General features: G+C 53.0%; 35 protein-coding genes (1 of these 35 running past the window's edge). 5 read left to right on the top strand and 30 right to left on the bottom strand.

Features of this window, described 5'->3' with window-relative positions:
• The 20 genes from HFP08_RS05400 to HFP08_RS05305 form a co-directional block, all read right to left on the bottom strand.
• On the bottom strand, nucleotides 1-2,240 hold the 5' portion of the coding sequence (locus HFP08_RS05400) for a glycosyl hydrolase family 95 catalytic domain-containing protein (protein WP_168119523.1). Its footprint begins 163 nt before the window's first position; the window shows 2,240 of its 2,403 coding nt (coding positions 1-2,240); the start codon lies at nucleotides 2,238-2,240; its stop codon lies off the left edge, out of view.
• Nucleotides 2,241-2,272: 32 nt separating this feature from the next.
• Nucleotides 2,273-6,229: a X2-like carbohydrate binding domain-containing protein gene (locus HFP08_RS05395; protein WP_240941106.1), complete on the bottom strand. Its 3,957-nt coding sequence runs from the start codon at nucleotides 6,227-6,229 to the stop codon at nucleotides 2,273-2,275.
• Between the two features lie 124 nt (nucleotides 6,230-6,353).
• Nucleotides 6,354-8,051 carry an extracellular solute-binding protein gene (locus tag HFP08_RS05390; protein WP_481856537.1) on the bottom strand — a complete coding sequence of 566 codons (1,698 nt, stop codon included), beginning with the start codon at nucleotides 8,049-8,051 and terminating at the stop codon, nucleotides 6,354-6,356.
• A gap of 885 nt (nucleotides 8,052-8,936) precedes the next feature.
• Nucleotides 8,937-9,836: a carbohydrate ABC transporter permease gene (locus HFP08_RS05385; RefSeq protein WP_168119521.1), complete on the bottom strand. Its 900-nt coding sequence runs from the start codon at nucleotides 9,834-9,836 to the stop codon at nucleotides 8,937-8,939.
• 15 nt (nucleotides 9,837-9,851) lie between these two features.
• On the bottom strand, nucleotides 9,852-10,736 hold the full coding sequence (locus tag HFP08_RS05380) for an ABC transporter permease (protein WP_168119520.1): 885 nt from the start codon (nucleotides 10,734-10,736) through the stop codon (nucleotides 9,852-9,854).
• An 882-nt stretch (nucleotides 10,737-11,618) separates the two neighbouring features.
• Nucleotides 11,619-12,989 carry a sulfatase family protein gene (locus tag HFP08_RS05375; protein WP_168119519.1) on the bottom strand — a complete coding sequence of 457 codons (1,371 nt, stop codon included), beginning with the start codon at nucleotides 12,987-12,989 and terminating at the stop codon, nucleotides 11,619-11,621.
• Nucleotides 12,990-13,005: 16 nt separating this feature from the next.
• Nucleotides 13,006-14,577 (bottom strand): extracellular solute-binding protein, encoded by a 1,572-nt coding sequence (locus HFP08_RS05370; RefSeq protein ID WP_168119518.1) that lies wholly within the window; start codon nucleotides 14,575-14,577, stop codon nucleotides 13,006-13,008.
• A gap of 63 nt (nucleotides 14,578-14,640) precedes the next feature.
• Nucleotides 14,641-15,528, bottom strand: coding sequence for a carbohydrate ABC transporter permease (locus HFP08_RS05365; RefSeq protein WP_168119517.1), 888 nt, complete (start codon nucleotides 15,526-15,528; stop codon nucleotides 14,641-14,643).
• 20 nt (nucleotides 15,529-15,548) lie between these two features.
• Nucleotides 15,549-16,433: an ABC transporter permease subunit gene (locus tag HFP08_RS05360; protein WP_168119910.1), complete on the bottom strand. Its 885-nt coding sequence runs from the start codon at nucleotides 16,431-16,433 to the stop codon at nucleotides 15,549-15,551.
• Nucleotides 16,434-16,727: 294 nt separating this feature from the next.
• Nucleotides 16,728-19,043 (bottom strand): helix-turn-helix domain-containing protein, encoded by a 2,316-nt coding sequence (locus HFP08_RS05355; protein WP_168119516.1) that lies wholly within the window; start codon nucleotides 19,041-19,043, stop codon nucleotides 16,728-16,730.
• Between the two features lie 154 nt (nucleotides 19,044-19,197).
• The gene (locus HFP08_RS05350) at nucleotides 19,198-22,026 is read right to left on the bottom strand and encodes a sugar-binding protein (protein WP_168119515.1); all 2,829 of its coding nucleotides are present in this window, start codon (nucleotides 22,024-22,026) and stop codon (nucleotides 19,198-19,200) included.
• Between the two features lie 239 nt (nucleotides 22,027-22,265).
• Nucleotides 22,266-23,891 carry a type 2 periplasmic-binding domain-containing protein gene (locus HFP08_RS05345; protein WP_168119514.1) on the bottom strand — a complete coding sequence of 542 codons (1,626 nt, stop codon included), beginning with the start codon at nucleotides 23,889-23,891 and terminating at the stop codon, nucleotides 22,266-22,268.
• Nucleotides 23,892-23,904: 13 nt separating this feature from the next.
• Nucleotides 23,905-26,130: a helix-turn-helix domain-containing protein gene (locus tag HFP08_RS05340; protein ID WP_240941105.1), complete on the bottom strand. Its 2,226-nt coding sequence runs from the start codon at nucleotides 26,128-26,130 to the stop codon at nucleotides 23,905-23,907.
• 827 nt (nucleotides 26,131-26,957) lie between these two features.
• Nucleotides 26,958-29,270: a glycoside hydrolase family 95 protein gene (locus HFP08_RS05335; protein ID WP_168119512.1), complete on the bottom strand. Its 2,313-nt coding sequence runs from the start codon at nucleotides 29,268-29,270 to the stop codon at nucleotides 26,958-26,960.
• Nucleotides 29,271-29,381: 111 nt separating this feature from the next.
• On the bottom strand, nucleotides 29,382-30,479 hold the full coding sequence (locus tag HFP08_RS05330) for a mandelate racemase/muconate lactonizing enzyme family protein (protein WP_168119511.1): 1,098 nt from the start codon (nucleotides 30,477-30,479) through the stop codon (nucleotides 29,382-29,384).
• A 30-nt stretch (nucleotides 30,480-30,509) separates the two neighbouring features.
• Nucleotides 30,510-31,277, bottom strand: coding sequence for an SDR family NAD(P)-dependent oxidoreductase (locus tag HFP08_RS05325; protein ID WP_168119510.1), 768 nt, complete (start codon nucleotides 31,275-31,277; stop codon nucleotides 30,510-30,512).
• A gap of 19 nt (nucleotides 31,278-31,296) precedes the next feature.
• The gene (locus tag HFP08_RS05320) at nucleotides 31,297-32,037 is read right to left on the bottom strand and encodes an IclR family transcriptional regulator (RefSeq protein WP_168119509.1); all 741 of its coding nucleotides are present in this window, start codon (nucleotides 32,035-32,037) and stop codon (nucleotides 31,297-31,299) included.
• 74 nt (nucleotides 32,038-32,111) lie between these two features.
• Entirely contained in the window at nucleotides 32,112-33,017 is a 906-nt protein-coding gene (locus HFP08_RS05315) for a fumarylacetoacetate hydrolase family protein (RefSeq protein ID WP_168119508.1), read from the bottom strand.
• 152 nt (nucleotides 33,018-33,169) lie between these two features.
• The gene (locus HFP08_RS05310) at nucleotides 33,170-33,943 is read right to left on the bottom strand and encodes an SDR family NAD(P)-dependent oxidoreductase (RefSeq protein ID WP_168119507.1); all 774 of its coding nucleotides are present in this window, start codon (nucleotides 33,941-33,943) and stop codon (nucleotides 33,170-33,172) included.
• Nucleotides 33,944-34,219: 276 nt separating this feature from the next.
• Nucleotides 34,220-35,077 (bottom strand): helix-turn-helix transcriptional regulator, encoded by an 858-nt coding sequence (locus HFP08_RS05305; RefSeq protein ID WP_168119506.1) that lies wholly within the window; start codon nucleotides 35,075-35,077, stop codon nucleotides 34,220-34,222.
• Nucleotides 35,078-35,259: 182 nt separating this feature from the next.
• On the opposite strand from HFP08_RS05305, the gene HFP08_RS29675 reads away from it, so the two are divergent.
• Nucleotides 35,260-36,981, top strand: coding sequence for an acyltransferase (locus tag HFP08_RS29675; RefSeq protein WP_168119505.1), 1,722 nt, complete (start codon nucleotides 35,260-35,262; stop codon nucleotides 36,979-36,981).
• Between the two features lie 187 nt (nucleotides 36,982-37,168).
• Here HFP08_RS29675 and HFP08_RS05295 read toward each other — a convergent pair whose 3' ends face one another.
• The 5 genes from HFP08_RS05295 to HFP08_RS05275 form a co-directional block, all read right to left on the bottom strand.
• Nucleotides 37,169-37,540 carry a DoxX family protein gene (locus HFP08_RS05295; RefSeq protein ID WP_168119504.1) on the bottom strand — a complete coding sequence of 124 codons (372 nt, stop codon included), beginning with the start codon at nucleotides 37,538-37,540 and terminating at the stop codon, nucleotides 37,169-37,171.
• A 192-nt stretch (nucleotides 37,541-37,732) separates the two neighbouring features.
• Entirely contained in the window at nucleotides 37,733-38,491 is a 759-nt protein-coding gene (locus tag HFP08_RS05290) for a phytanoyl-CoA dioxygenase family protein (protein WP_168119503.1), read from the bottom strand.
• A gap of 16 nt (nucleotides 38,492-38,507) precedes the next feature.
• Entirely contained in the window at nucleotides 38,508-39,857 is a 1,350-nt protein-coding gene (locus HFP08_RS05285) for a long-chain fatty acid--CoA ligase (protein WP_168119502.1), read from the bottom strand.
• Entirely contained in the window at nucleotides 39,854-41,263 is a 1,410-nt protein-coding gene (locus tag HFP08_RS05280) for an acyl carrier protein (RefSeq protein ID WP_168119501.1), read from the bottom strand. The genes HFP08_RS05285 and HFP08_RS05280 overlap by 4 nt, the downstream gene beginning before the upstream one ends.
• Nucleotides 41,250-42,641 carry an alpha/beta hydrolase gene (locus HFP08_RS05275; protein WP_168119500.1) on the bottom strand — a complete coding sequence of 464 codons (1,392 nt, stop codon included), beginning with the start codon at nucleotides 42,639-42,641 and terminating at the stop codon, nucleotides 41,250-41,252. Before HFP08_RS05275 ends, HFP08_RS05280 begins: the two co-directional genes overlap by 14 nt.
• Before the next feature lie 492 nt (nucleotides 42,642-43,133).
• On the opposite strand from HFP08_RS05275, the gene HFP08_RS05270 reads away from it, so the two are divergent.
• On the top strand, nucleotides 43,134-45,293 hold the full coding sequence (locus HFP08_RS05270; RefSeq protein ID WP_206109186.1) for an alpha-amylase family glycosyl hydrolase: 2,160 nt from the start codon (nucleotides 43,134-43,136) through the stop codon (nucleotides 45,291-45,293).
• Between the two features lie 114 nt (nucleotides 45,294-45,407).
• Here HFP08_RS05270 and HFP08_RS05265 read toward each other — a convergent pair whose 3' ends face one another.
• The 5 genes from HFP08_RS05265 to HFP08_RS05245 all read right to left on the bottom strand — a co-directional run bounded on the left by HFP08_RS05265 (nucleotide 45,408) and on the right by HFP08_RS05245 (nucleotide 51,896).
• The gene (locus HFP08_RS05265; RefSeq protein ID WP_168119499.1) at nucleotides 45,408-46,667 is read right to left on the bottom strand and encodes an MFS transporter; all 1,260 of its coding nucleotides are present in this window, start codon (nucleotides 46,665-46,667) and stop codon (nucleotides 45,408-45,410) included.
• A 44-nt stretch (nucleotides 46,668-46,711) separates the two neighbouring features.
• Nucleotides 46,712-48,337: an alpha-amylase family glycosyl hydrolase gene (locus tag HFP08_RS05260; protein WP_168119498.1), complete on the bottom strand. Its 1,626-nt coding sequence runs from the start codon at nucleotides 48,335-48,337 to the stop codon at nucleotides 46,712-46,714.
• A 32-nt stretch (nucleotides 48,338-48,369) separates the two neighbouring features.
• Nucleotides 48,370-49,206, bottom strand: coding sequence for a sugar ABC transporter permease (locus HFP08_RS05255; RefSeq protein ID WP_168119497.1), 837 nt, complete (start codon nucleotides 49,204-49,206; stop codon nucleotides 48,370-48,372).
• Entirely contained in the window at nucleotides 49,203-50,516 is a 1,314-nt protein-coding gene (locus HFP08_RS05250; RefSeq protein ID WP_168119496.1) for a carbohydrate ABC transporter permease, read from the bottom strand. The genes HFP08_RS05255 and HFP08_RS05250 overlap by 4 nt, the downstream gene beginning before the upstream one ends.
• A gap of 75 nt (nucleotides 50,517-50,591) precedes the next feature.
• Nucleotides 50,592-51,896 carry a sugar ABC transporter substrate-binding protein gene (locus HFP08_RS05245; protein ID WP_168119495.1) on the bottom strand — a complete coding sequence of 435 codons (1,305 nt, stop codon included), beginning with the start codon at nucleotides 51,894-51,896 and terminating at the stop codon, nucleotides 50,592-50,594.
• 439 nt (nucleotides 51,897-52,335) lie between these two features.
• Here HFP08_RS05245 and HFP08_RS05240 point away from each other — a divergent pair, with 439 nt between their 5' ends.
• From HFP08_RS05240 to HFP08_RS05230, 3 genes are all read left to right on the top strand, one after another.
• The gene (locus tag HFP08_RS05240) at nucleotides 52,336-53,373 is read left to right on the top strand and encodes a LacI family DNA-binding transcriptional regulator (RefSeq protein ID WP_277345833.1); all 1,038 of its coding nucleotides are present in this window, start codon (nucleotides 52,336-52,338) and stop codon (nucleotides 53,371-53,373) included.
• 184 nt (nucleotides 53,374-53,557) lie between these two features.
• Entirely contained in the window at nucleotides 53,558-55,309 is a 1,752-nt protein-coding gene (locus tag HFP08_RS05235) for a glycoside hydrolase family 13 protein (RefSeq protein ID WP_168119493.1), read from the top strand.
• A gap of 307 nt (nucleotides 55,310-55,616) precedes the next feature.
• Nucleotides 55,617-57,671: alpha-amylase family glycosyl hydrolase (locus HFP08_RS05230; RefSeq protein ID WP_168119492.1), on the top strand; the 2,055-nt coding region annotated here is incomplete at its 3' end.

Genomic DNA, 57,671 nt, shown 5'->3' with positions numbered 1-57,671 from the left:
TCTATTCGGCCCGCTTCCGCCTTGGCGCTGACGAGAAAGCCGCCAACCGCCCGCAGAGTAGCGAACGCCGCTCTCTGCTCCAGCGGCCAATTCGGGAAAAACCGCAAAATGCCGTTATAGCTCTGAAGCAGACACTCATTAATGACGGCCGACAATGCGAAATTTTCGAACCAAATGCCCATCGGCGCCATATAATCAAATGGCGTTGTATCCTCGTACCTTCCGCCGGATTCCAGGAGCATATCGGTGCAGGTCCCGTTCGGCAGCATGCAATAAGAGATTTGCCGCTTGAAGCGTTCCAGATCCAGCTTGCCGAGACGCGCTCCCGCCATATTCAAGAAGACCAACTCATTGCCGCCTTCATTGCGGTGATTCATATAAGAATTAGCCGCAATCTCATAGCTGTCATCAGAAGAATGCAAGCCATGCTCCTCACCCGGGAACACGGTCGACACGCTATTCGGAACATTGTACACGACCTCCGGATCCTCACCGTCAACCGATACGAATACCTTCCCTCGCTTCGAGTCGGCCGTCGGATATTCAGGGAAATGAAGCAGCACATCCTCGATCTCCGCAAGAAGCTCTCCTTCCTCTTGCAGTCTGCCCAGTGCTTCGCTTGCCTCTCTGAAAGCCCGGAACAGAAACTTCGTCAAGGTCAAATCGACGATACAATCCTTGTTCTTCCGAAATCCCGGCGTTAGCTCGTACAGCTCGGGCACCACTGTAGGGAAGATATGATACCGGTCATCTCCCCATTCCTCTCCGCGAGCATCCGCTCTCTTCATATAATCCACCATGAAAAGAGCCGCTTCCTTCATTGGCGCATAAGCCCGTTCCTCCAGAAATACAAGATCCATCGTGTACAAATAATGCCACCATAAGCTCTGAACAGTCCATGGCGTCTCGCAAACCTCCCAGCCCCAATGGGGAACGGGATAGGGCATCATATTCATCTCAACCGGATAAGCGGAGTGGGGAAAATAGGCTCCGCGCAAGCCGTAATACTCCTTCGCCCACTTCCGGCTGACGGGCAGCACATGATCGACCATATTCGCATAAGCCAGATGCTTGTCGACATGATTGCTCGAGAAGGCCAGCCAGAAGGGCTGCTGCGTGTTATAGTTCATATGATAATCGCCATGCCATTCCGAGCCGATCCTGCCGTAGCTCCAGTTCGCGAAGATGCCGGGACAGGTTGCTTCCGACTTCACCGAGCATTGAAAAAAATACAAATTGCGATACCAAATGCTCTCCAGGAACGAATCGTCGAGCCAAACCCCGGATTGGTTCCAGAATTGCCGCCATCTCTCCAGGGATGATTGAAACGCGGTATGGAAAGCATGCCGATCAACTGCCTTAGCGCCTGCATCCTCCTTGGCAATTCCTGCGGATGCTTTGCTTACATCCGAATCCAGTCCTTCTTCGAGCCTTGCGCAAAGCGTAAACGCATCTGCCTCGCGTTGCCCGTGCGGCTCGAAACCAAGCTCAAGCTCCCTGCCGCTTTCCCGCAAGGAGACGCCATCGTCGGCGCGAACCGACAAGCGGAAGGCACGGTCTTTGAAGGCTTGACTCCTCCCTCCCTCTTCCAGGGAAAAGGGCAGCTTCTGCCGGAAGGAGAGCAACCGCTCCCCGATACTTGACTCTATCTCGTAACGCGGCAGCTCCTTCGGCGTATGCGGATCGGGCAATATTCGAATGCGATTGAAGAGATTGCCAATCTTCTGTCCGCTCTTCCCCTGGAGCTTCATCCACAAGCGATCCTTCCCTTGATCCACAAACACAAGCAAAGTTGCTTCGTCGTCTCCAACCAAAAAATCGATCTCGCAGAGGCCGCTCTCGATTCGCAAACGATGACCAAGCACCTCGACCTCTCTGCGATCGAAGCCAAGCAGCAAGGAGCCGCAAGGCATCGGCCGCGGATAAGGGAAGTCATAATTTTCGCTCGTCATTTCCACATATTGCTTGTACCACGGATCCTCGTTCAGCGAGCCGAAATGCTCCGGAATCCTCTTCAGCTTGGCGAAAATCTCCTCGAAGGTGCCGATCTTCTCTTGATGCTGCTCCGCAATACGAATATCCCATACATTATTATGGCCGAAATGAATGACTACCGCGTCCGGCCTTGTCGTCACCACCGCGCCAAGACCGCCGTTGCCAAGCAGCGCCCCTTCAAAAAAATCAGACGCGGGTCCTTCAAATTTAATCGCATGCTTGCCAGCTTGCTCCATACTGTTCATCGTTATCTCTCCCATGATGTTTTGCTTATCTGTCAGGAAACGAAATAATTAATTTGATCGGTCAGCATCACAGCTCCAGATTTCTTCACTACCTTCAAGGTATGCGCCCCACCCGTCAGACTCGAAATAGAATAAAGCGGTTGTCCCGAGCTCCGGATGACTTGATAAGCGTTCACCGTCTCCTGGAATACGCCGTCCACATACACGTCCATATTCCCCTGCAGCGGGCCTTTCGGGCCGACAAGCTCCGCTCCTGTGCCAATAAATGAATATTCAAAATAATCGTCGTTCGTTTCCGTATAATGCACATCCTGCTTGAAGTCGCTCTCGAAGGTAAAGCTGAGCACTGAAGTGCCGACGGACTGCCCCGCCAGGTATTGCTTCTTCACGGTAAGCTGGTTTCCGGAAATCGTATAATCAACTCCCTGAGTCAAATCGCTAGTCCCGTTCGAAACCCGAATCAGGTTATCGGCGTCAACCGCCAAAGTTACCGTAATGTCTTGTTGTTCGGAACTATTTTTGTCAAAGTCTGCTGTATCCGGAGCGAATAAATCGTCCTTCTTCACCAGCAATTGATCAAGCAGCATATAGGAGCCCGATTTTTTCACAGCCTTCAAGGTATGGGAGCCGAAAGTCAATCCCGTTGCATGATAGAGAGGCTGCTGCACAAGTCTGCTGCTGTTATAAGCGTTGACGCTTTGTTGGAACACATTGTCCAGATAAATGTCAATCTCTCCTAGCGCAGTATCCATCTCGCTGGTCATTGCAATGCCGGTTCCCGTAAAGGTAAACTCAACTGCATCATCATTATTCTCTGTAAAGTGAACATCGTCTTTGTAATCGCCGAAGCCCCTGACTCGGCTGTGCTGCCAATTTCCCGCGTACGAAATGCCCGGGTCCGCATCGTTCACCGTCACATATCGTCCTCTTGCGAAATTGCTCACGACGACCGTTAACGTCTGAGGGGATCCTCCCGTGAAGGCAATCGTCAAATTCGTCATCCCTTCAGGCAAAGTCGCCAAATAGTGCTGTTTTAAGAGGAGCTCGCTGCCAGACAGCATGTAATCTTCCCCTTCCGTCAGGGCGGTCATGCCGTTGCTGATTCCGCTCCACTCATTGCCGTTCCACGTTATGCTCGCGGCGAGATCCGATGATTCTGTCGTATTTTGATCAAAGCTGACTGTAGAAGGACTTATCCCGCTGTTAAGCACTGCCGATGGTGAAGTGACCTTCAACTGATCGAGCAGCATGTAGGCGCCCGACTTCTTGACCGCCTTCAAGGTATGCGAGCCATTCGTCAACCCCCCAGCCGCATAAACGCTTTGCTGAGCGAGGCGGCTCCCATGATACGTGTCCACCGTTTCCTGGAATACATCGTCGAGATAGATGTCAATTTCGCCCTGCGAGGAATCCTTCTCTGTGATCAGCTCAATCCCCGTGCCGTCGAAGGTGTAGGTGAAGAAGTCATTATTATTCTCCGTATAATGGACATCATCGTTATAATCTCCCAATCCCCTGCTCCAGCTATAGCCCCATGTTCCCGAATAAGCAATTGATTCGTTAGTATCGTTAACGGGAATCATCTGCACCGAGGTATCGCGGATTTCAATGCTCAGCGTCTGCGTCAAGCCCCCGGCGAAGGATAAGGTTAGGCGGGTTGTTCCTGTATCCTGAACGGCAATATACTCCTTCTTGATCGTGACAAGGTTGCCGGATACTGCATAATCGGTTCCCAAGGTCAAGGCAGCGCCGCCGTTTGCAATTCCGGTCACGCCGGGACCTCCTTGTGTCATTGCGACAGTGATGTCCGCCTGCGCCGTAACCTTCTTATTAAAGCTGCCTTCATCCGGTATAATCAAGTCAGGCTTTGTGACTTTGAGTTGATCGAGCAGCATGAACGTGCCCGTTTTCTTCACGGCTTTCAGCGTATGCACGCCTTCGCTGAAGCCCGTTGCCGAATAAACGGTTTGTTGAACCAGCCGGCTCGCATTGTAAGTATTCACCGTTTGTTGAAATATCCCGTCGAGATAGATATCTACATTGCCCTGCGACGAATCCTTCTCGGAAATGAGCTCGATGCCCGTGCCCGTGAACGTATATTCGAAGAAATCATCATTCGTTTCGGTATAATGAACATCGTCGTTCACATCCCCAAGTCCGCGATCCCAGCTTCGCTGCCAAGAGCCCGTATAGGCGATATCGCCATCATCGTCATTCACTGTCTTGATTACTCCGTTAGTCGTATCGCTAATCGCGATAGAGAGGAGCTCGGAATCTCCCGCGCTGAAGTTGAATTGCAGCTCCGTCGTTCCGGTCGGCAATCCCGAAAGATATTCTTTCTTGATCGCCACCGTATTGCCGGATACACTATAATCCGTTGGGCTCGCAAGCGCTGAGCCTCCGTTCGATATGCCGCTCAGCGTATTGCCATTAAGCGTCAAATCGGTCTCGATATCCGACTGCGCGGCTGTCTTCTTATTGAAGCTTGCTTCAACTACGGAAAGCTCGCTGTTGCTCACGCTTGAATCGGAAACCGATACCAGCAAATTTTGCGTACCGCCTATCTCTTCATTGTCGCCGTTGCGAAGCCAATCGCCGCTGTACACGAATCCATGATCATCATCATTCGCGGATACGGTGCCGCTTACCGGCTCCACTTTGAACAAACGGGAAGCATGCGAGGCCAATGCGACAGAGCTGTATCCGGTCGCGAACGTGCCGAGATCCGTATGGCTCCACAAATCCCGCACATCTGCCGAACCGTTGATTCCTATCTCGCTCCAGTCAACGGATACAGTCGCCGCCGAGCTTCCCAGGTTGAACAGAGCGACCGTGAAGCTCCCGTCTCCATTATTGGCATACCAGACTTGCTGGTCGGTATCGGTCGAGATCGGTCTTGCCGGTTTTCCGGCTTGATCCACCGCGATGACCTCGTCATTGGTAAGCAGACTGATGCCGAAGGAATCCAGATTCGTCATATCATTCCCGATATAGAGCGGGGCGGCGGATATCGCCCACAGCGTCATCGCCGAGCGGCGCTCATCCTGCGTGATGCCGTCCATCGAGCCGTTGCCGACGTTCAACGAATCGAAGTCGTTCCAGCCTCCCGGCCCCGCATGCCGCCACCACTGCTCAGCTCTTGGGAACAGCCTCGCAATGCTGCTCCAGCTTGTTAGACCGGACGTGCCGCAATAGCATTCAATATCCCAGTCAACCCGCCATCCGTTCGCGTATTCCTTCCATGTATCAATGTAATTGATGTCCAGCGCCCATGACAGCTCCAGCCAAATATCGTAGGGCTCGAGCGCTTCCGACCAAGCCGCCACATCATCCCTGGCGTCAAGAGAAAGATCCGATATGCCCGATCCGGGCGTCACGCTGTCAAATTTCAGGAAGTCGATTCCCCAATCTCCGTACAAATCCGCGATCGAATCAATGTAGCTTTGCGCGCAAGGCTGGGAGAAATCAATCTTGTAGCCCAATCCCCAATAATCCGATTGCGCGAGCGGCTGAGCGGCAATATCCTGCATGCTGCACCCGGGCGCTCCGTAGATCGGAAGATCCTCGTCATACGCTTGCGGCGACAAACCCGGAATGCCGTAAATGCCGATCTTCTGCCCGTTGGCATGCACATAATCGATGACATCCTGAAAGCCGTCCGGATAGAGCGTTGTGCTGGGAATCGGACGGCCGTAGCCGTCCATCCCTCCATTCCAACCTGCATCGATATTAATGTATTCGTAGCCATGCGATTGCAAGGTGCTGTGCATCGCGTCCGATTGCGCTTTGATCTGCGCCGCCGAAATCCACTGATTATTGCTGCTGTACACCTGCATGCTATAGCTGCTCCAGCCCATATAGGGCTGCGAGCCCAGTCCATTATTCGCTGCATGGGCAACCTTTGCCGTTGATGTCAGAAATCCCAGTTGAGCAGCGATCAATAAGAAAACCAGCACGCTTGTCCGGCATCCTCTGAACACTCTCGCCACATCATTCATCTCCTTTTGGGTTAACAAAATGCAATTCATGTGCATACAACAAAATAACTTCCTTTGAATTTCAATAAAAATCTGGCGCTCTATTATGCAATAAAGCGCCAGATGTTGTTCATGCTTATGATTGAGTCGAAGCGTCGTAAGCCTTCTGTAAAATTTCCAGGTAACGATCCAGCTTCAAATCCTTCAGCCCCTTGACGTAAGCATCCCAATCCTTGTTGAGATCCTTGTTGCCCGTTACGAATTGAAGCGCGTTCTGCTCTACGTATTTCTTAATGTTGGTTTGCAGGATGCTCGCTTCATCCGCTTCAGCCGGATCAACCCAGATGGACCAGATCGGGAAGAGCTCCTCGGGCTCGTGGCCTTGATAAAGCAGCGTCGCTTCATACAATCTGCGCTCATAGGCGTTGGAATCATAAATATCGGTGCCTTGAACGAAGCTGTCTCTGTACTCGGAAGGCATATAGAAGTGGCCCATGCCGCTCCAGCCCGCGTTGCGCGGCGCTTCGCCTTCTTTTGCCGGAATCGGCTTGATCTTCGCTTCTACGCCTTCTCCAAGCGCAACATCGTCTGGACCCGGATCTTCCCAGTCAATACCCTTCATGCCGGAAGCCGCATTCGTCTGACCTTCCCATGTGTACATATAATCAACAAGCTTGATGAGAGCGATCTGAGCTTCCTTGCTTGCTTTGTTCGTGATGACGAATTTCGCGCCTGGCGCGACACCGCCGCTGTCATGCGTAGCATAAGATTTGCCGTCCGGGCCTGTCAGAGGCTCCAGAGGATTATAATCGGCCGAATATTTGTTGCCTTGATCGATATTGACGAAGATGGCCGGATGCATGCCCGCGCCGGCGCCAAGAATTTGCACATCGGCGTTTTCGCCGATTTTCTTGAAGGCTTCCGCATTTTGCGTGAACGCGCCCGGATCAATCAGGCCTTCATCGTAGAGGGACTTCACATAAGTCAAGCCTTCCTTCCACTCCGGCTTAATCGCGGCCGACTCCACCTTGCCGTCGGTCAGATTCAGATAGTTGCGGTCGTCGTCATAGACGAATGGATTCATCAGGAACGGCAGCACGCGCACGCCGAAGTCTTCCGTCGAGCCGCTCAGCGGCACTTCGTCAGCCTTGCCGTTGCCGTTCGGATCTTCATTCTTGAACGCCTCGAGCACCTTCTTGAATTCCTCCGGCGTCGTCGGCGTTTCGAGATTGAGCTTCTTCATCCATGAGGTGTTCAGCCACAGCTTGTTCGGATAAGAGCAATGGAAGCATTGCGAATAGGATACGAGGCCGTAAATATTGCCGTCCGGCGCTGTATTAAACGCTTTCAAATCGGCGTTGGATTCCATAGCCGCTTTAATGTTCGGCGCATATTGATCGATAAGGTCGTTCAGCGGAACGAATACGCCTTGCTTGCCGTATTTCAACACATCCGTTTGCGAGAACTGATCGACATAGGCTGTCAGGATGTACGCATCGGGATAGTCGCCGCTCGCGAGCGAGATTTGACGCTTCTCCTTGGCTCCGTCGGAAGGATTCAGCTCGAATTTGAAGTTGATGTTGAATTTGTCTTCGACGAATTGCGTGAATTTGTTCGTGTCAAGATCGATGCCCTGCTCCTGAACGGCAAAGACGCTGATATCTACTGGTTTGTCGGACTGTCCGCCATTGCCGGAATCCGTGTTTGTCGAGGAAGAGGTTGGCGACGAGCCGCTGTTTCCTCCCGAATTATTGTTATTGCCGCCCGAGCATGCCGCAAGCACAAGTGATACGGACATTATAAGCGCGAATAGGCTTACCATTCTCTTTTTCAATGTTTTTCGCTCCCTTTTTTATTAATGTAAGTCTTCCAGTCAAACATCCATTGATTGCGTTCCAACCTTCACCACAGATATAAGCCTCACCCCTTTCAATGTGGTCCATCGCTGTCTTCGCTTCTCGCCTCTCCAAGTCGGATTTTTCGACTTGCAGCGCTCGTTTTGCTCAGATGCGCTCCTCTAAGTCGGATTTTTCGACTTGCAGCGCTCGTTGCGCTTGGATGCGCCTCTCCAAGTCGGATTTTTCGACTTACAGCGCTCGTTTTGCTCAGGTGCGCTCCTCCAAGTCGGTTTTTCCGACTTACAGCGCTCGTTTTGCTCAGATGCGCCTCTCCAAGTCGGATTTTTCGACTTACGAGTCAGCCCATTGTTAGCTCCAGGTACAAAAAGTACACCTACAACCTGCCAAACTCGCTCATTCCATGCTCCAAGTGCAAAAAGTACACCTGCGGCCCTACAAACTCGCTCATTCCACACTCCAGGTGCAAAAAGTACACCTACAACCTGCCAAACTCGCTCATTCCATGCTCCAAGTGCAAAAAGTACACCTGCAGCCCTGCAAACTCGCTCATTCCACACTCCAGGTGCAAAAAGTACACCTGCAGCCCTACAAACTCGCTCATTCCACACTCCAGGTGCAAAAAGTACACCTGCGGCTCGAGCTTCCACTCATCACGCGGACAATCAGCCTGCATTTCCTAGCTTTCCTAGCTGCACCGCCAAAGTCGCTGCCGATCGACAGCCCGCCTGCCTGCCTGCGCTTCCTGCCTAACTCCAGCCGGATGCTCTCACTCGCGAAGCAAGACTTGCCGACAACCGCACCGCAAGCGGTTGCAGCCGAGCAGCCGCCGATTTCGACTCAACCTATACCGAAGCGCCCCATCAGCCCTTCACCGAACCGACGAGCATCCCCTGGACGAAATAGCGTTGAACGAAAGGATAAATAACGAGCACGGGAAGCGTCGCAACGACAATCAAGGAATATTTCAACAGCTCGGCAAGCTGCTGCCTCTCCACTTGCTTCATCGCGTCGTTCAGACCTCCGGCACTGTTGTTCTGGATGATGATGCTCCTTAGAATGAGCTGCAACGGGAACAAATCCGCGGTCTTCAAATAAATCAATGCGTCGAAATACGCGTTCCATTGCCCCACTGCATACATCAGCACGAGCACGGCGATAATCGGCATCGACAACGGAATGACGATGCTCCGCAAAAACTTCAAATCGCTGCAGCCGTCCATCTCGCTGGCCTCGAACAGCTCATCCGGAATCGAGGATTGGAAGAAGGACCGCGCAATGATAACCTGCCATACCCAAATTGCATTCGGGATGAGCAGCGCCCATCTCGAGTCGATCAAGCCGACCTCCTTCACGACCATATACATAGGGATGAGCCCCCCGCTGAACAGCAGTGTGAAGGTAATCATCATCATCAGCGCTTTTCTGCCGAAGAAGGTTTTTCGCGATAGCGGATAAGCAATCATGATGGTCAGCGATACGCTAATCAACGTTCCGGCGCAGGTATAGAAGATGGAATTGCCGTAGCCTGTCATAATCTGCGGCGTCTTGAACAGCACCTCGAAACCTCTGAAGGATATATCCACCGGCCACAGCCATACTCTGCCCGAGGTGACGGCCGCCGGAGAACTGATCGAGCTGCTCAAAATATAAATAAGCGGGTAAATTACGGCGACCAGCACCAGGCTGAGAACGACGTAGATGAAAAACAGAAATACTTTATCGCTTGCTGAATCGCGTATGGTTTGTTTCGTTGCTGCCATGCTAGCACTCCTTTTTTACCAAATACTCGTATTCGAGAATCGTTTTGCCAAGTAGTTGACCGATGCCAACAAGAACAGATTGATTACTGAATTAAACAAGCCTACCGCGGTTGCGAAGCTGTAATTCGCGTTCAGCAATCCGACGCTGTACACATAGGTGGCAATAATCTCCGAATTGACGAGATTGAGCGGATTTTGCAGCAGGTAGATCTTCTCGAAGCCGATTGCCATGACGCTGCCCACGTTCAGAATCAAAACGATCATGATGGTCGGCAGAATGCCGGGCAAATCCACATGTATAATCTTCTGAATGCGTGATGCGCCGTCCACTTTGACGGCTTCATACAAGGTTGGATCAATGCCGGCCAGCGCCGCCAAATAAATGACGGAGGTATATCCAGCCGTTTGCCAAATATCGGACCAGACGTAAATCGATCGGAACATGCCCGGCTCGCCGAGGAAATTAATCGAATCCAGTCCGAAATGATTCATCGCCACATTTACAAATCCAAGCCTTGGCGCCAGAAACAGCATTATGATCGATACCATGACGACTGTCGAAATAAAATAGGGCGCAAAGGACACGAGCTGCACCAACCGTTTGAAGCGTCCGTTGCGAATTTCATTCAGCATTAACGCCAGAATAATCGGAATCGGAAATCCGGCGATCAGCAAATATCCGCTGACGTATATCGTATTCTTGACCAGCGGCCAGAACATCGGATTGTCGAAGAACAAGTTGAAGTTCTTCATGCCCACCCATGGGCTTCCCCAAATGCCTTTGATGACGTTGAAATCCTTGAAAGCAAGCACCGCATTCGCCATCGGATAATACTTGAATATCAAGAAAAATAGAAGCGGCGGAATCGTGATCAAATAGAGCTGCCAATGCTTCTTCATACTTCTGACTGCTTCTTCCCATAAGCCGCGTTTTTTAGAATAAGTCGGTATGGCGGCGGCTTGCGTTGATGCCGTTTTCTTTAAAACCAGTTCTTTCTTCAGATCGTCCCCTCCTCAGCAACCTGCCTTGATGTCGTGACAGCGCTTTCTACACGACCGATTTTATAGGATTCGGACGGGAGCTGGATAGGTACATCTAAGTGTTTTGGCGTACAATTAAGCCGTTTCGAAGCGGTCAAATGCCCGTAAAACGTACATTTCGCCGCGATTGCCGTTGGGGGAAGTCTTTTCAGATTGCAGGAGCAATAACAGAAATTCCATAAGTCCAGAAATGAGAAAACCTCTATCGAGGCCTTTCGAAGATGAGCGACCTAAAGCTTTGCGGAGCAAAGCAACTTCGTAAGCATGAGGTAGGTTTTATCGCCAATCAGAATTTGTAAGTTTGGAGCTCCGAAAACTTATAAATTCTTATGTGGTAAGCAAACGGACACAGAAGGCGCTGATATGATTACAAAATACGAATTTTTTTCGTTTTAGCGGACGAGCCTATATTTACTCAAAAAATCAAAATAATCGCTGTTTTTTCGAAAATAGCGGCATCTCTGTCCGTGAAATTACAAAAACGGCTCATTTTGCTGAAATAGCGTATCTACGGTCCGCTGCGATCATGCGCAAACATGAACAAAAAGATTGCAAATCATATCCGTACAAAAAAAGCCTCCCGCCGTGACGGTTTGTTTCACCTGTCAACAGCAGGAAGCGCTCAAGAGAAAACCTCTATCGCGGCCATTCGAAGATGAGCGACCGCGTTTAATGCGTGTTTAATTAGAATGTCATAATAGGCTGTCATAGATTGACATTACTCAAGAAGCAATTGAGAGGCTAGACAGGCAATTGAAACTCGTCATCCGTATCCCGCACCCATTGCCGAAGCCGCTCGTTCAGAGCTTGCCGCTTCTTGGCAAATTGGGGATCATGGGCCAAATTCGCTTGCTCGTAAGGATCCTCGTTCAAATTGAACATAAGATACGGCATGCTCTCGAAGCAGATGTACTTCCAGCCGTCCTTAGTAATCAGGCCCCGCCATGGCTTATCCACATTGGCGCGTGGATCCAGATTCTGCAAATAAACGGAATCCTGCTCATTCTTCTTGCGCCAGCCCAGTCGATGACCGGAATAATCCGTCCCGTCCATCCACTCCGGAGCATCAATGCCGCATAATCCAAGCGTGGTCGGGGCGATATCGACATGATTGACCAAGGCGGCGCTCTTCCCGTTCCATCGCTGCTCGTAGTGCGGCTGCTCGCCGCTGATGATGAAGGGAACGCGAATCGATTCCTCATAGGGACTCGTTTTGCGGAATTGTCCGTGGGAGCCATGCATATCGCCGTGATCGCTGAAGAAGACGATATGCGTATCGAACGCGAGCCCAGAATCAAACAGCGCCTTGCGAATCCGCCCGATATTCCAGTCCAGATTCTCGATCATCGCATAATAGCCCGGCAGTTCGGCCTTCGCTTGCTCCCGTACGCGGGCGACATCCGGCACGTTCGGCCTCAGAGTCAGGTTTGCAGGTGAATGGCCGCGCATCGTTCGCTCCGGCGCATAATACGGATTATGCGGCGGCTGCACCGACAGCACCGCGAAGAACGGTCCGCGCTTAGCTTTCGATCCTCCCGACTCTGCGGAAACATGCTCCTCGGCTTGCCGTTCTCGGCCTTGCTCTTCGATATATGCGATGAACAAGCTCGTCAGTTCATCCGTCTCGTAGCCGGGCAGTCTGTAGTGGAAGGCTTCCTCGCCTTCCCCTCCGTGAACCCAGCAATCCCAAGGGCTGTTATTGTTCTCGTAGCCGACCCAGTAGCGGAACCCGCCCCTGCGATGGGGCGGAACAATATGGCGGGATGCCCTTCCCTCCTTCTCGTCGAAGCCGTCGAGATGCCATTTCCCGATATAGGCGGTGTCGTAGCCCGCATCGCTGAAGACATTCGCGATCGTTCGCTGCCCCTCCGGCAGCCGAGCCTGATGCGCGGGCACGCATTTATGCGGATACTTGGAGGTGAGCAGAGAGCCTCGGAACGGGCAGCACAGCGGAGAACCCGACACCGCGTTCACGAAGTTCACCCCGGCAGCAGCGAGCGTATCGATATTGGGCGTGAACAGATTGGGATCGCCGTTGCAGCTAAGCGCCTGCGCCCTTTGCTGGTCGCCGAAAATCCAGATTACATTCTTTTTGCGTTCCGTTTCCATCATGGCATTCCGCTCCCGCTTACTGCTTCTTGAATTTCTGATACTGGTCGTTCAGTTCTTGAATGACGGCGCTGCCTCCGGCTTGCAGCCACTTGTCGATCTCCGCCTTATAGCCGGCCTCGTCGATCTGACCCATCACAAATTTGACCATCATGTCATAGCGCATATTGTCCAGTTGCTGTCCTTGTTTGGAGTACGTGTCGGAGATGAACGCCTCAGCAAGATTAACCACCGCCACCTTCTCGTTCGCTTGCACCAGAGCTTCCATTTTCTTGCCGAAATCCGAATTCTGCTTCGGCGTCAAGTGATTGACGGTCTTAAGCTGAAGCTGATTGAGATCGAGCCTGTCTTTGAGCAACTGCTCCTTGTCGAGTACTTTGACCTCACCGTTCTCCAACTGATAATGCTTGCCTTCAATGCCGTATTCGAGCAGGTCCTGCGCCTTCTGCTCATTCAGCTTGTCGAGGAACTGCAGCACCTTGCGCAGCTCATCCTCGGTTTTGACCGTTTTCTTCGGAATCATGTATACGCCGAGATAACCGCCCGACGCTCTTGCGCGCGGACCGAAGCCTCCGTCGAGCGTGCTGAACATGTCGACCTCTCCGTTCTGCGCGGTGATTTTCTCATTGGTTTGCCAGGCGTTCGCATTGCCCACCGATCCGAAATTAGCTCCGGCGACGCCTGTGATGAACAATTCATTCCCTTTCCCGCTGTCCACGACGGCAAAGTCCTGGTTCATCAGCTTCTCGTCGTACAGCCTTTTCATGAATTTCAAGCCCTCCATGTAGCCGTCCGTCATAAAGTCGGGAACGAGGTTGCCGTCCTTATCCTCGCCCCAGATGTTCGGACTTCCGAACCAGAGCGCGATAATGCGGAAGAAGGAGAGAAAGGATTCCTTATAGTAGACCATGCCGTAAGTATCGTCCTTGCCGTTCTTGTCCGGATCCTCCGTCTTGAACGCTTTCAGCATCTCGTAGAATTCATCCGGCGTCTTCGGCTCCTCCATGCCGACATTGTTCAGCCAATCTTTACGATAGATGACGCCGACCTGGGCCAGATTGCTGTATTTATAAATGCCGTACTGCTTGCCGTCGATGCGAATATTGTTCACGATGCTCGGATTTTCCTGGCTCAAATTCGGATAATCGCCCAAATAAGGCTCTACATCCCAGAAGGCTCCCGACTCTGCAGCGCTGATGATGCTCGGCGACTTCAAGCTTTGAATGTACATAAGCTGGGGCAAATCGCCGGAAGCGAGCATGAGATTGGTCTTCTCGTCGATTTGCGCCTTCGGCACCCAGGTGAAATCCAATTGCGTGCCAGTCGCCTCCTCCAGCGCATTCAGAATTTCATTGTCGTCCTTCGGCGTCTCGGCGCTCGCGGTCATCGCCATGACGCTAAGCTTGAACGGCTCCTCGGATTTGGCCGTTTCCTGCGGATTGGCTGACTCCTGGCCATTCGTACTGCTCGGCGTGCTGCCCTTTTCATTGTTTGACCCATTCTGAGAGCAGCCCGCGGTTACGGACAGCGCCATTGCCAGGACAAGCAGCATCGAGGATGTCTTTCTCCATTTTCCTTTGCTTGTTAACATGCTTTCTTTTCCTCCCTTTGAATAGCTGAATATGTTTTCTTTGTTTATATGGAAGCCTCCTACCTACCCTTTGATCGATCCGAGCAGTACCCCTTTGACGAAATATTTCTGCAGGAAGGGATACAGCAGCAGGATAGGAAGCGTTGCCACCACAATGACGGACATCTTGATCGATTCGGAAAGCGAGCTTATCTCGGATGCATCGAATTCAGCCGACTCCCCCAGCTGCGAGGAGACGATGACGATCTGGCGAAGCACGACCTGAATCGGCCACTTCGAGGTATCGTTCATATACATAATAGCCGTGAAGAACGTGTTCCAATGGCCCACCGCGTAGAACAATGTAAATGTCGCGATGACCGGCAGCGAAAGCGGGAGCACAATTCGGAACAGAATGGCGACATCGTTCGCCCCGTCAATCTTCGCCGATTCCTCAAGGCCGGGCGGAAGCTGCTGGAAGAAGTTTTTGATAATGATCAGATTGAACGCGCTGATCGCCCCCGGCAGGAGCAACGCCCAGTACGTATCCAGCATGCCGAGCTGCCGAATCAACAGATAAGTAGGAATCATGCCGCCGTTGAACAGCATGGAGAAAAGCACGACCAGCATGATTGAGCGACGGCCGACCAGGCTCTTCCTGGCAAGCGAATACGCCATCGTCAGCGTGAAGACGAGATTGACGACCGTTCCCACCACGGTGATGCCTGCGGTAACCAACAGACTGCGCGGCACCGTTTCCAATGAGAAGATGTAACGGTACGCATCCAGCGAGAAGTCGGTAGGCAGCAGAATGAACGCCTTCACCTTCAGGGCTTGCGCGTCTGACAGCGACACGCTCAGGATATGAAGAAACGGCACGACCGTAAATAAAGCAAACAAAGTAAGGAATATATAATTGAAGCCGTCAAACAGCTTACTGCCGATCGACTTTCGTCCAACCCATGCTCTCATGATGCGAGCAGCCTCCTTTTCTAGTAGATCGTTTCCTGCCCGGCTTTCTTCGCGATATAATTCGCCGACACGACGAGAACGAGCCCGACGAGCGATTTGAACAGCCCGACCGCCGTGCTGTAACTGAATTGTCCTTGGGCAAGGCCAAGCGTGTACACATAGGTGTCGAATACTTCCCCGACCTCGCGGTTCATCGGATTCAGCAGCAAGTAGACATGCTCGAAGCCGGTATCCAGAAAATCGCCCAATCGCAATATCAGCAAGATGACGATCGTTCCGCGGATCGCGGGAAGCGTAATATGCCACAACTGACGGAAACGGTTTGCTCCGTCGATAACCGCCGCCTCGTACTGCTCCGCGTCGACGCCCGACAGCGCGGCAAGGAAAATGATTGTGCCCCACCCTGTCTCCTTCCAAATAATCTGGCCGATGAACATCGTCCGAAACCACTCGCTGCTAAGCAGGAAGTTAATCTTCTCGCCGAATAGCTGCTCGATCAGGTTATTGACCGCCCCGCCCTCGGTCGTGAGCAGCATATACGATATCGCCACGACGACGACCCAGGACATGAAATGCGGAATGTAGATCATCGTTTGCACAAATCGCTTGAACAGCTGTCTGCGAAGCTCGTTAAGCAGAAGCGCGATGACGATCGGCGCCGGGAAGAAGAACACCAGCTTATACATGCCGATGAGCAGCGTATTGCGCAGCAGCATGAAGAAATCGGGATCCTTGAACAATCGCTCGAAATGCTCGAATCCGACCCAGGGACTCTTCATCATGCCGAGAAACGGATTGTACTGCTGCAAAGCAATGCTTACGCCCCACATCGGAATATATTTGAAAATAACAAAATACAGCAGCCCCGGAAGCAACAGAATATACAGCCAGCGATCGCCCGCCATTCTGCGCAGCGTTCGGGGTTTGCCAGTGCGCTCCGCTTGAACGGCTCGCTCTTCGATTACAGCCAATGGTATCCTCTCCAGTCTTCACCTCAGCGGCGTATTCTCTCTTCGTTACGCCTAAACTGTAGCATCCGCCTTCCATAACCGTAAATAATCATCTACTTGCCTCGGACGATCCGCCCCCCGATAATCCGCAGAATGTCTGCCAGAATCGCCCGGTCACGCTAATGAGCATCGCACATGGGCATCGCCGGCGCCGCGAATGGCAGCGCAAAGATAAAGCCCCGCGAGCGCTTAGGCTCGCGAGGCTTCTTCGTTGCGAATATGATCTCTATATTTGCCGGGGGACACGCCCTCCATCTTCTTGAAGTAACGAATGAAGTTTTGCGCGTTATTATAGCGAAGCTTCTCCGCGATCTCCGTGATCGTCATATCCGTCTCCTGAAGCCATCCCTTGGCGACCTTCAGTCGGTGCTGCGCCAAATAATCGCTGAAATTCAAACCAACCTCCTTGCGCAGCACCCTCCATATATAGCTGGGATGATACTGCAGCCGGTCCGCGCAGGATTCCATCGTCAGATCGGTATCGTATTCCTCCCTTATCATTCGCAGCACATCGTCCGCAATGCTTCGGTGCTTCGCGGTGCGTTTCTCGTCCAGCAGCTTTATGATGGGGTCAATGACCGAATCCGTGAACCATTGTCTGATCTCCTCTTTGGTGGAGAGCTCGAACAGCTTTGAAATAATCGATTTGCTCTCCAAATCCATCATGCCAAGCGATTCGCCCGATTCCTGAACGACCCGCATCAATTGAATGAGCAAACGCACCAGCGAAAGCTGGTATTCATCCAGTCGGGATTCGCTCTCGAATACTTCCTGGATCCATTCGTTCAAGAGAAGATGCGCCTGCTCGGCATCCGTCTGCTTCAACGCGTCCAAAAGCCGCTGCTCGAGCTGCTCCGGATACGCATGTCTCCCGGCGCCAAGCTCGATATCGCCAATGAACAGGATCGATTCGAAGCCCAGCTTTACGCGGTATTTCAAAGCTTCGAGGCTTTCCCGATAGGCTGTCGGCAAATCTTCAAGACACGGATGCGTTCTACTGATGCCGATGCTGACCTTCAGCTTCAAGTAATGCTTGATCGCATGCTGCAGCGCTTCCGCGCGCTGATAGATATGGTCTTTGAAAGCCGATTCCTGTTCAAGATTTCCTCCAAGCACGACCATGAGGGTTTGCCCGGTCAGGATGGTGCTCAGCCTCTCTTCGGGAGCCGTCAAATCGCCCGCGATATTCTTCATCGCGAACAGCATCAGATCACGATCCTTCTCGTCGTAGGCTGTATGCTCGAGCGTATCGATTTGCAGCGCCAGCACGCAGACCTGCTTCCAATCCAAGACATGCCCGAAGCGCTTCAAGCCTTCCCCGATTTCGCCCGGTCCGAGCTCTCCGCGAAGCAGCTTCATCACGAAAAACTCGTTCAATTGCTCGACTTGTTTGCCAAGCTGCTCCGACATTCGGCTTTGAAGCGTGCCAAGCCGCTTGATTCGCTCTCCGATTATGCCGAACTCTTCCGCGTTTCGTTGAACCGGCTCCAACGCATCGCTCACGCTTGCCGACAAATCATACAGACTGCGGACCGGCCGGTACATGCGTATCGACCCCGCAAGCGCAATCGCGACGGTTACCAGCATCACCGATAAGCTCATCGCCAGCGTCACCCAGCCGATGACGCGGGACTCCCTCGTTATGTCCTTGATTGACACGATCGACAGATAGGTCCAGCCGTTATAGCCTGATTTAATGAAGGAGATTCCAGACAAGTCTCCGCCCATGCGGGACTCTACGTAGCCGGATTCGGTTTCTTTGCTCTCAATTTCCATCATGGGCGCCCATTCGGAATAATCCTTGCCGATAAGCGCCTCGTCATCCCCAGCCACGACGCGATTATGCTCGTTCAGTAGCAGAATGCTCCCCGGACGTTTGCTTTTCAAGCTGAGCTTATTGATATCCTGGCTCGACGTTCGAATGACCAATAATCCCTTGGGCTTGCTGAAGTTGAGCGGCACCTTGATCACCAGACTGACCTGACCGGAGGTTCCGCTCTCCTCCGCCGTGGCTCCGCTTACCCAATAGGCATTCTCCGGCAGTCCCGCGTATGACTCGATTTCCTCCGTGCTGATCGCATCGGCCGCCGTGGACAGGCCCTCCCTTGAGATCGACCAATCATTGTCGATGTTGATGAGATAGGAATTGAATGTTTCCATCTCCATGACCGACAATGCGGCGAGCTCGGTCTGGATGTCGTCGATCAGGCGAAAATCCTCGGGAGTCAGCTTGCGGTCGATGCTCGTGTTCACGAGAGGTGAATTCGCGAAGCGAATTGCGGAATGCTGAATCATGCGCAAGGTCTGCTCCACGGTCATCTGCGTCTGCTGCAGCAGTTGACTGTTCGCTTCGTTGACCTTCTCCTGAATATCCCAGGATGATTTCGAATAAGAAAAAAAGCCGAGAACGGCAATCGGTAGCAAGCCAACGAGCAGGCTGAAACCAATCAATCGTCGCAAATATCGAGTCAGTCTGATGATCCCCACATCCCCGCTGATAGTCAATCCATTCTACTGTAAAGTATAGCATGTTCTTGAATAAACAGGCTCCCGAACGGTGAAACGGCCTCGCCGTCCAGGGACGGCGGGGCGCGTTTTCTTCCTAAGTTGAAATCGTAAACGCTCCAGAATTCGAGCAAAGCCTTGAAGGCTTGCGAGCCTAGCTGACGGTTACGGTAATTCTGGCTTCTTCGCCTTTGTAATTCGCCACGATATCGGTTAAGGTTCCCGCAGTCAGTCCCTGTACGACGGCGTTCTCACCGCGCGACTCGAGCAGCCTGGCGGAGTAAGCGTCATCGCTGTACCAGACGACATTCTCCGGATCCCCCACCGGATTATTGCTCGCGTCCAGCACCTGGGCGGAGATTGTCTGGCTCCCGTAAGCGCCCAGCGATAAGCTGCTTACGCTGATTTGCACCGTATACGGCGTATCGTTAGGCCCCGGATTCACGTAGCCCAGCGTATCGCCGTACAGCAAGCTGTTGAAATCGTTGCCGTTGCCGTCCCAGCTTGAATTCGTACCGTTCACGAATTGCGGATCGGCGCCTTGCACGCCCGCTATATACATGTCGGAGTTGGTAGACGTAAACTGCCCGCCATTCGTCGTATAGAGCGAGGTGCCTGTCGTTGTGCCGATAATCGAATGGTATACATCGACTTGATTCGTGGAATTGTCCAGTTCGATCTCTCTGTTCGTGTCGTTGTACAAGGTGCTGTAATACAGCTCGGCCTTGCCACCCGTGCCGCCGACCCACAGTCCGGGAGCTCCGCTGCTGCCGCCGCGCTTGTAGGAGTAGCCTCCGACCGCGTTGATGAACATCGCCTTGCCCTGCGACCAGACCCGGTAATTCCGCTTGTTGCCGAAAGCGACGGTATTGATGTATACCGGATTGAGCGACTTGTCGTCGAAGCCGCCGTCCGTGCTGTCGAAGGCCTTGCTGCGGATATAGGTCAGATTGTACGTCTGGCGTTCCGCTGCGAAGCCGTCGCCGTTCCAGTAGTTGGAGCCTGCTTCGTGCCAGCTGTTGCTGCTCGTCACATCCTGGAATACGATGTCATGGTCGAAAATGTATTGCGATTCCGGCGAGTTGCCGATGCGAAAGCCCATTGGGAAATTACCGTTCGTCCAATTCGCTTGACCGCCGGCGTCCCCTGTGGAATTAATGACGCTCGCATTGTAGTTGCCGTTGCGGAAGCGGACGGCGCTTTTCGTGTAATTCACGGAATCGCTGTCTTTGATCACGATATCATGCGAGCCTGCGTCCGGATTGGCCCGCGTTGCCTTGCCCCACAGATACACGCCGTCGCTCATATCGCTCATGTCCACATTCAGGATGCGGATGCCTTCATGCTGGCCGTTCGCGTAGATGCCGTAGAAGTACTTCTGAATGTTGATATCCTGAATCCACCAATAGCTGACGCCAAGCGGTACATTGATGAACTTCCGCGAGCCTTGGTTCGCAAGCGTGAAGTCCCCTTCGAACACCGGCAATCCGCTGCCGGTATCCGCTCCGACCAGCTTCTTCATATGCTGCAGATCCGTGCCGCCGCCTTTCAGTGTCAGCGTCTGCGGCACGGAGTACGTGCCGCTTCCGACATGAAGCGTATTCGTGACGCCCGTGGCGTCCCAGGCCGTCTGAAGTCCGCCGGACTTGTCGCCTTCGAACGCGTTGGACCAACTGCTGCCGTCCTTAGAGCCTGCGCCGCTTGGCGTGACATAGCGGTCGACGGGACTTGGCGGCGTTGGCGGTGTCGGCGTTGTTCCGAGGGTCGCCGCGCTGAGAGCCAGATCGCCGAATGCGGACGTATTCTGATAATTGTTCGCCTCGCCCGCCCATACGAGCTGACCATCCCGCGTCGCGCCGTCATCGTCGTCGTTCACGGCGATATCGAAGCCGATCACTTGGCTCCCCGTCGGCGTAATGCCGAAGTTGATCCATGGAATCGCCAGCTCGACGGCATAGCCGCCCGTGATCGCCGCCCAGGCATGCTTCACGCCGACCGTTTCGCCATGCAGCTCGAATAGGCCGCTATCGTTGTATCGCTTGCGGAACTGCCAATCGAATACGTCGTAGGTCGCCCCCTTGCTATGATTGGCATCAAGGAACAACTCGACGGAGTCGTCGTCGAAGGAGTCGCTTCCTGAGTCGTTAACGAGATTGGCATCGAGCACCTTGATGCCTACGTACAGGTACTGATCATCCCAGAGAGCGCCGTAAGTCACCGTATTGTCTACGCTGCCCGTCACCACCTTGGAAACGCTTTCGGAAATAGACCAGACGCTCTCGTTCAACTCGCCGTCGATCTCAAGCGGGCTAAGCGTCTTCTTCGCCGTGTAGGTCTGCACCGTCGGAGCAGGATCCGACACGCTGACATCGTCGAAGCTGTAGTTTCCTTTGCTGTAGCCGCCGATTCCGATCTTCCCGGAGCTGAAGGAGCTGTCGACGGCCGATACCAGCTGCACGTCGTCCAGATAGCCTGTCAGTTGATCGCCGTCGACTGACAATTTCAACTTATACGTCGTATTCGTATCCAGCGTGACGGACGCGCTGTCTAGTGACGTATACGTTCCGCTCACCGATTTGGACAGCGTAATCGTATCGTGCTTCGTGCTGATCTTCAACGCGTACAAATTGTTTTTGTCGTGATAACGGGCGTAGAGTCCTGTCGTATTGTCGTTCGAGCCGTTGTTCAGCTTCGCTTCCAATACATAATCGGTCCAGGTCGAGCTGCCGTTTACCACATACTGATTCGTGGAGGAGCCGTTCACGTAAGACAGCTTGTACACCTCGGAGCTTCCGTCGTTCACGACCGAGAAGACGCCTCCCTGCACAACCGTCCAGCCTGCGGCGTCTCCATCCTCGAAGTCGTCATACAATAACGAAGCCGCGTTTGCGGTTTGAAGCGGCGGAACAAGTCCGATTGAGGCTGCCAGCACGACACTCAGCAGCATTGCGCACGAACGTGTCAGCCATTTCCGTTTTCCCATTGTTTTTCTCCTCTCATGCGTGGAATGATTTGCTTCCTTGTGTCGAGTAGATGTGCCGCCTTTCCTAATACGAAAAAATTGGGCGCCCAATGACTACACGCTACCATGCGCAGGGCGCAACCGGGAATAATCATTTTCTTGCATGGGCATAATCACGTCCGTGAAAGCAGCCGCCCCTCCAGTCGATATGCGGACACCAATAAAAATCCCGGCTGTCTATTAGCCGGGATCTCGTTTCATCAGCGCTTTGCTTTATCGTAAGCGTCTTGCATGATTTCAATATATCTTGCGATTTTCAAATCCCGAAGTCCTTGCAAATAATTATCCCAATCCGCGCTCAAGCTCTTCTGGCCCGTAATGAACTGAAGCGCGTTCTCTTCGATATAATTCGTAATATTAATCTGCAGAAAGTTGAATTCGTCAGCTGCCAACGGATCGATCCATAGCGATTCCACCGACAGCAGCTCCTCGGGTTCATGTCCCTCATACAGCTCCGTCGCCTCCTGAAGCCTGCGTTCATAGCCGTCCGGCGCATAAATATCCGTTCCCTGCACCCAACTGTCGCGATACGTCTTCGGCATGTAGAAATGACCCATCCCGCTCCAGCCCGAATTATGGGGAGCATCCCCCTCCTTCGTCTCGATTCGCGTGAATCTAGGCTCCGCATCCGGATTCAACGCCTCTTCGCCGGCAATCGGCTTTCTCCAATCCAGGCCCTCGACGCCTACCTCGGCATGTGCTTGACCTTCCGGCGTATACATATAATCCGCCATCTGAATGAGCGCGATTCGAGCCTCCGGGCTCGCTTTGTCTGTAATGACGAATTTGGCGCCGGGGGACACGCCGTTCGTGCTGTACGTGGCATAGGAAGCATAGGGTCCTCGAAGCGGCGGCAGCGGATTATAGTCGGCGCTCCGCGTATTATCCGGCCCCGAATCAACGAAAATGGCGGGATGCATGGCCGCGCCGGCTCCTAGTATTTGCGCATCCTTATTCTCTCCGATTTTCTTATACGCTTCCGAATTTTGCGTGAAAGCGCCGGGATCGATAAGACCTTCGTCATAGAGCGATTTGATGTAAGAGAGGCCCTCGCGCCATTCCTGCTTGTCCGCCACCGTATCCACCTTGCCTTGGACCAGTTGCAGATAATCCTTATCATCGTCATAGATGAACCCGTTCATAAGGAAGGGAATAATCCGCACCCCGAAATCCTCGGTCGAGCCGCTGAGAGGAATTTCATCGCGCACGCCGTTGCCGTTCGGATCCCGGGTTTGGAACGCCTGAAGCATCTTCTTGAATTCCTCCGTCGTAGCCGGCATCTCCAAACCAAGACGCTCTAGCCACTTCGTGTTGACCCACAGCTTGTTCGGATACGAGCAATGATAGCACTCGCTGTAGCCGGCCAGTCCGTAGATATTGCCGTTCGGAGCGGTATTGAAGGCTCGCAGCGCCGCATTCTCCTCCATGGCGGCTTTAATATGGGGCGCGTATTGCTCAATCAGATCATTCAAAGGGATCAATACCCCTTCCTCGCCATAACGCAGCAGGTCGGCCTGCGAGAACTGATCGATGTACGTTGTCAGAATATACGCGTCTGCGTAATCTCCCCCGGCGAGCGAAATTTGACGCTTCTCCTTTGCGCCTTCATACGGGATCGCCATCCAATTGAAATCCGCGTGGAAGCGCTGCTCGAGCTCCTTCGAGAAGGCATTCGTCTCCAAATCTATCGTTGCTTCCTGCTGCGCGAAGACCTTGATCGCTATTACGTCCGTTTCCTTCTCCTCCGTGTCGGAAGCGCCTCTGCATGCCGCAAGAAGAGAAAGCAGCATGAACGCAGTCAGCCAAGCGCCGGCTCTTCTTCTCATCTGATGTCACTCCTTACTCATCCTCGATCGATTGCCTGAACACGCTCGGCGATACGCCCGTCACCCGCTTGAACGCCCTTCGGAAGGAATGGGAGCTGTTGTAGCCCGATTGCGCGGCAATATCGTCGATTGTTCGGTCGTTCTCGCGCAACAGCCTGGCCGCATGATCCATTCTTATTTTCTCCAAATAATCGGATAGATTCATGCCCGTTACTTCCTTGAACAGCTGGGATATATATTTCTCCGGCCGTTCCACCTGCTCGGCCACTCTGTAGAGCGTAAGCGCCGAATCCTGATAGGCGGTTCCGATGTAGGCTTTGATCTGCTCGACCATGCGAACATGACTGTCGTTCTTCTTGCTTTGAATGAGCTCGCACAGCATTTCCGAAATCGCGATCATTTCATGATGAATGCTCTCATAGGATTCCGTCACCTGAATGTCAATGATGCGGGTTTTCAATGCCTCCAGCCGCTCCCATTCCGAGAAGGTCTTCTGATCCAGAAGCTTCAGCAGCGTGCCTTTCATCTCTCCGATGAGCTGTATTTTCATCTCGAAGGACAGCTCTCTTTGCTCCGTGTTTTGAGCAAAAATCGCTTGAAGATGCCGTTTCGTTTCTTCTAGCTCCCCCGCCCGAATCGTGCTGATCAGCCTCGTTTCCATCTCGAGCGGGTAATAATAGGTAGCGCTGTCCTGCCTCATCTCCTCGAACCAGCATATCTCTTTCTTATTCAAATGCGAAGCGTATTCCAGAGTCTGCTTCGCCTGCTCGAACGATTGGCTCACCTCGGTCACCGATTCGAACAAATCGCCCAGCACCGCCGTAACCGATATGCGGTATTCCATGAATACTTGGCGGGACACATGAAGCAAGGTTTTCGCTATCTCGTCCTTGCCCATCTGAATAGCCGTTGCTTTATCCGGAAAAGCGAACAGGAACACGATTTTGTCCGAGCCGATATCGGTCATTCGAATTGCGCTTTGGGAGTCGTTCAAGGCCTGCTTCAAAATAAGTCGAGCCGCGTTCAGCTCGTTCAGAATTTCGACGCTCTCCATGAGCGAATAACCGTTCACTTGAAGAATGCCGACATATCCGGTATTGCCATTGAGACCCGCATTCGATTGCACCGCCGCCGCGATAATTTCTTCGCGTGTTTGAAATTCTCCGACAAGCAGCCGCTTCAGGAAGGCGTCCCTGATGAGCGGAGCCTGGCGATGCAGCTCCGATTCCAGTCTCGTATTGTTCTTGATCATCTTCGCGATGTTGCCGTGCAGGAAATCATATTCATTCGGTGCGGCCTGCCCCTCCTGGCCGAATTGCTCTTTCATTACGCCGATGATCCGGTTAATGGGCGCGCTGTTGCGGTAGGAGAGCAAGAAACCAACGATTAACCCGATGAGCAGAGCCGCTCCGGTCACGCTCCATGTAATATATTTGATCTTGTTCGCGTTCTCCATTAACACTTCTCTCGGGATGCCCGCCTGATAGGTCCAGCCGTTCACGCTCGACTTAATCGTAATGACCAGATCATCCTTGTAGAATTGACTCTGCTTATCTTCCTCGAACTCTGCGTCCGCGGCAAGCTCGGCGGCTTCCTCTTCCTCTATGCCCCCAATGCCGATCGTCTGGCCGCTCGTATCCGTAATATGCACCCAGCCGTTATAGCGCTCCGTCACGCCGGACAACAGACTGGTGATCAGCTTTTGATCAATAATGACGACAACGACTGCGGGCGAGGAATCATTGAAGCTGTCGAGAGGCAAGGACTGCATATAAGTGATAACAGACGTATCCGTTTTGTTGTTCATGAATGGACGAAGCGGCAATATCTCGCTTCGATGCGTTTTCTCCAGAACCTCGCTCTTCCAATTCTCGAAGGGCATATCCGCATAATGATAGCTGTCGTAATAATGCTCCGGACGGAAATAGGCCGAGCCGGGTGTCAGAATAACATTATAATTATGGAGATAGACGAAAAAATGCTGCAAGAAATCATTCGTTTGGCCAAAGCTTAATACATCCTTCATCATCTTCCAAATGCCGAATACATTCGCCTGATTCTCCGCCGTGGGATTCTCGTTCATCAGCACGTTCAAATCCTGATTGATGGCGAGCTGTCTTGTAAAGCCCTCCACCTCGGACATTCTCCGCTCCAGAATCTCCTTGCTCTTCTGAAGCTGAGTAACGCTGTTCTCGATGGAGAGGGACTGGGTTACGGTAATCGCCGTTCGGTAAGACATATATCCAGCAAGGCTAGGAATTATCAGAATGATAATGTATGAGATTAGGAAGCTTCTAAACACTCTGGAATACCTAGTCATGGTGAATCCTCCGTTCTTGGTAGATACAAACTTCCGTTATGCTTGAGAGCGCTATCATAACGAAAATTCTCGTTTCATGCAATAACGCATGTTTGCATGAGAAAAGCAACTACGGTCTTGCCTTGCATGTAGTTGCTTTTCTTGGCTATTCGTGGATGTTACTGGATATATTTCAATTGGTCTTGATTACTGAATTGATGTGGCTATTCCTTACTGTGCAGCTTTCGTTGCGAGCGCAAGGTATACATAATCTGTTCCGCTCGACAGTAAGCATCATGAACGCAGATTTGACTTGATCGCTTATTTTACTGGAAATTGTCCCGTATATTTGTTCATTTTCCGCCGCAGCTCTTGATATACAGGAATAACTCCAGCTTATTTCCTCTAACTTGCATCATGCAGAGGGGATCCGCCCAATATGCTGGACATTTTCCAGTAGAAATACAAATTAGCCCTTATTCCGAGAATTATACGGGAGGAATTCCTGTTCAGCATACATCCAGCTGTGCGCTGAACTGTAGCGGGCTCTCCAGCGCTGATTTCCGGCGCTGCAGACTCGGAGGCGCAGCTCTTCGGCTCCCCAGCGCTGATCTTCAGCGTTACAGCCTCGGGCGCGCGGCTCTTCGGCTCTCCAGTGCTGATCTTCAGCGTTACAGCCTCGGGCGCGCGGCTCTTCGGCTCTCCAGCGTTGGTTTCCAGCGCTGCAGGCTCGACGGCGCGGCTCTTCAGCTATCCAGCGCTGAATTTCAGCGCTGCATCATACATAGCTGCCCGTCGAGGGGATACGCTCTGCCCGCTTCCATGCTCAGCTCCGCCGTCAACTCGCCGCAGCGGACTCGAACCGTCCCGTTCGACGACGGCTTAAGCACAGCCTCGACAAGCTTCCCGCCGCTCCAAACCATATCCACCTCGCAATTCCCCCGCGCGCGAAGTCCCGCAACCTGTCCGGAATCCCACGCTTTCGGAAGAGCTGGCAGCAGATCTATCTCATTCGCGTGGCTCTGCATCAGCATTTCGCCAATAGCCGCCGTTCCGCCGAAATTGCCGTCAATGACGAAAATATTCGATTCCGCTCCCGCAATGCCCGCCTTCGAATAGGTGAACAGATTATCGAAGCACAACTGCCCGAGCAAGTAGGAGAGCTGCTTATGCGCATTATCGCCGTCTCGCAATCTCGCGAACCCGGAAGCGAAGAGTGCCAGCGTGAATTCGACATCCTCCAGCTCGGCCCGACTCATCCGATTCTCGAGTGTTTTTCTCAACGCCTCGCTCAGCTTCGGCGTTCCATACGGTGTAACCTGATTGCCTGGATACAGTCCGTATAGGTGAGACATATGCCTGTGATCGGGCTGCGCTTCGCCATAATCCTCCAGCCATTCCTGCAATTGTCCCCGTTCGCCGATTTGCAGCGGAGGCAGCAGCTCGATCGCCCCGCGAAGCCGATTCCGCAATTCCTCATCCTTATCGAGCTCTTCCGCGGATGCCAGGCAGAATTCGAACAGCTCCCGCACCAGCATCTGATCCATGGTCGAGCCCATGGACAGCGCGTATTCTTTGCCGGTCTCACCGCCGACATAGAAGCTGTTCTCGGGCGAATTCGAAGGGCCGGTTACAAGCCAGCCGTATTTCGGATGAACCGTCATATAATCAAGGAAGAAGAGAGCGGCTTCCTTCAAGACGGGATAGGCGGTGCCTGAGAGAAATTCGGAATCGCGTCCATATTTATAATGCTCCATGAGATGCGCCGCGATCCATAATCCGCCGGTGACGTTAAGTCCCCAGTTGAAGCCCCAGCCCGGCGAAGCGAAGCCCCATGCGTTGGTGAAGACATGAGCAACCCAGCCCTCGCAGCCGTAGAACGCCTTCGCCGCTTCGCGGCCCGACTCCGACAATCGCTTGACGAACGTCATGAGCGGCACATGGCATTCGGCAAGATTGCTCGCTTCCGTCGGGTAATAGTTCATCTGCGTATTCACATCGAGATGATAATCGCAGCTCCACTGCATGCGGTTCGCTTCCCCGTCATTCCAATTGCCCTGCAGATTCATCGGCAGAGGGGAATCCTCCCTCGAGCCCGCGATCGTCAGATAACGCCCATATTGGTAAAACAAAGCGAACAGCTCCGAATCCTCTCCGCTTTCGTCCATAAGCCTCCGAATTCGCTCGTCCGTAGGCAGATGAGAACGACCCCCTTCGCCAAGCCGCAGGCTCACGCGGTCAAACAGCTTGCTGTAATCCGCGATATGATCCCGCTTCAACCGTTCGTACCCCTTCATAATCGCGTTGTCGATCAGCCTGCCGCTCTCGAGCTGCCATGCATCGTCTACGCTGCCGTAATCGGTAGCCGCTGCCCAATACAGTAAGGCCTCGTCCGCACCGCGAACGATCAAGCTGTGCTCCTCCCTCAGCAGCTCCCCTCCCGTCACGACAAGCCTCAGCTCTCCGCTCGCCTTAACGCCGCAGCTGCCATCGCTGTGCATATCCTCGACAGCCTTGCCGGCGAACTGAATCGAGCCGTCGCTCGAGTATACAGCTGAGAAAGCAGATGTTCTCCCATTCAAACCCAGCTTAAAGGAAATCGAACCCGGCTCCGTGGCGAAGAACCGTGACACGATAATGCCGTCCGCATGCGTGGCGAAGGTTTCCCTGTAATGACTGACGTCCTTCCTTCCACATGTATCGCGGACTATCGCCTCCTGCAGATCGAGCTCCCGGCGCATATCCACGCCCGCAGCCTCGAATTCGATCCATAGATCCGCAAGCGTCAGATTCGTGCCGAAATTGCCCTTCTCCGGCTGCAAATACCGCTGCGCTAGCTCTTCTCCGCGCTCATACTCCTCCGCGAAGAACGCTTCTCTCATTTCTGCCAATGCCGACTTGCCCTTCCCTAAATCCTCAAGCTTTTCCGGCTTCCCGGACCAATACGTAATCTCCGTCATGCTCCAGCTCTCTGTTTCGACCCCGCTTTGCACAACCGCTCCCAAACGTCCATTCCCTATGGGCAGTCCTTGCGACCAGCTCCGCGCAGGACCCGAATAGCTTAGCTTCAACTTACTCATGCAGCACCTTCCCGTCATCGCTTTATTGTGAGCGCTTTCTCTTCCAAAGCGTAACGGGAACGGCTGAACGAGTAAAGGTACACTTGCGGTTGCAAGCGTACCTTTCTCCTCTTACTTGACCCTATATTCCTCGAAATAACGCGGAATGATCGTAGTTGAAGCGCCGGGCTGCTGCGGAAGCACATAATAGCCGTCCTTCACCGTAGCTGGCTCTTCAAAGATATGACGAATCCACGGAATATACTCCAGCATGACGGCGTTCGGGGTAGCCGCGACCAAATGCTGATGAATCTGACCCATGTCTCCCACATGAGGACAGACCGGCAAGTCATAGGCGGCGGCAAGGCCAGCCACCTGCTGCCATTCCGTTATGCCGGCAACTCGAGTAACATCGACCTGCACATATTCGACCGCGCCGCGCTCGATATAATCGCGGAACGCATATTTATTGTACACATGCTCCCCGAGCGCGATCGGAACATTCAGCTCATCCGCAAGCTTGCGATGATTGCCGATATCATCCGGATTGAGGGGCTCCTCCAGCCAGATAAGATCGAACTGCTCGAGCTTCTTGCCCCAGGTCATCGCCGTCGTAATATTCCACTGCTGATTCACATCGATCATCAGTCCGACGTCGTCGCCGATGGCCTTTCGAACCGCGCGGACACGGTCGAAGTCTTCGCGCGAATCCGGCAAGCCCACCTTCATCTTCACTGCGGTGAAGCCTTCCTCGAGAATGCTGCTCATATCCGAAATCAGGCGTTCCTTGCTCCAGTTCAGCCAGCCGCCATTCGTATTATAAGCCTTGATCTTCTCCGGCTTATGTCCGCCAAGATATTGCCAGAGCGGCTTGTTCGAAGCCTTCGACATAATATCCCAAAGAGCGATATCGACCGCCGCAAGCGCCATATGAACGACGCCGGCTCTGCCGATCCAATGCATCGGGCCGAAGCGCAGCTCCTCCCAAATTTGCTTCACCATAAAAGGATCCTTGCCGATTAATGCCGGAGCGTAATAATGATCGATCGTCTGGGCGATCATCTCGTCTCCTTTGGCGCAGGTGCCCGTGTAGCCGTAACCGGTAATGCCTTCGTCCGTCATTATGCGAATGCCGGTAACGCCCCAATGGGTGGCGACATTAATCGCGTCGGTAATCGGTGGCGTAATGGGCACATGCAGAATAAAGCTTTCAGCGCTGACAATCTTCATTTCTATTTCCTCCGTTGTTGTAAGCCTTAGTTAATAACCAAGGGATGCTCCGCCGTCAACCGGCATGGCGAGTCCCGTTATGAATTTCGCTTGTTCGCTTGCCAGGAAGAGCACCGCATCCGCGATTTCCTCCCCATAAGCCGGTCTTCCAAGCGCATGCATATCATTCAAAAGCTGATGCGTCGCCGCCGGATTTGGCTGCTTCTCGATCCACGTTTCCAGCAGCGGCGTCATGACGCCGGCAGGACAGATGCAATTCACGCGCACGCCGTCATCAGCGTAGTCAAGCGCAAGAGCTTTCGTCATGGCGATAATTCCGCCCTTCGTCGCGGCGTACACCGCATTCTGCTTCTGACCGACCAATCCGTTCAAGGAGGACATATTCACGATATTGCCCTTTGACTCCCTCAGCATGGGGATGAAATGCTTCGTCATGAGATAGACGCTCTTCAGATTAACGTCGATCACCTTCGACCATTCGTCCTCCTCCACCTGCTCGAGCAGCTTCGGGAGGATCATCGCCGCATTGTTGTAGAGCACATCCACGGAAGGGTAGTCCTTCCGAATATCGTCAGCCAGAGAGCGGACCTCCCGCTCGGAGGAGACATCCGTCCGTACCGCTTGAGCGGAACGAGCGCCATAGAGACCACGGATCTCTCCGGCCACCCGATCCCCTTGCTCGAGATTCCGATCGACGATGACGACCGCAGCTCCCTCCTCCGCGAACTTCTTCGCCGCGATTTCTCCGATGCCCGATCCCCCGCCCGTAATGACGCAAACCTTATCCTTAAAGCGCATGCGGAATTCTCCTCCTCCGTTATCGGGATAACTGCTTCGTCAACTTCCGCAGCTCGCGAATCGCAAGCTCGTTCTTCTCGCGAAAGCAGTGCGTCGGCATGGAGAAGCTCGCCGCGGCGACGGCTTCCCCTCGCTCATAGATCGGAGCCGCAACGCAGGTGAAGCCAACGACGGCTTCTTCTTCATCAAGCGCGTAGCCTTGTTCCCGCACAAGCCGCAGCTCCTCAAGCAATTGCAGCACATCCTTCGTCGTTTGCTCCGTGAAGGCATGGAAGGGAGTATCTCCGAACAATGACGCTACCGCCTCGTCGTTCATGACGGACAGCAGCGCTTTGCCAAGCGCGGTCGAATACGCCGGAAGACGCATCCCGGGCTCGGTTATCATTCGCACGGGAGAGAGGGATTCCTTCTTAGCGAGATACAGAATATCCCTTCCCTCCAGCTTCGCGAGCTGCAATGTTTCCCCGACAATGCCGACAGCCTCGGATGAGGCGGTTTGGAAGAGCTCCACGAGATCAAAGCCCTTGAAATACGCATGGCCCAGCATGCCGAACACAGAGCCTAGGCGATACGTGTCGCCCTTCTCGCGGCTAATCCAGTTCATCGCCTCCATCGTTTGCAGCAGCGAGAACATTGTACTCTTGTTAATGCCGGTTGCCGCCGACAAATCCATCAGCTTCAGCTCGGAGGGAGACTCGGCGATGCAAGCCAGCACCTTGTCCGCTCGCTCGAGAGCAGGCACCCAATATTTTCGTTCCACGGCTTCGTTCCTCCATATCCTTGCAAAATGCCATAATGCTCAATAGCGACGTTCCCTAATCATTCGCTTGCAGTCTATACCTTCTCGTTCACCATGCGATTGGTCAGCTTGCCCAGCTTCTCGATCTCGATCGTCACTACGTCGCCGTTCTTCAGATAGACCCGCTGCTCAGGCGGAAGTCCGAGCACGACGCCTTCAGGCGTGCCCGTAAGGATGATATCTCCCGGATAGAGCGTCATATGCTGCGAAATGTAGCTGACCACCTCGTCGCAATGGAAGATCATATCCGACGTATTCGAGCTTTGGCGAACCTCGCCGTTCACGACGCAGCGAATTGCGAGAGCATTCGGATTGCCCACCTCGTCCGCCGTAACCAGATAGGGGCCGACAGGACTGAAGCCGTCGCAGGACTTGCCGAGCAGCCATTGCTGCGTGCGCATCTGCAGATCGCGCGCCGACAGATCGTTCACATTGCAATAGCCGAATACATGGCTCAGCGCGTCTTCCTTGCTCACATACTTCGCTTGCTTGCCGATGACGATTCCAAGCTCGGCCTCATAATCGACCTCGCTGCTCACCTTGATTGGCAGCGGCACGTCCTTGCCATGCGCCGTAATCGTATTATCGAATTTATTGAACAGAATCGGATAAGCCGGGATCGCCGCATTCGTCTCTTCCGCATGCTTGCGATAATTCAGTCCGACGCAGATAATCTTGCTTGGCCGGGTGATGCATGGACCGAATTCGACATCGGCTTCGTCTTGCACGAAGCTCCCCCCCTCCGGAGAAGCCTTCACCGATTCCGCATAATCCCGCACGGCCTGCAATTGATCCTCTGACAGCTCGACAGCATCCATAATATCGGCAGGAATCGCATCGTTCGGATAAACCGCCAGCGCCGCCGTCAGATTAAGCACGCGCCCCTCTTCCGCAATCCCCAATTGATAGCTTCCTGCGTTCCCAATCGTTACAAATTTCATTCTTTATCCATCCTCTCTATTGTTCAGAAAACCGTTCGTGGATACGTACATGCGCCATCCCATTCTTCATTCCGTCCTGCGTTCATCCAGCATGCCGTCTTTCATGCTCCTCTGTCTGCCGTCTTGCGTAAATTCCTGCTTGCCGCTTGCGCCTACGCATTCTTGCCGAACACAACGCCGCCGTCGATATAAAGGGGCGAGCCCATCATGAATTTCGACTCGTCCGATGCCAGGAAAAGCGCCGCATCGGCCACATCCTCGGGCCTGCCCAACTCGCCGCTGAGCTGCCTGGTCTTAATCGCGGCAATCGCCGCATCCGGATCCTCGTAGGAGGTTTTCAAATAATTCTCCACGAACGGAGTAAGAATCGTTCCCGGCAGCAACGCATTGACCCGGATATTGTAAGGAGCGTAATCCACCTGCATCGATTTCGTCAGAGCGAGCACAGCTCCCTTGGTCGCGGAATAGGAAGCACGATTTGCGAGTCCCATCTCCGCGATGCAGGAAGACATATTAATAATCGAGCCGCTCCTCCGCTCCATCATGTGGGGGATCACATACTTGGACGGAAGGAATACGCCTCGAATATTCACATTCATGACGCGGTCCCATTGGTCCGGCTCGATCTCATGAATTCTTCCCACGCCGCTGATTCCCGCATTGTTAAACAGCACATCAATTCGGCCTTGCTGCTGTAGAGCGCTTTCAACCATGCGCTGAACCGAATCCGGATTCGTCACATCCCCCTGAATGAAGATTGCCAATCCGCCGGCAGCCTTGATCGTCTCAACCGTCTCCACGCCTGCGGCCTCATTGAGATCGTTCACGATTACGCATGCGCCCTCCGCGCCGAATCGAATCGCAGTGCTTCTTCCAATGCCAGAGCCCGCTCCCGTAATCAGGGTCACTTTCCCTTTCAATCTCATCTCAAATTTTCACCTCGACTTAATTAGTTTATTATAATAAACTAAGTTTATAATATAATATTAACAATGTAGCATTGCAAAGTTGTGTTCGTCAATATCATGGAGAGAATCGAATCGACAACGTAATTTGTCCGACATCAGCTCTTTCGCACAATATCCCTTCTACTCAGGAAACGACCTTCCAATCCGCATAAGTTTAGGAAGCACAGTGCGGCGTTCAGTGAACAGGGTCCATATTACAGATACAACCCGCCTCTTTTCACATAGATTATGAACTTAACGCTCCAGCGACTCCCTCCATACCTTCGGCGGAAGCCCGTTCAATCGCTTAAAGCTCTTGCTGAAATGAAACTCGTCCGCGTAGCCGCAAGTCTCCGCGATTTCCTTCATCATATGGTCGGTGTAGAGCAACTGGCGCTTGGCATGCTCGTTTCGCAGCTCGTTCAAGTAGCTCTTCGGACTCTGGTGCTGATAACGATGGAACAATTGCCTCATATACGTCTCGGAGATCTGGAACTCTTCGGCAAGCCTGCTCAGCCTCAGCTTGTTGCCATAGCTGCGGGCAAGCTTGTCCTTAATTGCTTCGAAGAGCTCCGCGTCGCGATTTCCTGACGACCGTTCGACTCTTCTGCCCGCTTGATGCAGATGGTTGAGCAAGAGATAGACGGAAGCCTTTGTGAGCAAATCGCTTTCGCTTTGCCCCGGCGCCCAGTTATCGAACAGCTTGCGGAACCGATTGTCCAAATCGGCCGCTTCGGCGCCCGACCATTCGCTGACGAATGGCAAAGGAAGAGCGCCCGCGAGCGCGGTGCTCCCAAGCTCATGCTTATGCCAGATTGTTTTCGAAATAGACAAAAGCAGCATCGTAATGCGCAGCGGAAGCTCCGCATCCGTCTCCATCAGCAGCCTTATGCCTGGTCTCAGATACAACAGCATCCCGCTTTTGACCGCCAACTGCTCATTGTTTCCTTCTCCGTCCTCGATTCGAAAGCTCCCTCTTCCCTCACCGATCCAGTAGAAGCTGTGTACTTCAACGTTCTGTCTAATATCCGTCCATCCCCGATGCGTCTTCTTATCCATAATAAAGTGGATATGGATATCCAAATCCTTCAAAGTGCTTTCCGTCATCTTCATACGCCTCCCTCCCTGCAACCGATTCTTATTCTTCCGTCAAAATTCCGGTCTAGCTCAGACTATCCTACCCCCAGCATAGAAGAAGGTTTCGTTTTTGACAAGTCAAGAGTCGCTTCGAACATGGAATGAAAGGCATGCTGGTGCTAAACTAAGCATGGAATAGACAAAGGAGGCACTTACAGATGAAGCAACGCGTTGTGGATTATATGCCTTGGATGCCGAAAAGCGAGGAAGAGCAGCAGGAACAAATCGAGCTTCAGCGGCAGCTGATGAAGAACGAGAATATACGGTTCGGAGAGGGCTGCTTCCTGTCGCCGGAGGCGATTTTCATGCCGAACAGCTTCGCGATGGGAAATCGAGGATTTATATCAGGAGGCGCGATTATTCGCGGCTCCAATCTCGTCATGGGCGACGATTGCTCGTTGAACTCCTACGCGCTGATCAGCGGCAAAGTGACGCTCGGCAACGGCGTGCGGATCGCTTCCCATGCCAGCCTGTACGGCTTCAATCACGGAATCGATTCGATTGAGCTGCCCGTGTTCAAGCAGCCTTGCGTGTACAAAGGCATTACGGTAGGCGATGATGTGTGGGTTGGCGCCAATGTTGTCATTCTGGACGGCGTAACGGTAGGCTCGCATGCCATCATCGCCGCCGGGGCGGTCGTGACGAAGGATGTGCCGGACTATGCCATCGTGGGAGGAAATCCCGCCAAGCTGATTCGAAGCAGACTGAATGAAGCGAAAGGAGAGAAAGCGATGGATACCAAGTACGAAACCGCGAATACGATTGACGCGTCGGATACAACGGATGCGAACAAGGCAGGCAACTCTTCTTGGAACGCCTCTCTGCGCTCGCGTTTGCAGCTTTTTGGCAAGGAGATCATAGAGCAAATGTCCGGGCTGCTCGCCTCTTATTCGGAAACGGGCGAGGACGGCGAAACCTTCTTCCGCGACAGACCCGGCTACAAGAGAACCGTCCGCGCTTATTGCGACGCAACCGAGCTTGCGGCCATGGTCGACGCGCTGCCTCCCGGCTGGACACGCGAGGAGCTCATTGCCAAGCTGCAGAGTTTCCAGGACGCGGAGAGCGGATTATTGCCCGATCCCTGGAGCCAGCCGGCCCAAGACACCTATAATCCGAGACTGCTGTCCGATCATTTGGCCCGTTATCACTTGCTTGCGGTAGGGTATAGCCTAGAGTTATTAGACGCAAAACTGACTTATCCCGTGCATGCTGTGGAGAACCTGTCCACGAAGGATTTGTATCCACATCTGGATAACTTGCCGTGGTCGACGAGAGCATGGAGCTGCGGCGATTGGATTGATTGCTACGCGACCGGGCTTTATCTGAACCTGAAGCATTTCGACTCGGTCAAAAGGCCCGATGATCTCTTCGGCTGGTTGCTCACACATGTGAACAAATTATCGGGATTATGGGGACAACCGACGGAGAAGGAGGACTGGCTGCAGCCGGTTAACGGCTTCTACCGGTTAACGCGCGCCACTTATGCACAATTCGGCGTACCGCTTCCCCATCCGGAGCGCACGATCGACACCGTGCTGGCGCATAGCCGCAATCTCGTCTTTTTCCGCGAGGATCGATTGAACGCCTGCAACGTGCTTGATGTCGTTCATCCCTTGTGGCTGTGCATGAAGCAGTCGGAATATCGCCGGGATGAGATCATCGCATGGGCGAAGAAGCATCTGGAGCTTGCTTTGAAGCATTGGATACCCGGGCGGGGCTTCGCCTTTCAATTAACGAAGCATGAAGAAACGGGACTGCAGGGCACGGAGATGTGGCTGAGCATCGTGTATCTGCTGGCTGATGTATGTGAGATCAGCGAATTGCTGGGGTATCGCCCCAAGGGCGTTCATCGGACGGAGGTTGCTCTTCCGTTATCTTAAGGCGCTGTCAGACTCCGGATACATGTTGAATACGACGTTTTGCTGCGGCCGATAGTCCTCCGAAGACGCTATCCCCTTAGCTCAGAACCGAATGTGCTCCTGAGTAAAGGGGATCGTGTCCAAAAAGTCGATCAACGCGCTTCCTTCATTAAATCATCAAAAGATCATCACATTCACAAAGGCATACTCAAAATCCGGGAAACTCTGATAGAGCAGAAGCATGCAAGAAGAACAGCACAATTGCAATGACGCCCAATAGCAGAATCATGAAGCTGTCCTTAAGCGAATCCTTCATCTTCACATGCGTAAGAACGCCTCCGATGCCGACGCATGTCAGAAGCAATGCGCCAAGCGCCGTCCAGCTCGACTCCCAATAGCCGACGCTAAGAAGCAATGCCGCCACGAGCTGGGTCAAGCCCGTCACCACGCGAAACCATTGCGGGTAACCCCATTTTCTGAAATTATCCACATGCATTTTCTGACCTGTCACTTTAGTGATCCCCGACATCAGGAACATTGCAATCAGAATACTTTGCAAAATAATCGACAGTACATTCAAAATCATCATCCCCTTTATTGTGCTTAGTACAAGCACATTTACTTTTAAAAAAAGTTGCAGTCTGAACTGCAACTTTTTAGCACAGTATAGAACAAAAATCTGCTTTTGACTAGAGGAAGGTTCACTGGCCCATTACTTCGATGTCCGCAATCCCTCTTCCTGTATTAAGATTAGCATTTGGCAAGGGGCGCCCTAGAAAATTTGCCGATTCACTCCGAGCAGCCTTCTTCTGCGGTCATTGGCCCGTTCGACAACATCGGAAGGCGGCTTATAGCTTGCGTTCACATCATGACTCATATGAGGGACGATAAACTTTTTGCGATAGATGATTTGCTGCACATAACGCGGGGAGTCGCTCAAATTAGGAGCTCCCCGATGCCAAAGCTGGCTGTTGAACACGAGGCAATCTCCCGCATTCACAAGGATTGATTGCGGTCCTTCTCCCTTGTAGTCTTCGATCTCTTCGGTAAACTGCAAATGCTTCCCGGCCCGATGGGAGCCCCTCACCACTTGAGTAGGTCCCAGTTCCTCCGTAATATCATCCAGATAATAGAGAGCATTCATCAGATAGACCGGCATTTGAATCCGCGTATCGAGTTCAACGTCATCCGGCAGCGGGAAGAACAGCGCTTCATCGACATGCCATTTGCTCACCGCATTGTTCTTCATCGTACGCATGCCGTTCATGCTGCTAAGCTGACAATCCGGTCCAAGCACCTCTTCAATGAAATCAATAATGCCCGGCTGATCGACTAATTGCTCGAACACTTCTCCCCGCTCGAACATCGGTCCCTGCAGCATAACCTCCGGACCCTTTCCTTCGAATGCTTGCGCGATACCCGATTTGATTGCGGCCGTGGTCGCCGGGTCCAGCGCGTTCCGAAACACAACATAACCGTCCCGATGCAACTGCTCAAGCTGCTCCGCATACTTGCTTTCCGACTTTATCATGACAGATCTGCCTCCATTAATTCCATTTTCTTATTTTTTTCATTCGACTGCTCGTCAACGATTCGGTAGTGACAACCACCTTCTGAGGAATCTTGTAGGCAGGCAGCCGCTCCATACAATAGGAACGAATCAATCCTCGCAGCTCACGCAAGCTCATCTCCTTATGTAGCCTGACCGTTGCTTTGACCAATTGCCCGGTTATGCCGCTTGGTTCCCCGCTGACCGCCACCTCCGAAATCACATCCATCTGTTGCAGCACATTCTCTACCTCTGCGGGGTATACCTTCTCTCCACCCACATTAATCATCTCCGAGCATCTGCCCAAAATACGTATCGAATTCCCTTCCAGCACCGCTTCATCTCCCGTCCGAAGCCACCCGTCAGCTGTGAAGGGACTCGGCGCGTTCAAATAACCAAGCATCGCGGTGTCCGATTTCAACTCCAGCATGCGGTCGACGATGCGATATTGCGCTTCTCCTTCAGCCAACGAGAACGAGAGCGAATCCGAGCTTGCGGAGCGCGTTCGCAGCACGCCGAGCTCGGACATGCCGTAGGCTTGAATGGTGCGGACGCCGGGAAATTGCTGGTTCCACAGCTCCAGCGTATGCTGCGGCATCACCTCCGAGCCGTAGGAGACAATGCGAAGACTGGACATGTCATAATCCTTATAAGCCCCGCTAAGCAGGAGCAGCCTCATGAAGGTTGGCGAAGTCGGCAACGCTTCGATGCGATAACGCTCAATCATGCTGCATACAGCGTCAGGAGAGCGATCCTCCGCAATGTACAGGCAGCCCCCGCTTGCCAGAGACTGCAGCAGCGTATTCAAGCCTCCGATGTGATCGAACAGCATGAACGGAATGAGGCGATGACTTCTGCCGGCCCTTTGAAACTTGCTAAGCAGACGGTCCGCATGATGCACCACCGCTTTGCTTTTGCCCGTGGAGCCGGAGGAGAACAGGACCAGTCCGGCTGCTCCTTCCTGGAGCAGCGAAGACAGCAGCGGATGATGAACAGTTCGGAGCCCCCTGACTATATAGCTTATCTGTCCGTTGACCAGATGAATACAGGCCGACGCTTCCGCAATATTCAGATACTCCTCCTTCTGCGGCGCGGGCAGCTTGGGCTCGAGAAGTATAACAATGTTGTCGGCCATCAGCAGGGCGAACAACGCCGCTATCGTATCCGGCGCATAATCGCCCTCAAGCGCAATGATACGCCGCTTCAAATCGGCTTGCTCCAATTGCCCCGAGAACGAAGCAGCCTTCTCCTGCAGCCAGCCGTAAGAGAATGGCTTATCTCTCCAGACCATGGCCGGTCGCTCGCCATATTCGCCAACAAAGCGCTCTACTAACCATTCCGCGCTCATCCCGCTTCCTCCAGATGACCGGCCAAATAGTTGACCAGACTTTCTACCGTGCGGAACGGATTATCACTTTGCTGCGGCAGCCCCATCTCGGTCAGTTCAATCCTGGTTCCTAATTGCTCTTCAATGGATTGCTCCACAACGGCAAGCAGCGAGACGAGCCCAAGCGAATCCAGATAGCCGTCTCGCCCGTACAAGGCCGTGCCCGAGCCAAGCTCTCCGGGTAGAGAAGCAGCGTGCGAGAGCGTAACCTCCCGACAGCCGTCCAACACGATGTCGAGCAGCTTGCTTTGGTTGCTCCGGTTCGGCGACAAAGCATCTCCCTGCCCGGAATCTGTCCGGTCGAGCAAGACTGCGGCTCCCGAATAATGCGCCTCCAGCCGTTCGTAGAAATCGAATTCGCGTCTGACCAGCTTTCCGACAAAATCAATAACCCGATGAGCTTGCTTGCCCTTTCGCAGCGCTGAACTCGAGCCGACAAGCAGCTTATGCGCCTGCTCCCAGCAGCGAAGCATATCATCGAATTCAAGCGCGAATGGAGTCTCTCCATGACCGGGCAGCCGTGCCAGATCATGAAGAAAATCGCGGAAGAAGTATCGGCTCCAGCGCATATCGAACAGCAACGCGGAGAGCGCGCCGAATATCGCGTTCTCTCCCGACAGAAAGGCGGCCGTTTGCTTCAGCAGCCTTAATGAAACAGCGTGACCGAAAAAATAGCTTTTTCCGCCGATTTCAATTTCTCTGCCCTTCAGGAACTCATGAATCTGCGTTCGCAGAACCCGAAGCATTGCCTCCTCATAGGAAGCCGGCGACAAGGAGCGCTCCGCCGCAATTTCCACAGTGCAATAGGAATGAATCTCTTCTCTTCGTTTGGCGGCTGCAAGCTCGGGTATGGCTTTGTTGCCTCTCCAAAATTCATGGAAAGAGGACATAGACAGCTCGCCCTTGTAGCGAGACGGCACAGGATCGTAGACCATCACTCCGGCGTCGTTCATGCCGTACACGGCCAGCCAATGATCGACAAGATAAAGGCGAGAATTCGGGTCGACCAGCTTCTCGATATACAGGGGATTCAAATAATCATCGCAATACGGCAAATAATAGCTTGTGCCTGTCGTAATCAGCAGCTCGCCCCGCTCAATAACCTCATGGGCATGTGCCATCCCTGCATCGAAGCCGCCCCGCTCCGTCTTGCCCTTCATTATCCATACCGCTTCCTTGTAGCCCAGCTTGTCGAAATAGGCCTTCATCAGGCCTTCGCCGGAGCATGCCGGCAAGCCGTACAACCGGGAATTGGCGAGCAAGCTCAGACTGCTCGCCGCATTTTGCCGCAGCAGCACTTCATGAATAAGGGGGAAATTGCAAGGATAGTAATACGGAATCTCCATGAGCGGTTCAAAATTGTGCATGTCTGCCATTCCTCCTCTCAGCTTCGTCAGTTTTCGGTTTACTGAAGCCTTCAATTCTATATTCAAGCTCCAGCTCTCGATCCGCCCGGAGGTGTCGATTCGGCATTCGCCGCCCCTCCGAGTCAAGCTCGAATCTCCGAAAGCCCTGCGTGAACCGAAATTGATAGCCGCTGTCCCGAGGCAAAAGAAATTGACCGCTGTAGCGGCCCCCGCCCGTATGGACAAGCCTCATCCCCATGCCGCCGTAGATCGCATCCGCAGGCGCCTGACCTGACGCGACACGGGCGGATACCTTGACCGTGACAAGCGGCGACAGCTCCGGAACAATCTCGTACTCTCGGGAGACCTCCAACCCCTCCGCCATGACCCGCACGCGGCATACGCCTGTTCGCTTCGGCACAAGGCAACCGTCGCGACCCACATCCAGCACATCAGGCTCATCGGAATGATAGACCGCATCCATGGCCGTCATTCGCAAGCCATTCTCATACCGGATAATCGGATTCAAGCGCACGCTCTTGCCTCTAAGCCCAACCGTTGTTCGGCCTGGAAGCTCCAGCGAGACGGGCTTGCTCCGCTTGCCGAACATATAGAGCAATGGCAGATGAACACGCCTGCCCCAAGCCTCTTCTTCATGCGCCGCTTCAGGCTCCAGAAGAAACGCCAAATCCGTCCTGTATTGAAAGCCTTCGTCCAGCAGCCGATCCGCCACCCTCAGCGCATGCTCCGGCAGGAACAAGCCTTCGGCATCGCCGATATCGAGCCAAATCCGCAGCGGTCTCCGGCCGGAGAAATCGCGGTACAGCTTCTCCTCGATCAGCCCCGTCTGCGAAGTCTCGTCAAGACTCGCCTTGATGAAATAAGGAGAGAGCAGCATCAGCATGCCGAAGCATTGCGGATTGCGAAATCCGATATGATAGGTTGACAGTCCCCCCGCCGAAGCGCCCATCAACGCAGTGTTCGCCGCATCCCGCAGCGTCAAATAGTTGTTATCGATATAGGGCTTCAGCTCATGAATAATGAAATGCTCATAGGCCATGCCGGAGCAGGCAATCTCGGCCGCTTCCTCGGCGGGAGCTTGAAAGTGGTAGAACTCATTGGCAGTCGCAGGCCTCACATGCGCGATGGCAACAATGATGATTTCCTCGATTAGCCCTTCCGCAATCAATCTGTCGCAGGCTTCGTCCATTCTCCACGAATCCCCTTCTGGATGCGTCTGCTTGAATGCGCGTTGCCCCGCGTGCATGTAAAGCGCAGGATATCGCTTGTCTCCCTCCTCTTCGTAGCCCGGCGGCAAATAAATATAAATCGCTCTTGCATTGTCCAGCTTGCTCCCGTAGAAATCAGTAATCGTTACAATCCTAGAGCCTGCCCGCAACGTTTCTCTCCTCCTTCACCTTCCTTATTCGCTTAATCGCCGCGAAGTCAATCCTCCCTTCCGCTGGCCACTGAGTTTCGGCAATGCTCTTCTGCAGACTAACGACAAACAACCCCGTCTCTCAACATGAGCAGACGGGGTTGTTTTCAAAAACGCATGTCGTTTTCGAAAAAGCATGGCCCTCAAATTAGCCTTTAATTCCTTACAAGCGTATCATAGTCGATTCAATAATATTTGTAAATAATTAATTTTAAATATATATATTGACATATATTAATCATTTTAATTATGATAAGAACGTAAAATTAATTTGAGGGCCATGCTTTTTCGATTTAGGCAGCGAATCATGCTTCCCATTTCGGAAACAACCCCGGTATCTCCTTGCGTAAGGAGCTGTCGGGGTTTTTTGCCCTTTCGAGAGGAGTGAACAGTAGAGCTCGACCAGGTTTTTATCTGTCATTGATGCAATTAAACCCAGAAAGGCGGAATGAAATGATCAGCTTATGGAGAAAATCATGCTTGGCCTTGCTTATGTCAGCCCTTATCCTCTGCGGCTTGCAGTTGCCCGCAGCAACAAGCGATACGGCGTACGCCGCCCCGGACACCTCTGTCACCAACAAGCAAAATTTCAGCACCGATGTCATTTATCAGTTATTCACGGATCGCTTCTACGACGGCAACTCCTCCAATAACCCGACAGGATCGGCCTACGACGCAAGCTGCACCAATTTGAGACTGTATTGCGGAGGAGACTGGCAGGGCATTACGGACAAAATAAACGCCGACTATTTCACCGATATGGGCATTACCGCGTTATGGATTTCCCAGCCCGTCGAGAACATCTACTCCGTCGTCAACTACTCCGGCACATCCATAACCTCTTACCACGGCTACTGGGCCCGCGATTTCAAGAAAACGAATCCCTACTTCGGCAGCTTCACCGACTTCGAGAATCTCATCAGCGCGGCTCATGCCAAAGGGCTGAAGATCATTATCGATTTCGCACCCAATCACACCTCGCCTGCCATGGAGACCGACTCCTCCTTCGCGGATAACGGACGGCTTTACGATGACGGGACCTTGCTGGCCGGTTATACCGGCGACACTGCCGGCATCTTCCATCATAACGGCGGCACCGATTTTTCCTCGCTGGAGGACGGCATTTACAAAAACCTGTACGATCTCGCCGACATCAACCACAACAATTCGCAAATTGACACTTATTTCAAGGACGCAATCAAGCTGTGGCTCGACCTCGGCATTGACGGCATTCGCGTTGACGCAGTGAAGCATATGCCATTCGGCTGGCAGAAGAACTGGATGTCCGCCATCAATGAATACAAGCCGGTGTTCACGTTCGGCGAATGGTTCCTTGGCGCGAACGAGAGCGATCCCAACAATTATCAATTTGCCAACGAATCCGGCATGAGTCTTCTCGACTTCCAGTTCAATCAGAAGGTAAGACAGGTGTTCCGCGACAATACGGACACGATGTACGGTCTCGACAGCATGCTAACGTCGACCGCCGCCAACTACAATCAGGTCAACGATCTCGTTACCTTTATCGACAATCACGACATGGACCGCTTCAAAACGGGCAGCGTCGACAACCGCCAGCTTGAGCTTGCCCTGGCTCTGACGCTTACCTCGCGAGGAGTGCCCGCCATCTACTACGGCACCGAGCATTACCAGACAGGCAGCGGCGATCCCGACAATCGCGGGCCCATGACCTCCTTCTCCGAGACGACAACCGCCTTCAATGTCATTAAAGCGCTGGCGCCGCTGCGCAAATCCAATCCCGCAATCGCCTACGGCACAACACAGCAGCGCTGGATTAACAACGACATTTATATTTACGAGCGGAAATTCGGAGACAGCGTCGCCGTCGTCGCGATTAACCGCAATCTCTCTTCCTCCGCCTCAATCAGCGGGCTCTTGACCAGCCTCCCGGCGGGAACCTATACGGATGCGCTGTCCGGCTTGCTAAGCGGCAACAGCGTGACCATCGGAAGCGGAGGCGCGGCTTCGACCTTCACTCTGGCTCCCGGAGCAGCCGCCGTCTGGCAATCGACGCCCGCGCAGACAACGCCGAAGCTGGGCCATATCGGGCCGGTCATGGGCAAAGCCGGCACGGTCGTAACCATCGACGGTCGAGGCTTCGGCTCATCCAAGGGCACCGTCTATTGGGGAACCACGGCCGTAACAGGATCAAGCATTCTAAGCTGGGAAGACACCCAGATCAAGGTCATCGCTCCTTCCGCGACAGCAGGACAATACAACATCAAAGTTAGATCCGCCGGAGCGGTAGACAGCAATGCTTATAATGGCTTCAATCTGTTAAGCAACTCGCAAGTCTCCGTCCGCTTTATCGTGAACAATGCCACAACGTCTCTAGGCGAGAACGTCTACCTGGTCGGCAATACGGCGGAGATTGGCAACTGGACTCCCGCCAAGGCGATCGGCCCATTGTTCAACCAGATCATAGCGTCATATCCAACCTGGTATTATGATGTAAGCGTTCCGGCTAACACGGCTCTGGAATTCAAGTTCATTAAGAAGAACGGCTCTACGGTCACCTGGGAGGGCGGCAGCAACCATACGTTCACAACGCCAGCCTCCGGCACCGCCACCGTTACAGTGAATTGGCAATAACCGTTGCAGACTCTGTGCTGCAAGCCGGGTAAATCCGGCCGCCAATAAACCGAAGAACCCCAAGCCATGTCCACCGGATATGCGCGAAGGGGTTCTTTGTTGTCCAGACTTAAGCTAGTTGTACGTTCTTATTGGGGCAAAGAGCAGGCAAGCCGCCGTTCCCACAATGAGCATAAGCAGTCCTTGCCAGCCCAGAACGAGATGAACGCCGTGCCTGTCCGCCAGTACGGAGCTGACGGTCAGACCAAGCATGGGAGCGACGCTTGTAACGGCCCCCATAAAGCCGTATATTCGTCCTTGCATTTCGATCTGGACCTCCGTCCGCAATATAATTTGCATCAGCATGGAGCAGAATGCAAACAAAATGCCGCCAAGCAGAATAAACGGCAGGGCGGGCAAAGCCGAATCCATCATGGCGATCAGGGAGAAAATCGGACCAAGCAGCAGCATTCCCGCGAAAATAAGCCAGCCTCTGCGTCCAAGCCTCTTGGCGAGGCCGATAATCATGCCGGCCCCCAGCATATAGCCAAGCGGAATGCACATCTCGATCAAGCCAAACGAGATGGGACCGGCCTTCCAGCTATTAACGGCCAACACCTGTATCAGCATCAGAGAAGACATGAAGAACATGATGAGCAGCGGATTGAGGAGAAGGAGGGAACGGGTCAGCGGATCCCGAACAATATAGGCGAGTCCTTGCCGCCACTCCTTCAGGAGAGAAACGCTCTCCTGCTCGCGGCGCTGCGCTTGCGGCGATGTGAATTTGCCGGCCGCAAGCACGCAGGCGGCAGACAGAAGAAAGGTGGCGGAATTGGCCAACATCGCGGCAAAGCCGCCGAACAGCGCGACGATGACTCCCGCCATGGATAAGCCGGCTATTCGCGCAATATTATCCGTTAAATGGATGATGCTGGTCGCTTCCTGCAACCGGTCGCGTCCGACGAGATGGGTAACGGAGGTGTGAAAGGCCGGAGCCTGGAACAAGCTGGAGAATGCCGATACGGTCACTAGAACAAGCATGACGTAAAACGGCGCATGCAGCAGAAACAAGCTAATGCCAAGCATTGCGGCGATCGTCGCCCTTAGCATATCGGATACCAGCATCGCCATGCGTCGATCGAGCAGATCGGTTACCGTCCCCGCGAAGGAACCGAGCAGCACGTTAACGACCATATAGCAGATTTGCACCGCCGCCATCATTTTGGCGCTGCCCGTTGTCTGCAGCACCCACAGGCTCAGCGCCACTCCGCTGAAACAATCGCCGAATACGGCAATCGTATTGCCGGAGATCAGGAAAACAAAGGCCCTGTTTTGACGAAGAGTTTTGCCGCCGACGTGTGCCGCAGCTTCATTGACAGAATGTGTTGCCTTCATTTCAATAGGGAATCACCTACTTTCATCGCCGTTGCGGGTTCGCGTCATTTCAGCACCGCCGTAGAGTAAGGGGGCAGCGACAGCTTTCCGTTGTGAAGTGCCGTCTTATCCGGCTGGCTAGCGAAGCGGATCCTGTCGAAAGCGCCGTATTTGTCGGAGGAGGGCAGCTCTACAGCCTGCTCGCTGCCGGACATATTATGCACAACCAGCACGCGGCTGCGACTGTCCATTCGAATGTAGGCGCCCACCTTCTCATTGTCGATTGTGAACTCATCGATCGAGCCGTTGCGCAGCGCCTGCTCCTCTTTCCGCCACTGCAGCAGCATGCGATAGTGGTTAAGCAGCGAGTCCTGCTCATGCTTCATCGCTTCCACACTCTCTCCTCCATCCCGATTATAGCGTTGCTCCTCCCACGTCGTTTGTCCTGCAGCTTGATCGTTTGCCTCCATCCATGGCATGGGCTCGCGAATGCTCTCATCCGGCTTCATGCCGCGCATGCCAATCTCCTCCCCGTAATACAGAAACGGATTTCCCGGCAGCGTGAGCAGTATGGAGGCGGCCATCGCCGCATGCTGCTTATTGTTGCCAAGCAAGCTCATTACGCGATTCTGATCATGATTGGTCAGGAAGATCGCATCCACGAATTGTCCATTCGAAGCCTTCTCGAATACGCTGTAGATTCGTTTGAGCGTGAAGGCGATATCGGCTCCGCGCTCATCCCTTGCGGCCGCAATAATTCGCTCTCCCAGATCAAAGTTGAAGCCTGAATCAAAGGCATTCGACAAATAGGGAGCCACGACGGTCGGCGAATCCCATATTTCGCCTACGAGGTAAGCTCCGTCGTTCACTTCATCGAGTCCGCTTCGGAATTGCTGCCACCATCTCTGATTATCCGCGACAACGGCTTCCGAATATTGCGAGGAGGAGAAATCGCCGAATATATGCTTGGCCGCATCCAGACGGAATCCATCCAGACCTTGCGAAAGCCAGAACTTGCCGATCTCGACAAATTGCTGCCGCACCTCCTCGTTGGCGAAATTCAAATCCGGCATGCCTTCCCAAAAAATACCCAGGTATTTGGAGCTTCCATGCGGATGCCACGGACTTCCGTTGCCTGCGGCATTGTCGCTCGGCACCGTCTCTTCCGCAGCTTTAATCGTATACCAGTCCCGATAAGGACTGTCCTTACTCTCGATGGCTTCCTTGAACCAGGGATGCTCGCTGCTCGTGTGGTTAACGACCAGATCGGCAATCACCAAGATATCGCGTTTATGAGCCTCCGCAACCAGGTTGCGCAGATCCTCAAGCGTGCCATAATCGGGATTAACCGCATAATAGTCCGTCACATCATATCCATGATAGCTTGGCGAAGCCGTAATCGGCATCAGCCAGATCCCTTCGACACCAAGCTCCTGCAAATAATCCAGCTTCTCCGTTACGCCGTTCAAATCTCCGATGCCGTCGCCATTCGTGTCATAGAACGAACGCACGAAGATTTCGTAATACACTCTCGACGGCTGTTCATCCGCCTCCCAGCGTACGGGAACCAGCTTCTCCGAGGAATCTGCAGCGGACTGCTTCGCCGCATCTTTCCCCTCGTCAAAGCATCCGGAGGCCAGACTCATGAGCATGACAACTATAACAAGCGTCATGTGACGCAGTCCAATCATCGAACGCTGTCTCCTGCGACTCGGCATCCTCCTCATCCTTTGGAGGCCCCCGAGGTTAAGCCTTGCACGAGGAAGCGCTGCAGGAAGACAAAAAGCAGCGTAATCGGAATCGCAATCAGCACCGCGCCGGACGCGAACATCGTGAAATTGCTGTTCTGGAAGCTGTTGACCAAATCCCACATGCCTACAGCCAGCGTCCAGTTCTCCTTGGTGCGCAGCACCAGCCTTGCAAAAATAAAATCAACCCATGCGCCCGTAAAGCTGGTAAGCGCCACATACGTCAATATAGGCCGTGACAGCGGCAGCATAATCTGGGTGAATACGGTGAGATTGCTCGCTCCATCAATTCTCGCCGCTTCATCCAGACTGCGCGGAATCGTATCGAAGAAGCCCTTCACGATAAAGCCGCCCAGCACAGAGCCTGCGGAATAGACGAGCACGAGCGCGGTATGCGTATCCAGCAGCTTAAGCTGCAGCAAAATAATATAGATGGCAATCAAGCTCATGAAGCTCGGGAACATGCCCAATACAAGCATGGCCGTCAATGCCGTTTTCCGGCCCTTGAACTGAAAACGCGACATCGCATACATGCCAAGCGTGACGAGCATTGTCGAGAACACCATCGTCAGCGAAGCAATCTTGAGCGTATTCAAATACCATCTGCCGTATAGAAACGAAGGCGTAGTGAACAGCTCGCGGTAATGATCCAAAGTGAAGCTGCTCGGCCACAAGCTGTCGCTGTACAAGGCCGCCCCCGGACGCAAGGAGGATAGCACGATCCACAGCACAGGGTAAACGGCAAAAACCGTCAAGATCAGCAGTGCCATATAGCTTAGCGCCAGGCTTACCACACTTTTTTTGCGATTCATTGGATCATGTCCTCCTCTTTGTAGGAACGCGAACGACGGAAATTCCAGATGGAGAACGACGCCACCAACAGGAATATAATAATGCCGATCGCGGAAGCCATATTGTATTTGCTGTTATCGAGCGTTAATTTGTACAGCCATGTTACGAGCAGATCGGTCGCTCCGGCGAACTGGTAATCGCCTTTGATCGGGTTGCCGTTGGTCAACAGGAAGATTACGTTAAAGTTGTTGATATTTCCGGCAAATTGCATAATAAGCACCGGAGCGGTGGCGAATAAAATAAACGGAAGCGTAATAATGCGAAATTTCTGCAGCACCGTCGCTCCGTCCACCTCGGCGGCTTCGTACAAATCGCGAGGAATTGACGTCAACACGCCAAGAATAAGCACCATCGTTACCGGGATGCCCAGCCACATATTCACGACAATTACCGTCACCTTCGCCCAGAACGGGTCGGTCAGCCAGGGCAGTCCATCCAATCCGAATGCACGGAAATATTGATTAATCGGACCGAATTGGCCGTTAAACAAATTGCGCATCAGCAATAAGGAGATAATTTGGGGAATCGCATACGGCAAAATAAAGATCGTGCGCCACAGCTTCTTGAAGCGAATGCCCTGCTGCTCAATCAGCAGCGCCACAAGCACGCCGCCAAAATAAGTCGTCACCGTCGCCAGCACCGCCCAGATCAAAGTCCAGGTCAATACGCCGATGAACGTATGGCTCCAGGTTTTGAGCTGCAGCAAATCCGTGAACGTCTTGAAGCCGACCCAATCCACAAGCTTAGCCGGTGGAATATGATCGGGAGCCGAATAATTCGTAAAAGCAAGCATGATTGTAAAAATAATGGGCATTATTGTAAAAAATAAAACGCCCAGCGATGGAAAAAACAATAATAGCTGCGGAAAATAACGATCGGCAGTGCCGCGCTTCAGCTTCACGATATCTCGGTTGCCGTTCGACTCGTCGAAAACCTTCGCGGTCTGATAGGCGTCGTAAATATTGACCACATAAAGAACCAGGAAAACAAATAAAACAAAGAGAACGAGCAGGCCGTCCAGCATCAAAAAAATCGAATGATCTCCCTTAACCAATTGCGTCGATCCGCCTTGCTTGACGAATTTCTGCGTCTTCTCTCCGAGTGTAACAATGCCCCAAACGGCGTCTGCCAGCCGCGGGGCCAAATAAAAGATACCTAGCGCTTCAACAAGCAGAAAAGCGATTCCCTTCCGCCATTGTCTGTTGTACATTTGCCCAAGCCCTTGCGCCAGCACGGACAAGATAGTTGCCGTCAGTCTAGTCTTCGTCATGATCTCCGCTCCTCTCCTCCCAATCGCCCGCCGGAAGCTGCTTCCGGCGGGCAGGCTGTTATTTTTCCTTGCTGCTTAGGAGGAAGTAATAGCTTCCTTGATTTGCTTAACCGCATTATCCAGCGATTCCTTCACGTCCTTGCCGTCATCCCAGATTGCTGCGATGCCTGCGGTAATCGGGCCCCATACATTGCCCATTTCGGGAATCGACGGCATTGGAGTCGAGTTGTTGAACTGCTCCAGAAACGCTTTGGTCACCTCGTCGTTGCTGATGACCGGATCGGCAGCGGCTTCCACATTCGATGGCAGCAGACCGTTAGTCTCAAAGTTTTTGAGCTGAGCTTCTTTGGTGGATAAGAAGCGCGCGAACAGTTTAGCCGCATTCGGGTAGTTGGAATTCGCATTTACGTAATAAGCTTTAACGCCGGAGAAGGAAACCATTGGCTTGCCGTTGATCGTCGGCAGCGGCGCAACGCCGAAATCGAGTCCATCGGTTGCGCGATAATCCGACAGCGCCCATGGCCCGTTAATATCCATAGCCAACGTGCCGCCCGTGAACAAGCCCTTCTTGATATCGTAGTTCACATCGCCCGTATTCAGCGGCAGCACCTTCTCCTTTAAGGTTTGCATGAATTTGCCGCCTTCGATGGAGCCCTCATTGTTCAGGCCGATATCGTTTTTATCCGTGTTTTCCTGACCGAACATATAACCGCCCGGCGTTACCAGGAATGCATAATCATAATAGAATTGCTGCAGCTCCCACATCAGAGCGAATTTATTATTTTTCACATCATTGAACGTTTCGGCAAAGGAAATAACCTCGTCCATCGTCTTCGGCGGCTCGGGAATCAGCTTTTTGTTGTAGTACAAGGCATAGGTTTCAACCGCATACGGATAGCCGTACAGCACATTGTCGAAGGTGACAGCCTTGACTGCGTTCTCCGCATTTTCGCTGACGGTTTCATCCTTAAACTCCTCATTCGGGAAGATTAGACCGGCCTGCGCGGCGCGGCCAATCTGATCATGCGGGAATACGACAACATCCGCGCCGAGACCGGCAGGACCGTCAGTTGTCAGCTTGGTCACCTGATCCGGGGGCGCAAGCTCCTCCATTTTGACCGCCACGCCGTATTGCTGTTCAAATTCCTTGGCCATCGTCTCGATGAACGTCCGCTGATTTTTATCTTCCCAGATAATCAGGCTTGCTCCTTCTTCCGGCTGAAGTCCCTCCGTTATTTCGTTGGTTGAAGTAGCCTCGACGTTTTCCGGCGATGCGGACGGAGGAGACGTCACATTGTTGTTGCCTCCGTTGCCGGAACTGCATGCCGCTAGCGCGATTGCCATGATGGATATGGCCGTAGTACTTAACACCTTTTTCATTTTGCTTGCCCCTTTCGAATCCAATTAGTCCGCAAACATGCGCTGACCGCCTTCTCTTAAATCATTCCTGTCAAGAATGACTAAGTCTATCGGGCCTGCAGAGAGTGATGCCGAAACAATATGTGCAAACGTTTGTATTATCTAGCTGAGTCCACCATGTTTTCCGCATAAAAATAGCATTTCTCCCTCTGAAACAATCCCGATTCATGATGAAAGCGCTATATTGCGTGGTCTCATCATACAACATGGAAAATAAGTTGTAAAAACGATTGCACGCCCTTTTTTGGTTGAGAATGGCAATTGAAAAGGAGATTTTCTCATAAAATCATGGATTATCTCTGTTTTTCGCATTATTTTGCAGGTTGACTTCCCCAAAGACAATCTGCTATTTACAAGCAAAAGGGTATGGATTACCATTAAGATTATTCTGGTTCAAACGATTGCAAAGAGGTGTGCGGCAATGATCACAATAAAGGACATCGCCAAGTTGGCAGGCGTGTCTCCCTCTACAGTGTCGCGGGTTGTATCAGGCAGCCCTCGCATAAGCAGGGAAACAACGGCCAAGGTGAAACGCATTATGGACGAACTCGGCTACCACCCGAACGAAATGGCCAAAAGTCTCGTATCCAAGACCAGCCATGCGCTTGGCATCATGCTGCCCCGTCCGGCGGAAGAGCTTTTCCACAACGATTTTTTCGGCGAGCTGCTGCGCGGAATTGTGACGCAGTCGACCCGAATGGGCTACGATTTGCTCATGACAACTGTCAGCGGGGAACGGGACGAGCTCAGCACGATTTCGCGACTCGCGCGAGGAAGACGGGTTGATGGCCTGGTATTGCTGGGCTCGCGAAGGGATGACCCGTTAATCGCTTATTTAAGCGAGAATAAGTTCCCCTTCGTCGTCATTGGCCGAAGCGAAACCCATCCTGAGGCGCTCATGGTAGACAACGACAATGTACAGGCATCCTACGATGCAACGAAGCATTTAATCGTTCAAGGCCATAAGAGAATCGGCTTCGTCAGCGGTCCTCCCAACCTGACGTTGTCCCATGACCGGTTAAAGGGCTATCGGAACGCGCTCGCCGAAGCCCGCCTTGAGAGCAGGGAGGAATGGATTGTCGAAGGAGAGTTCCTGCAGGAAAGCGGATTTCGCTCCATGTCCATGTTCATGAGCATGAGGGAGAGGCCGACTGCCCTCATCGCCATTGACGATAATGTCGCCTTCGGCGTGTTAAGCGGACTAGCTGAGCTTGGCTATCGCGTCCCGGAGGATTTAAGCCTGATCGGCTTTAACAATATTCCGTTAGCCGAGCTCGCCGCTCCCCCGCTTAGCTCAATCGATATCGGAACCTATCAATTGGGCTATACGGCGATAGCGTCGCTAATCAAGCTTATTCAAGGGGAGAGGCCCCATCAGAATCCGATTCTTATTCCCCATAAGCTCGTCGTGCGCGCTTCATCGCTCCATCATCTCTAACAGTGATTGTTCAAAAATCAGGCTAGCCAATTTGATACCGCTCATGTATAATGGTGCCAAATCATAAAGGCAATGCTACCCAAAAGGTACAACCTCGGCAGAAAACTAGCTGGGGGGTGCCTTTTTTTCTGTTATTTGGATTTCTGCCGGTGATTACTCTAACATGAAAAAGGAGTGTCAGCCCATGCAACGTGAAGCCATTTATCACAGAGCAAAACAAAACTGGTCCTATGCGTACGATACCGAGACGATTCATATCCGGATACGCACCAAACGCGGCGATGTTGAGCAAGTCATTGCCATTACCGGCGACAAATACGCCTGGAAGCAAACACGCGAGGAGCTGCCCATGTCCGTCTTCGCCTCAGACGAACTGTTCGACTACTGGGAGGCGCACGTGAAGCCTCCGTTCCTCAGGCTGCGTTACCTGTTCCAATTCGTTAGCGGCGACGAGGTCGTCTATCGCTCCGAGCGCGGCTTTCTGGATGCCGAGCCCCAAATCAGCGAAGGCTTCTACGAGTTTCCCTTCCTGAATCCGGTCGATGTATTCACTCCCCCAGCCTGGGTCAAGGAAGCGGTATTCTATCAGATCTTCCCCGAGCGCTTTGCCAATGGAGACGCTTCGCTAAATCCCGAGCGCATCGAGCCGTGGGGCAGCCAGCCTACTCCAACCAATTTTTTCGGCGGCGACCTGCAAGGCGTGCTCGATCATCTGGATTATCTGGAGGAGCTGGGTATTAACGCGATTTATTTCAATCCCCTGTTCGAGGCGACGACCAATCATAAGTACGATACCGCGGACTATATGCGGGTCGATTCCCATTTCGGCAATAACGAGAAGCTGAAGGAGCTGGTAGAGGCCTGTCACGAGCGAGGCATTCGCGTCATGCTCGACGCCGTCTTCAACCATGTCGGCCATACGTTTCCCGCTTTTGTCGACGTTCTTAAGAATGGCGAAGCCTCCCCCTACAAGGATTGGTTCCATATTCACGACTTCCCTCTGAACTCGCAGTCCGGGAAGCTGAATTATGCCACATTCGCCTTCGAGCCGATTATGCCCAAGCTCAACACGGAGAATCCGGAAGTGAAAAGCTATCTGCTGAACGCGGCCCGTTACTGGATCGAGAAAGTCGGAATCGACGGCTGGAGATTGGATGTAGCCAATGAGGTTGACCATGCCTTCTGGCGCGAATTCAGAATGATGGTCAAAGAGGTGAATCCCGAGGTTTATATTCTCGGCGAGATCTGGCATGATTCCATGATGTGGCTGCAAGGCGACCAATTCGATGCGGTAATGAACTATCCGTTCACGGAGGCCGTCTTATCCTTCTTCGCCAGAGGAGAGATCGACGCTGCCCGATTCGCCGAGCTGCTCGGCGAACAGCTTGCCGCTTATCCTCAGCAAGTAACCGAGACAGCCTTCAATCTGCTTGGGAGTCATGATACCCCGCGGCTTCTGACCGTATCAGGCGAGAACGTACACCGAATGAAGCTTGCTGCCCTGTTCCAGCTCACTTATCCGGGTGCGGTATGCATCTACTACGGCGATGAAATTGGACTGAATGGCGGCGGCGATCCGGATTGCCGGAAATGCATGATTTGGGAAGAAGCGGATCAAAATCAGGAGCTCTTGCGTTTCTTCCGTCAAACGATTCGCATGAGACGTAATCATGATGCGCTGCGCAGCGTTCATATCCGGCTTCTGCAAGCCAAGGCCGGCAGCTCGGTTCTCCTCTATGAACGCAAAGGAAGCGATAACGAACGAATACTCATTGCGATGAATGCCGCTGATCAGATTGCGGAGCTCACCATCCCTTCGGAGCAGCAAGGCTTGTGGATGGACCTTGAGACCGGGGATAAAATCGATTTGAGACTTGAGAACGCGAGCCTATCGCTCTCTGCTTACGCATACAAAGTTCTGCTGTTTAAATCCTGATTGTCGGATAGATAGCTTTCCCTATTGACAACCCCTTCAATAAAATGGTAAGTTTGGCTTGGAAACCGGTTTCCCATCTTGAAAATTGGAGTAACGCCCTGATCAGGCCTATCTCCTCTCCCCCTCGTCAGTCAAACGAATTTCTACGAGAGATGTTCAAAACACGCACAATAAGCATTCTTTTTTTTGCAGCTCATACAATCGTTTGCACAACCTTTATTCACATCCTCGCATTTGAAATCAGCAGCCCAAGAATTCAAGCATAATCTGTAAGCGCTTCATTTATTTTGTTGGGAGGGAATTTATAATGCTTAGAAAATCGCTGTCCGCGGTATTGCTGTTCGCCCTTATGTTCACTCTTCTCTTCAATGGATTAACCAGCGCGCCGAGTACGGTCCATGCGGCGAGCATTGGCACAATCGACGAGAATGATACCATTTATCAAATAATGGTGGACCGTTTCTATGACGGGGATCCATCCAACAATGCAACCGGCAACGCCATTCGTTATGGTGAAACCTCCGAGGAGGATTTCCGCTACATGAAGGGCGGAGACTGGCAAGGCGTCATCGACAAGCTGTCTTACATCAAAAATATGGGCTACACTGCCATATGGATTTCGCCAGTAGCAGAGCCGCAAATGACGAATCGCGAAAATAACGGCTCCGGCCGCAATACCGCTTATCACGGCTATAACGTTAAGGATCCGAATAACGCCAATCCTTACTTCGGCACAAAGGAGAAGCTGAAGGAGCTGGTAGACGCCGCCCATGCGCAAGGCATCAAAATTGTCATTGACGTGGTGCCCAACCACATTGGCGATTATATGCTAGGCACGCAAGCCTATTATGATATTGCCGGGCTGCAGCCAGCCGCTCCCTTCAACAATCCGTCATGGTATCACCATAACGGAGACATCGACTGGTCTCAGGCAGACGGCGTCTATACGCAATGGGCGCAGGACTATCTGGAGAATCATGATCTTGCGGGCCTGGATGATCTCGATTTCGATGTACCCGCTGCCAAGCAAGCCATCTTCGACTCAATCAAGGGCTGGTTTGACTACACCGGTGCAGACGGCGCACGCGTAGATGCCGCGAAGCTGATGCATCCTTCCGATATCGGTGCCCTGGAGGACTATATCGGCGTCAATACGTTTGGCGAGAATTTTGACGGCAATCCTGAGTTTGTGTCCCGCTGGGTTGGCAGCGGAAAGGAATGGGGCATGCTTGATTTCCCTCTGTTCTTCTCGATACTGAACAGCTTCGCCTACGGCCAGTCCTTCGACAGCAGCATCAAGAGCACCTTGGCGCAGGATTCGGTATATAACGGCAATGAGAATCATATGGCCACCTTTATCGATAATCACGACCGCAATCGGTTTCTGCAGGAGGCCGGAGGCAGCGTCGATAAGCTGCAAAATGCGCTAAGCTTCCTCTTCACCGTTCGCGGCATGCCGGTTGTCTTCCAGGGAACGGAGCAGAATAAGGGCAATGGGAACAATCAAATTCTGAGCGGCGGCATTTCCGACACCTGGAATCGTTGGTCCATGGTGAAGCGCGACAGCAACGGAAACGTTCTGCAAGATTATTTCGACGAGAGCACGAATACGTACCAGCATGTAGCCAAGCTGAATCAGATTCGCAGAAGCTACGAGGCGCTGCGCACAGGCAAGCAGCGTGAAATGTGGTCCGCGCAAAATCTGTACGCCTTCTCCAGAAGAGTCGACAGCGGCGCTAATGTCGGGCAAGAGGTCATCTCCGTGTTCAGCAATGCTTCGAGCGGCTCGCAGACCGCAACCATCCCGCTTCGAGCGGAAAGTACTCTGCCTGTGGGCACGGTGCTGGTGAATCAGCTTAATACGAACGAATCCGTAACGGTGCAAAGCGGCGGCATAACCGGCAAGCAAATTACGGTTTCTGTAGCGGCCAACTCTTCCAAAATCTACGCGCAGGCCATCTCCGACCCGATTGCGCCATCGGCGCCCGGCAATGTGACCGCGCAAGTTCAAAGCGCATCCTCGATTGCGGTAAGCTGGACGGCCTCTACCGACAATATCGGTGTAACCGGCTACGAGATCTACCGTAACGGAGCTCTCGTCGGCACATCCGCATCGACCAGCTATACCGACAACGGCCTCGCCGGCAGCACCAGCTATGTCTACACGGTCAAGGCCGTGGACGCCGCGGGCAATCGCTCGGATTTCAGCAATCCTTCCGCAGCGGTGACGACGCCGGCCGGCAACAGCGTCACGATCTACTACGAGCAGGGCTTCTCTACGCCTTATATTCATTACCGTCCTGTCGGCGGCACGTGGACGACCGCTCCCGGAGTGCCCATCCCCGCCTCCGAGACGAGCGGC

It is taken from the genome of Paenibacillus sp. HB172176 (assembly GCF_011947265.1).
GTDB lineage: Bacteria > Bacillota > Bacilli > Paenibacillales > Paenibacillaceae > Pristimantibacillus.
This window is presented reverse-complemented; position numbering and strand designations above follow the sequence as displayed.

Bases quoted from the DNA above. Each gene is read 5' to 3' on its own strand.
- HFP08_RS05360 (WP_168119910.1), bottom strand. From the start codon at position 16,433: ATGGCGGGCGATCGCTGGCTGTATATTCTGTTGCTTCCGGGGCTGCTG.
- HFP08_RS05250 (WP_168119496.1), bottom strand. From the start codon at position 50,516: ATGACGAAGACTAGACTGACGGCAACTATCTTGTCCGTGCTGGCGCAA.
- HFP08_RS05345 (WP_168119514.1), bottom strand. From the start codon at position 23,891: ATGAGAAGAAGAGCCGGCGCTTGGCTGACTGCGTTCATGCTGCTTTCT.
- HFP08_RS05350 (WP_168119515.1), bottom strand. From the start codon at position 22,026: ATGGGAAAACGGAAATGGCTGACACGTTCGTGCGCAATGCTGCTGAGT.
- HFP08_RS05305 (WP_168119506.1), bottom strand. From the start codon at position 35,077: ATGAAGATGACGGAAAGCACTTTGAAGGATTTGGATATCCATATCCAC.
- HFP08_RS05280 (WP_168119501.1), bottom strand. From the start codon at position 41,263: ATGCACAATTTTGAACCGCTCATGGAGATTCCGTATTACTATCCTTGC.
- HFP08_RS05370 (WP_168119518.1), bottom strand. From the start codon at position 14,577: ATGTTAACAAGCAAAGGAAAATGGAGAAAGACATCCTCGATGCTGCTT.
- HFP08_RS29675 (WP_168119505.1), top strand. From the start codon at position 35,260: ATGAAGCAACGCGTTGTGGATTATATGCCTTGGATGCCGAAAAGCGAG.
- HFP08_RS05365 (WP_168119517.1), bottom strand. From the start codon at position 15,528: ATGAGAGCATGGGTTGGACGAAAGTCGATCGGCAGTAAGCTGTTTGAC.
- HFP08_RS05340 (WP_240941105.1), bottom strand. From the start codon at position 26,130: ATGTCTTACCGAACGGCGATTACCGTAACCCAGTCCCTCTCCATCGAG.
- HFP08_RS05335 (WP_168119512.1), bottom strand. From the start codon at position 29,270: ATGAGTAAGTTGAAGCTAAGCTATTCGGGTCCTGCGCGGAGCTGGTCG.
- HFP08_RS05285 (WP_168119502.1), bottom strand. From the start codon at position 39,857: ATGAGCGCGGAATGGTTAGTAGAGCGCTTTGTTGGCGAATATGGCGAG.
- HFP08_RS05375 (WP_168119519.1), bottom strand. From the start codon at position 12,989: ATGATGGAAACGGAACGCAAAAAGAATGTAATCTGGATTTTCGGCGAC.
- HFP08_RS05235 (WP_168119493.1), top strand. From the start codon at position 53,558: ATGCAACGTGAAGCCATTTATCACAGAGCAAAACAAAACTGGTCCTAT.
- HFP08_RS05270 (WP_206109186.1), top strand. From the start codon at position 43,134: ATGATCAGCTTATGGAGAAAATCATGCTTGGCCTTGCTTATGTCAGCC.
- HFP08_RS05380 (WP_168119520.1), bottom strand. From the start codon at position 10,736: ATGAAGAAGCATTGGCAGCTCTATTTGATCACGATTCCGCCGCTTCTA.
- HFP08_RS05315 (WP_168119508.1), bottom strand. From the start codon at position 33,017: ATGAAATTTGTAACGATTGGGAACGCAGGAAGCTATCAATTGGGGATT.
- HFP08_RS05265 (WP_168119499.1), bottom strand. From the start codon at position 46,667: ATGAAGGCAACACATTCTGTCAATGAAGCTGCGGCACACGTCGGCGGC.
- HFP08_RS05245 (WP_168119495.1), bottom strand. From the start codon at position 51,896: ATGAAAAAGGTGTTAAGTACTACGGCCATATCCATCATGGCAATCGCG.
- HFP08_RS05290 (WP_168119503.1), bottom strand. From the start codon at position 38,491: ATGATAAAGTCGGAAAGCAAGTATGCGGAGCAGCTTGAGCAGTTGCAT.
- HFP08_RS05385 (WP_168119521.1), bottom strand. From the start codon at position 9,836: ATGGCAGCAACGAAACAAACCATACGCGATTCAGCAAGCGATAAAGTA.
- HFP08_RS05255 (WP_168119497.1), bottom strand. From the start codon at position 49,206: ATGAATCGCAAAAAAAGTGTGGTAAGCCTGGCGCTAAGCTATATGGCA.
- HFP08_RS05260 (WP_168119498.1), bottom strand. From the start codon at position 48,337: ATGATTGGACTGCGTCACATGACGCTTGTTATAGTTGTCATGCTCATG.
- HFP08_RS05325 (WP_168119510.1), bottom strand. From the start codon at position 31,277: ATGCGCTTTAAGGATAAGGTTTGCGTCATTACGGGCGGGGGATCGGGC.
- HFP08_RS05330 (WP_168119511.1), bottom strand. From the start codon at position 30,479: ATGAAGATTGTCAGCGCTGAAAGCTTTATTCTGCATGTGCCCATTACG.
- HFP08_RS05310 (WP_168119507.1), bottom strand. From the start codon at position 33,943: ATGAGATTGAAAGGGAAAGTGACCCTGATTACGGGAGCGGGCTCTGGC.